Raw genomic sequence first — 56,476 nt, 5'->3', positions numbered from 1 at the left:
GGGTGAGGTCCGCTTCGCGCAGCCCGTGGCGCTCGGCGATCCGGCGCCAGGCCGGGCCGGCGTCGGCCATCTGCTCCTCCAGCGGCGCGGGCTTGCCGTCGAACCCGGCCGGCGTGACCCCGAGCAGTTTCGCGAGGCGCGGCCACATCCAGCGCCAGCGGAACACGTCGCCGTTGGCGATGTTGAACGCCTCGTCGCGCCCGTTCTCGGCGGTGGCCGCCCACACCATCTGGTCGGCCAGCAGCCCGGCGTCGGTCATGTCGGTGATGCCGTTCCACTGGACCTCCGAGCCGGGGAAACGGAAGTCCCGCCCGGTCTCCCGGCAGACGGCCGCGTAGACCGCCAGCGTCATCCCCATGTTCATGGCGTTGCCGACGGCGTGGCCGATGACGGTGTGCGCCCGGTGCACGCTCCAGGTGAAGCCGTGCCGCTCGGCGGCCGCGAACAGCTCGTCCTCTTGCGCGTAGTAGAAGTTCGGCACGTCGAGCCGCGCCTCGTCCTCGTGGAACGGCGTGTCCGGCGTGACCCCGGCGGCGTAGGCCTCGAACGGCCCGAGGTAGTGCTTCAGCCCGGTCATCAGCGCGACGTGCCGCACCGCGCCGCCCGCGGTGGCCGCTGCCAGCACGTTGCGCACGATGCCGGCGTTGACGTCGATGTTCTCCGCTTCGGTGGGGCGGCGCGACCACGCGGTGAGGAAGACGTGCGTCGGTTTCGTGTCCGCGAGCGCGGCGCTCAGCGCGGCCGCGTCCTCGAGGTCGGCGCGGACCGAGCGGACGCCGGCGACGCCGGATTCGCTGCGGCGGGACACCCCGGTCACCGCCCAGCCGCGCTCGACCAGCCGGGTGGCCACCGCGGCCCCGGCGATGCCGGTGACCCCGACGACGAGTGCTGTTTCGGTCACTGTCTCCTCTTTCTGCTGGGATGGGGGCCCGGGTCCGGTGAAAGCTCAGACCAGGGCCGGGGTCCGGCGGCGCACCCGGGTGTAGATCGCCGCCGCGACGAGGATCAGGATTCCCTGGAAGAAGTACTGCCAGCTCTGGCTCAGGTTCAGGAACGTGGTCGCGTTGAGGACTTCCTGGATGAGCGCGGCACCGAGCAGCGTCCCGATGAACGACCCGCGCCCGCCGGCGAGGCTCGCCCCGCCCAGCACGACCGCGGTGATGCTGGAGAGCGTGTAGCTCACGCCCTGCGTCGGGTCGCCGACGCCGATCTGGGCCATCAGCAGCAGCGCGCCGCAGAACGTCAGAACGGCGCAGCCGAGGTAGGCCAGCACGTGGACCCGGTTCACCTTCACACCCAGGCGCCGCGCGGACCCCTCGTTCGAGCCGGCCGCCCGCAGGCCGCGGCCCCAGGCGGTGAACCGCAGCGCCAGCTCCAGCCCGACGGCGACCACCACCGCCACGAGGAACGCGACCGGCACGAACCCGACCGTCGCGGTGATCGCGTCGGTGACCGACGTGCTGATGAACCCGCCCTGGAACGGCCGCAGCAACAGGGAAACGCCCTGCAGTCCGATGTAGAGGGTCAGGGTCGCGGCGACCGCGGTGAACCCACCGAAGCGGATCAGCACCCCGTTGAGCACCCCGGACCCGGCGGCCACCACGAGCATGATCACGAACGCGAGCGCCACGAGGAGCGGCGAGTGGCCGTCGGTGACGAAAAACGACGCGATCACCACCAGCAGCCCGGCGAGTGGCCCGACGGACAGGTCGATCCCGCCGGTCATGATCACGATCGTCTGGCCCAGACTGATGAACGCCAGCGCCGTGAGCAGCGTCAGCAGGGAGGTGACGTTGAACGGCGCGAGGAATCGCACGTTGTGGGCGAAGGTGTAGCCGCCGAGCGCGAGGATGACCAGCGCGAGCACGATGCTCGGCGCGTAGTCGCCCTTGGCCAGGTCACGCAGCCGCTCGGCCATCGGGACCCGGCGGGTCGACGGAGCCGGCTTGGGCGGTACGGCCTTCTTCGCCGCCGGCGCGTCGCTGCGCAGTGTGGTGGCGTTGACGACCGAGCCGGTGATCTTCTCCTCGGTGACGTCCTCGCCGGTGAGCTCGGCGACGACGTGGCCGCGCGAGAACACCACGACCCGGTCGCAGAACCCTTCCAGCTCCTTGGCATCGGACGACACCACGACCACCGGCACCCCGGACGCGGCGATGTCGCGCATGATCGTGTAGATCTCCGACCGGGCGCCGACGTCGACACCTTGGGTCGGCTCGTCGGCCAGCAGCAGCCGCGGCGCGGCGAGCAGGGCGCGCGCCATCACCACCTTCTGCTGGTTGCCGCCAGAGAGCGCCATCACGTTCGTCTCGCGCGAAGCGGTCTTGACCGAGAGCTTGGCCAGCTCGGCGTCCACTCCGACTCGTTCGCGCTCGCCGGAGACCACTCCCCCGCCGGCGAACGAGGGCAATGCGCTGACGGCCGCGTTCTCGCGCACCGACATCGCCGGCAGCAGGCTTTCACGGTGCCGGTCGGCCGGCATGTACGCGGTCGAGCGAACGAGGTCCCGGCCGCGCAGCGGCACGCCGTCGAGCACGATCCGGCCCGTCGACGGGCGCAGCCCCGCCAGCGCGCGCAGGAACTCGCTCTGGCCGTTGCCGACGATGCCGGCGAGCCCGACGATCTCCCCGTGGTGCGCGACGAGCCGCGCGTCGTGGAAACCCTCGCCGGACAGGCCTTCGACCTCCAGTGCGACCTTCGCGTCGGCCAGATCGGTGTACTTCTCCGGGAACGCCGACGCGAGCTCGCGCCCGACGATCAGGCGCAGCATCTCGTCGTCGGTGAGGTCGGCGACGGCCGAGTGCCCGCGCGCCCGGCCGTCGCGCAGCACCGTCACCTCGTCGGCGATCTCCCGCACCTCGGCGAGCCGGTGGGTGATGTAGACGACCGCCGTGCCGCGGGCGGTGGCCTGGCGCACCTGGTCGAACAGGATCTCGGTCTGCTCGGCGCCCAGCGGCGCGGTCGGCTCGTCGAGGATCAGCACCTTCGGCTCGAGCGCGATGGCCTTCGCCAGCTCCAGCAGCTGCTTCTGCGCCACGCCGAGGTCGGCCACCCGATCCTGCAGCCTCAGGTCCGAGCCGACGCGGCGCAGCAGTTCCACCATCCACACGCGCGGGGCGCCGGCCGGCATCCGCTCGGCGGGCACGGCGAGGCGGATGTTCTCGGCGACCGTCATGTCGGCCAGTACGGCGGGGTGCTGGTGCACGATCGCGATGCCGAGCCGGCTCGCCCGGTCGGTGGTCAGGGTCGCGATCGGCTCGCCGGCCACCGTGATCGTGCCCTCGTCGGGCCGGGTGGAGCCCGACGCGACGCCCATCAACGTGGACTTGCCCGCGCCGTTCTCGCCGAGCAGCGCGTGCACCCGGCCGCCGAAGACGTCGAGCGACACCTCCGACAGGGCGCGCACGGGCCCGTAGCTCTTCGACACCCCGGAGAGGCTCAGTGCCGCAACTTCGGTCATGGTCGGTCTCCTACTTCAGGGCCGCGGTCTGGTCCGCTTTGGACAGCGAGCTGGACACGAACGCGTCGCTCGGGAGCTCCTTGTCGCACGTGACGGGGTGCGGCTGCCCGGAGATCGAGTCCTCGAACGCGCTCTGCGGGTACACCAGGTCCTTCGGCACCACACCGCCGGTCGCCTTGGCCACCGCGACGTCGATCGCCAGACGCGACATCGCGTTCTGCGAGGAGACGGTGAACAGCTGGAACGGGTTGCCGCCGTCCTTCTGCTGCTGCCAGTTGCAGGCGAGCTGGTTGGCGTCCTCGGTCGCGATCGCCGGGATCTTGCGCCCGGCCGAGGTGAACGCGGAGAAGGAACTCGCCAGCGCGGCACCGAAGTCGGTGGTGATCGCGTCGATCTCCGGGTTCTTGGCCAGCGCCGCGGTGATCACGCGCTGGGTCTGCGCGGCGTCCCAGTTGGTCACCTCGTACGGCGTGGTGCCGACGAACTGGATGCCCGGGTGGTCCTTGAGCACGCTCTGCATGCCCTTGTACTCGTCGAGGCTCTGCGAGTTCGCGGCCGGGCCGCCGAGGTTGAGCACCTTGCCCTTGCCATTGAGCGCCTTCACGAGCCACTGACCCCACAGCACGCCGGCCTGCTCGAAGTTCGTGCTCACGAACGCGTCGTAGTCCTGGCCGGGTGTGCCGCCCGGGTTGACCCGGTACGGCACGGTGACCACGCCCGCCTTGTAGGCACTGCGAAGAGCGGGCAGCACCGCCTGGCCGGCGTCCGGGAAGACCACGATCGCCTGCGTGCCCTTGGCGACGAGGCCCTGGATGTCCGAAATGGCCTTCTGGGTGTTGCCCTGGCCGTCGGTGTAGGTGAAGGACGTGACGTTGGGGCACTTCGCGACCTCGGCCTTGGCTTCGGCCGTGGTGACCTTGCGCCAGTTGTTGTCGCCGAAGCCGTCGGCCAGGCCGAGGGTGATCTGCTTCGAACCGCACCACGCCGGCACGTTCGCGTTGGCGGGTTTGCCGCCTTCGGCGCTGGTCGAGCCGCCGTCGTCCACCGTGCAGGCGGTGGTGACGAGGGCGAGGGAAGCCAAGCCGGCGAGCAACGACCGGCGAAGGGACTGGGGAGACATGGGAAACCCTTCCTACTGCTGGGTCCGGGGAGCGGGGACACGGCGGAACCAGCCGCGCACGGCGGCCCAGTTCACGGTGTAGACGGCGACACCCGCGGCGAGCGCGAGTGCCTGGACGATGTTGTTCGTCGCCGCGCTGACGCCGAGCGTCAGCACGAACTGGTCGAGCTGGCTGAGGAACAAGGCGGCGATCGCGCTGGCGACCGGGCTGCCCTTGCCGCCGAGCAGGGAAGTTCCGCCCAGCACGACGGCCGCGACCGACGGCAGCAGCAGCGTGTCGCCCTGGAACGCGCCCGGCGTGGTCACGATGCCGGCCAGGAGGATGCCCGCGGTGCCGTAGAGCAGGGACGCCCAGACGTAGGCGGCGAGCTGGTGGCGCCGCACGCGCAGGCCGGCCAGCCCTGCGGCCTCCGGGTTGTCGCCCACGGCCTCGAACCGGCGGCCCGGCACGGTGCGCTTCATCGCGAAGCCGGTCACCGCGACGAGGACGATGGCGATGTAAACCGCGTACGGCAAACCGAGGAAGCGGCCGGTGACGAGCGAGTGCAACGTATCCGTGGTCGTCACCGGCGAGCCGCCCGAGACCCCGAGCACCGCCGCGTAGAGCAAAGCGTTGGTGCCCAAGGAGGTGACGATCGCCGACATCCCGAGCCGGCTCACCACCAGACCGTTGAGCAGCCCCGCCGCCAGCGCCGCGACGTAGGCGAGCAGCACCGCGGGAAGCAGCTTCCCGTTGTCCCCGGCGGGGTAGTGCGTCACGATGATCACGCTCAGGGACACGGTGCCGGGCACCGACAGGTCGATCCCCGCCTGCTGCACGACCAGCGTCTGCCCGAGCGCGACCACGGCGAGCACCGCGGCGAAAGGCAGCATCCCCTGCAGCGAGCTGCGCCCCAGGCTCTCGGGCTGCAGCAGCAGGCTGACGAGGAACAGCAGCGCGGTCGCGACGAGGATCGTCACCAGTCCGCGCGAGGCACGCTGTGCCGTCGTCTGCCGCCAGAGGCTCGGCCGGCCGGGCGGGCGGGTGGTCCCCGAAGCCGGGGCGGGCGACGGGGCCGACTGTGTGACGACCACGGAACCCCTTGTCGTGTCGCTCATCGGATCGCTCCTCGGGTGCAGCGCACCGGGTCGCAGGGCAGGACGAAGTCTGTCCACAAAGGTCTTGTGGGCAGCGGGAAACGATTGTGTGGTAAGGCGACGCGGTTCGCGCGCGTCAGCCGACCTTGACGAGCAGCTTCTGCGCGTCGCCTTCGGGGTCGAGCAGCCGGTCGAACCCGCCGGTGACGACGTCGTCGACCGCGATCACCTCGGTGAGCACGCGCTCCACCGGAAAGCGGCCGGTCGCGACGAGCGAAATGATGCGGGGGAAGTCGTACACCGGGTAGCACCAGGTGCCGACCAGGCTCAGATCGCGCTGAGACAAGGCCATCGGGTCGATCGTGGCGGGCCGGACGTGCAGGCCCACCTGCGTCGCGGTGCCGTGGGAACGCAGGCTGACCAGCGCCGTGGCGAGGCCGGCCTCCGAGCCGGAGCACTCCGCGGCGACGTCGGCCCCGATCCCGCCGGTGAGCGCGCGGACCGCCTCCGGCACGTCCTCGGCCAGCGGGTCGAGCACGGTCGCCACCCCGAGCGCGTCGAGCAGGGCCCGGCGGCGCGCGTTGGGCTCGCTCACGAAGATCTGCGCCGCGCCCGACGCGTGCGCGTACAGCGCGGCGAGCGCGCCGATCGGCCCGGCGCCGGTGATCAGAACGCTGTCGCCGGAGGTGAAGCCGGTGCGGTCGACGCCGTACGCGGCGACTGCGGCCGGCTCGACCAGCGCGCCCTGCACGTCCGACACCGATTCCGGCAGCACCGAGATCTGGTGCTCCGGGACCACCACCTGCTCACTGATCCCGCCGCCGTCCCAGCTCAGTCCCGTGCAGGCCATCCGCGGGCACAGGTGGTTGAGCCCGCGGCGGCAGTAGTAGCAGTGTCCACAGTAGATCAACGGCATCACCGAGACCCGGTCGCCGACGCGAACCCCGGTGACCTCGGCGCCGATTTCCAGCACCTGCCCGGAGAACTCGTGCCCGAGCACCTGCGGCGCCGCGGCGTGCGAGAGCGGGTGCGGGCTGGTCGGGATGACGATCGGCCCGGCCGCGTACTCGTGCAGGTCGGTGCCACAGATCCCGCACAGGTAGGGCCGGACGCGCACTTGCCGCGCACCGACCGCGGTCGGCTCCGGGATGTCCTCGACCCGGATGTCGTGCTTGTCGTGGAAGACCGCGGCGCGCATGCTCAACTCCTCGTAGGCTCTCCGGAAACCCGCGCAGCCGGGATCCGGGCGTGGACACGGCGCCGGTACTCGCCGGGTTCACTCCCGTTCGACGACGCTGTACAGCGGTAGTGAACAATGAACCAGCCGGTGAGTCAAGAGTCAGCGAACAAATTTGACAGATACGCAGGTCAAAGGCAGCAATCCTTGACAGCACTGGGTTTCTGACTGTTCACTTCGAGCAAACGCCTGCTGCAGCGCGTCACCGCAGCACTTCCGATACCCCCTCTGCCGCCTTCCCCGGAGGAACTTCATGGACCTCGGCACGCGTCTGGGCCACCTGTCCTATTCGACCCTCGTGCACCCGGGTGACACCTGGGACGAGATGAACGCCAGCCTCGAGACCTACGTCCCCGAAGTGAAGCGCCGGGTCTCCCCCGACGCGCCGTTCGGGGTGTCGCTGCGGCTCTCGGGCGCCTCCGCCGACCGGCTCGCCGGCGACGGGCCCGAGCGGGACCGGCTGAAGAAGTACCTGGCGGAGGGCGATCTCTACGTCTACACCGTGAACGCGTTCCCGCACGGACCGTTCAAGGGCCGCTCGGTGATGGAGAACGTGTACGAACCGGACTGGAGCACCGAAGAGCGCGTCGCGTACACCATGCGCGTGGCCGACGTCCTCGCCGACATCGCCGCGGACGGGGTCGAACCGACCATCCAGACCGTGCCGCTCGCCTACCGGCCCAAGGTCACCGGCGAGGCGTACGTGGAGCTGTTCACCCGCAACGTGCTGCGCGTCGTTGCCCACCTCGTCGCCCTCGAACGCCGTACCGGCCGGCGGGTGAAGCTCGCGATCGAGCCGGAACCGTTCTGCTACCTGGAAACCATCGAAGAGACGGTCCGCTACTTCACCACACGGCTGTACTCCCGGGCCGCGGCCGAAACGCTTTCCGACCTCGCGGACCTGCCGCTCGCGGAAGCCTTCGGCGCCCTGCGCCGCCACGTGGGGATCGTGTTCGACATCGGGCACCAGGCCGTGGAGTTCGACGACATCCCCGCCTCGCTCGACCTGCTCGCCGACGCCGGCGTGCCCGTGTTCAAGCTGCAGCAGGCCGCCGCGCTGTGGGTGCCCGAGGTCACCGACGAGGTGGTGCGCGAACTGGAGCGGTTCACCCGCACCATCTACCTGAGCCAGACGTCCGAGCTGCGCGAGGGCACCGTCACCCGCCACCTCAACCTCTCCGACGCGATCGCCGCCTGGCGCCGCGACCCCGGTGGCGCGCGCGAATGGCGCACGCACTTCCACGTGCCCGTCTTCCTCGACGACCTCGGGCCGTTCCGCACCACGCGGTTCGCTCTGGAGCAGGCCTTGGACCGCCATCGCGTGCAGCCGCAGTCGTCGCACCTGGAGATCGAGACCTACACCTGGGACGTGCTGCCCGAGCACCTCAAGAGCGGTGACATCACCGACTACGTCGTGCGGGAGCTGGAGTTCGTGCGCGACCGGCTCACCGCTTGAGCCGCTCTCGCGGCAAGGCGTCAAGCTATAGTGAACACTGATTGAACGACAGCGCGAGGAGCGAGACGTGGCAGCGAAGCACGAGCCGGTGGCGGAACACGCCGAGGCCGCCAACCTCGGCGAGCAGCTGCGCGCGCGCCGGCAGGCGGCCGGGCTGTCGCTGCGCCAGTTCGCGCGCGACCTCGGGTACTCGGCCGCGTTCGTGTCACAGATCGAGAACAACAAGTCCCAGCCCTCGGTCGCGACCCTGTACGCGATCTGCAGTGCCCTCAACGTCTCCATCGACGAGCTGTTCAGCAGCGCCTCCGGTGCGGGCACGGAGGAAACGCCCGCGCCCGCACCGGTCGCCGGCGTCGAGAAGCACAGCTTCCACGGTGCGCTGGCGAAGCTCAACGAAAGTCCCGAAGAGCAGCAGAGCCCCATGCTCCGCCCCGGCGAACGCCGCCAGCTCGTCCTCGACTCCGGTGTCACGTGGGAGCAGCTGTCGAGCATCCACGACAGCTCCGTGGACTTCCTGCACGTGCGCTACGAAGTCGACGGCAGCTCCGTCCCCGACGACAAGCTCACCCGCCACTCGGGCATCGAATACGGCTACGTCATCAGCGGCACCCTGGAAGTCGCCCTGGCCTTCGACACCTACGAACTGCACGCGGGCGACTCCATCGCCTTCGACTCGACGACCCCCCACCGCCTCACCAACCGCGGCGACGGCCCGGCCGAGGCGATCTGGTTCGTCCACGGCCGGAAACCCGCTCGCTGACCGGACTCGCGCGGTTCACTCCAGGCGCCGAGTTCGTCCCCGCGGACGGTCTGCCGGCCGAAGGTCACGGAGCTGCGGCCGGCTTTCTCCCGCGTGAATTCCCGATAAGAACACAGCAAGAAATGCCGTGATCAGCTCGCTTTTCATCGGAATCGGCTCATCCCGGCCGAGCGGGCAGGACTGTCCGGAAACGCCGCGTCCGCATTCGAGTAGGGTGACCCGCGTTCAAGCTGTGGGGATTTTCGAGAAAGGCTGACCCGAGGGTGACCGAACCACTTGTGCCGTTGGATGAATCGTGGTCGACCGCGCTGGCGTTCGCCGCGCATCCGGACGACCTCGAGTACGGCACGGCCTCGGCCGTCGCCCGCTGGACCTCGCAGGGCAAGCGAGTCGTCTATTGCCTGGCGACGAGCGGTGAAGCGGGCATCGACGCCATCGACCCCGCGGTGGCCGGACCGTTGCGCGAAGCCGAAGAGCGTGCCGGCGCGGCGGCTGTCGGCGTCGACCTCGTGGAGTTCCTCGGTTACCCGGACGGCGTCCTCGAATACGGGCTCCCGCTGCGCCGGGACATCGCCCGGGCCATCCGCCGGCACCGCCCCGACGTCGTCGTGACCGGCAACTACCACGACCGCTGGGGCCCGGGCGCCCCCAACCAGGCCGACCACATCGCGCTGGGCCGCGCGGTCCTGGACGGCGCCCGCGACGCGGGCAACCGCTGGATCTTCCGCGAACTGCTCGACGAGGGCCTCGATCCGTGGCAGGTGCGGCAGATCATCGTCACCAACAGCCCCGAGTCCACCCACGGCGTCGACACGACCGACTTTCTCGACCAAGGCGTCGCCTCCCTCGAAGCCCACGCCGAGTACCTGCGCGGGATCGGCCCCGGCGACATGGCGTCGCCCCGGGAGTTCCTCGAATCCTCCGGGGCCGAGACGGGCCTTCGGCTGGGGGTGCGGTTCGCCGTTCCCGCCGAGGTCATCGTGCTCTGACCCGGCTGCGCGCGAAAGCAGGCGGGTGAGCGTTTGGTCATGAATATTGACCAGTCCTCGAAAGCGCCGGGTGTAACCCGATCGGACTGACCGGCGAAACCTTCCCGATTGAGCGAGAATTCGAACCAGCGATGGCGCAGCACAACAGCGCCTCGAAACTGACCTGATCGGACGGTCAGACGGCCGGCACGTCCGGTTCGGCCCGCTGTGCCGTCACCTCGGCGGCCGGCCGTCGCGCCGTCATCCGGGTCGCGTGGCCGTACCCGATCCGCAGCAGCGCGTGCACCTGGCCCAACCCGCGGAACAGCTCCAGGAACTGTTCCCGGATGCCGTGGACCTCCAGCGGCTGGGAGAGGAACGAGGCGGCCAGGCCCTCCGCCGTGGCGGTCAGCAGGACACGCTGCATCACCATACCGGCCCGGACGTCGGCGGCCGCGCCGTGGTCGCGCGTCAGCACGACCGCCAGCAACGGATCCTGCTCGAACGCCCGCGAGGGAACGGCCGGGTTCGTATGCGAGGCGCGGTGGCACACGACACCGGGGATCTCGTACCGCGGTCCGAAAGCGACCGTCGGCACCCCGTCCGGGCTCTCCGCCGCGCGCCCGGTCCAGAACGCCGACTCCGCCCGGAACGCCGGGTCCTCGGCCTGCAGCGACTCCGCTCGCCGGACGAGCGCGGCGACCTTCGGGTAGCGCCCCGAGGCGTCGAGGAACTCGAGCTGCCCGCCCTCGCTCAGCGCCGCCGACTTCAGCCGGGCGCGGGCGACGGCCGGCACCGCGCGGTCGGCGAACGGGCGGCGGTTCGTATGCCTGCGGTGCACCGCCTCGGCGAGCCCGCGGTCCTGTTCCGTCGAACGCCGGGTGCCGTCGAGACCGATCACGGCGAGCAGGTCCGGCAACGCGGCGCCCGGCAGGATCCGCACCCGCGCGCCGAGCCCGTTGACCCGCAGGGTGATCACGAGATTCAGCACGGCGGCGCCACAGGACACCCTCGCCTCGCGCGCCGCGGGATCCGCGACCGCGAGGACCCGGTCGCGGTCGAGCCACACCTCGACCGCGTCCCCGTCCACCACGAACCGCCACGGTTGGGTGTTGTGCGGAGACGGCGCTCGCACCGCCGCCGCGAGCGCCTGGTCGAACGCGGTGGGGAGCTGGTCGTTCATCGTGGTCTCCCGGGGACGGCGCCAAGGGTCACCACCGAGGGTTCTCCGCGCGGCCGGCCCGGTGTACGGGCGGCGGTCACGAAGTCGTGGGACCTAAGACCCCGGTGCCGCCGGCTCACGGCAGGGGCACGGTCCACTCGACCCGCGTGCCGCCGCCCGGGCGCGACTCGATCGAGAAGGTCCCGCCCGCCGATTCGGCCCGGTCGCGCAGGTTGCCCAGCCCGCTCGGCGAGACCTCGGCGGGCAGCCCCGAGCCGTCGTCCGCGACCGCCACCCGGAGCACCTCGTCCTTCACCGACACCGCGATGGTCACCGATGTGGCGCCGGCGTGCCGGACGGTGTTGCTGACGGCCTCGCGGACCACGGCCTCCACGTGTTCGCCCAGCTGCGCGGGCACCGCGTCGACGGTGCCGGACATGCTCACCGTGGGATGCACGGGTGCGTCGTCGGTGAGCTCGGCGATCGCGTCGTAGAGCCGGTGCCGCAGGCTCAGCCCGGTCGCCCCAGCCGCGCCACCGTGCAGGTCGAAGATCGCGGTGCGGATCTCGTGGACGATCTCGTGCATCTGGTCGACGCTGTCCTGGAGCCGCCGCTTCAGCTCCGGCTCCTTCAGCCGGCGGCGCGTGCCCTGCATCGCCAGCCCCACCGCGAAGAGCCGCTGGATCACGTGGTCGTGCAGGTCCCGGGCGATCCGGTCGCGGTCGGACAGCACGTCCAGCTCGCGGGCGGCGCGTTGCTGGGCCGCCAGCTGCAGGGCGAGCGCGGCCTGGTCGGCGAACGACGCCAGGACCGGCAGCTGTGTCGCCCCGAACGCGGTGGCGCCCGGCTCGCGGACCGCGATCAGGACCCCTGACGTGCGGTCCCCCGTGCGCAGGGGCACCACGAGCGTCGGGCCGAAACGCCGGCCCCCGCCGAGGTCCAGGACCGGGATGCTGCGCGGGGTCCGGTCCCGGTAGACCGCGCCCGGAACGGTCGAGGCGGTGTCGATCCGCACGCCGGTGAACTCGACCGCGCTCACGCTCGCGCAGACGGTGATCGTCAGGTCGGCGGCGTCGGCGTCCCAGTCCTCGTCGACGTCCAGCCGGCCGGAGTTGGGCAGCGCCAGCATCGTCACGTCCGAGCCGGTCAGCTCCAGGGCCCGTTCGGCGATCAGGTTCAGCGCGTCGGCCGGGTCCGTGCCGCCGAGCAGCTCGGTCGTGACCTCACTCGTCGCACCGAGCCACCGTTGCCGCAGCTGCGCCTGCTCGTACAGGTGCGAGTTCTCGATCGCGATCCCCGCCGCGGCCGCAAGCGCTTGCACCATCACCTCGTCGTCGTCGGTGAAAGCGCCACCGCCCCGCTTCCCGGTGAGGTAGAGGTTGCCGAAGACCTCGTCGCGCACCCGGACGGGAACGCCGAGGAACGAGTGCATGGGCGGGTGGTGCGGCGGAAACCCGACGGACGCGGGATGCTCCGAGATCTCTTCCAGCCGCAGCGGTTTCGCCTCGTCGATGACCAGGCCGAGCACCCCGTGGCCCTCGGGCAGGTGGCCGATGCGCTCCCGCGTCGCGGAATCGATGCCGCGGTACACGAACTCCGCGAGCGAACTGTCGTCGGCGAGCACACCGAGCGCCCCGTATCGAGCCTCGCCGAGGTCGATCGCGGCCTGGACGATGCGGCGCAGCGTCGCGTCCAGTTCCAGCCCCGACGCCACGGCGAGCACCGCGTCGAGCAGGCCGTCCATCTTGTCGCGCGTACCGATCAGCTGCTCGACGAGCTCTTGGAGATCCCGCAGCGTCTCCCGCAGGCGCAGCTGTCCCAGGGTGCCCGAAAGCCTGCGGGCGCTCTCCCCGGACCCGGTTGCCGACATCGGTCCGCTCGCCTCCCTCATCCCACGGCGTCGCCCGCCCGTGATGACTTTCGCCTCTGTCCGCCGCGGCAGCGGTCGACCAGCCTGGCAGGGCAAGGCTCGACTCCGACCAGCACTCGCTTTCCACGGCCGGGAGACCGATGACCCTACAAGTGGCTGCGACCGGGCGGCTCACCTCCGAACAGGTGAGATCGGCTCTGCGCGCCGCGACGCTCGCGCCCTCGACGCACAACACTCAGCCCTGGCTGTTCGCCAGCGGACCGGGAGGAATCGAGGTCCGCGCGGACCCCGACCGCATCCTTCCCGTCGCCGACGCGGACCGGCGGGAGCTGTTGCTGTCCTGCGGCGCGGCACTGTTCAACCTCCGTGCCGCGATCCACGCCTGCGGCGTGCACCCGGTCGTGACCCTGTTCCCGCGCCGTCCGGAGCCGGACCTGCTGGCCGTGGTGCGGCCGGTGGGCGGCGCGTCGGTCGACGACCGGCTCGCCCGGCTCGCGCGGGAGATCCCCCGCCGGCACACGAACCGGTCGCCTTTCAGCACCGAGGTCGTGCCCCCGGCGGTCGTCGGCCTGCTGCGCCACGCGGCGGAGCTCGAGCACGCCTGGCTGCCCCGCCTCGATCACGGCCAGGTGGCGGGGCTGAAGGAGCTGGTGCGGACGAGTCACCGGATCCAGATGAACGATCCCGCGTTCGTCGCCGAGTGGCAGCGCTGGACCGCGCGCGACCGGTCCAGCCGCGACGGCGTGCCGATGTCCGCCGGGGGGACCCCGCCGGCCGGCGACGCCTGGGTCCTCCGTGATTTCGGAACCAGGGCTGCCGGCTCGCTCCGCCCGGGCCCGGCGCCCGAACCGCTGGTCGTGGTGATCGGCTCGTTCGGCGACGACCACCTCGACCGGCTGAGGACCGGCCAGGCCATGCAACGCGTGTTGCTGACGGCGACGGCGCTGAGGCTGGACGCTTCCTTCATCTCGCAACCGGTCGAAGTCGCGCACCTGCGCGAACGGCTCCGCGTGCTGCTCGGCGGTGGCGTCTGGCCGCAGATCATCCTGCGCCTGGGCCACGGTTCGCCGGCCGCGCCGGTGCCGAGAAGGGATCTGGAGGAGGTCGTGGTCGCCCCGACCCTGCTCACCGCCTGACGACCGCGTCCCCCTGGCTCGTCGGCACCGTCCAGCGCACCGAGCCGGCCTCGTCACCGTGGCCCACCCCGCAGGTCCCGCCGCGCGACCGCGCGGCTTCCGCCAGCTCCGCGAGATCCGCGGCGGCCGATCCTTCGAGATCGCCCGGGCCGTCGTGCCGGACCACCGCGGTCAGCCGGTCCGGCTCGGACCGGATCTCCACCTGGACCCAGGCCGCGGCCGCGTGGCGCGCGACCAGCCGCAGGCCATGCTCGAGGAACGGCACCAGATCGGCGGCCACCAGGGTGTCCAGCTTGCCGGAGAACTGGGTCGAGACGGCGAACCCGAGCACGGCGGTGGCCTCGGAGAGCACCCGCAGGATCTCGTCGCGCACCGGTGACAGCCCGGCGTCGGCCGGGTCGTCGACCGAGAACACGGTGGCCTGGATCTGGTCGATGACGTCGTCGAGGTCGGCGATCGTCTCGCGGACCCGGTTCACGACGGTCGCCGATCGGGCGAGACCGGCCGTCGTCTGCAACGCCAGGCCGGCGGAGTACAGCCGCCGGACCACCTGGCTGTGCAGATCGGCGGCGATCCGTTCACGTTCGTCGTACAGGGCGTTGCGCTGCTGTTCGGCCCGCGCCTCGGCCAGCTCGATCGCCACGGACGCCTGGTTGGCGAACCCCGCCGCCATCTCCAGATCGTCCACGGTGAACGGCGGGCGACCCGTGGCGCGTGCCGCGGTGAGCACGCCGTTGACCTGCCCACTGCCGGTGAGGGGCACGACGAGAACGGCGTCCACGTCCATCTCGATCGGCGGCCGCACCGGCAGCCGCTCCCGCTGTTCGATCCACGAGCCCATCATCGGCTCGCCGGTGACGAAGACCGAGCCGGAGACCGACGAACCGACGGGCAGCACCAGGCCCTCCAGCTTCTCCGCGCCGGCCCCGACCGCCAGGTCCACGCGCAGGGTGCCCTCGGCACCGGTCGGCCTGACGACCGTCACCAGTTCGGCGTCGGCGAGCTCCCGGGTGTGGCGCGCGATGAGCGCGAGCGGGTTCTCCGACTCCGAAGAGAGGAGCTCGCGGGTGATCGCGGCGGACGCGCGCAGCCACTCCTGCTGGACCCTCGCGGTCTGGTACAGGCGCGCGTTGTCGATCGCGCTGCCCGCGGCGGCCGCGAGAGCGAGCGCGAGCTCTTCGTCCTCGGCACTGAACCCGCCGTTGACGCTGTCGGTGAGGTAGAGGTTGCCGAACACGGCGTCCCGCACCCGGATCGGGACGCCCAGGAAGCTCGCCATCGGCGGATGGCCGGCCGGGAAGCCGGTGGACCGCGGATCGTTCTGCAGGCGGGCGAGCCGGATGGGCCGCGGATCCTCGACCAGGGCGCCCAGCAGGCCCTTGCCCTCGGGCAGGTGGCCCAGTTTCGCCACCGTCTCCGCGGCCATGCCCACGTGCACGAACTCGGCGAGCTGTCCGTCCGGGCCGATCACGCCCAGTGCCGCGTAGTGCGCCCCCACCAGCTCGCGAGCCGCCTCGACGATACGCGTCAGCAGCGCCGGCAGGGCGAGGTCACTCGTGATCATCGTGGTCGCGCGCAGCAGGCCGCGCAGCCGGCCTTGGGTTCCCATGACCTCCTGGGCCCGCTCGACCAGCTGCGCGAGCAACTGGTCGAGCTCCAGCCTCGGCAGGTCGGGGAAGGTCAGCCTGCCCGGGTCGGGCTGGTCGTCCTGAGCTCCGCTCACAGCCGTTCCTGTCTTCGCCACGGTCCTCGCACACCGCGGGTCGCCGGTCCGGGACACCCAGTCTCCCACCCTCGCGAGCACCGTCAAGCCGCGCAAACCCGACCGGCGGTCCCCCGGTCACGCAGCGCGCAGGAACGATCGGCTGTGCGTCGGTCGCGGCGTCCGGCAACGCGCGGCGCGCCGGCTCCGCGCCGACCGGGGTGCCCACTGTGGACAAGAGCGTCAACCGGCCCGACTCAAGATCGGGACACCGGCGGAAGAGCTGTCGAGGCGGTAGCGCAGCAAGCGGGCGGCCAGCTCACCCCGGTCACCGCCGAGCTCGGGCGGAACCGGTGCCGGGGCCGTGTCGGCGGACCGGACGCCGGCCACGAACCGGCGCACGGCAACCGGATCGGGCACGACCTCGCCGCCGAAGTAGGCGAGTACCAGCAAGTCCTCACCCGAATGCGTTTCCATCGCGAACGACCAGCCGTGGCGCTCGTCCCACACCAGGGCCGTGTCCCGCCCCGGTCGCCGGCGCAAGCGCACATCCAGCGCCACGTACGCCGAGACGGGGTCGTCGAGGTCCACGGCGCAGGATTCCACCCCCACGCCCACCGCGGCACTCACCGCAGCCAGGTAGCCGGTCAGGCCGCAGCGCAGGCCGTGGTCGTCGTCGATGCCAGTCGGCAGCGGAATCACCCTCCAACGCGGTCGGCACCCACCGGCCGCAACCGGCCGTCGCTCTCGCCGCGACGTTACGACGGCGCGGCGGCGGCCTGATGGCGGCGTTCGGCCTCGGCCGCAAGGACTTTCGTCCCCGCTCACTCCCGTTGGCCGCTGCGCGATCGGAAGCTCGGCGGCGACGAGATTCTCAGTCCATTGAGGACGGACAGACGGACACCTCGACCCCGGAAACCCTTGCGGCATCACCACGAGGCAGCGTCGCGCGGCCACGCGCCGGTTCAGCGTTCCTGGTCGCGCAGCTCCGTGGCCAGGACCGCGGCTTGGGTCCGGCGCTGCAGGCCCAGCTTGGTCAGCAGCCGCGAGACGTAGTTCTTGACGGTCTTCTCGGCCAGGAACATCCGTTCCGCGATCTGCCGGTTGGTCAGACCTTCGCCGATCAGCTCCAGCAGTTTGCGTTCCTGGTCCGACAGGTCGGACAACGGGCCTTTCTTGGCCTGGCTGTCGCGGAGCTTGGCCATCAGGGCCGCCGCCGCGTGCTCGTCGAGCAGAGACTTGCCCGCACCGACCCCCCGGACGGCCGAAACCAGGTCCATGCCCTTGATGTCCTTGATCACGAACCCGGCGGCGCCGGCCAGCACCGCGTCGAGCATCGCCTGCTCGTCGGTGTAGGAGGTGAGCATCAGGCACTTGAGCTCGGGCAGCTTCGAACGCAGCTCGCGCGCCAGCTCGATGCCGTTGCCGTCGGGCATCCGCACGTCCAGCACGGCGACATCCGGCCGGAGCGCGGGGATCCGGGCCAGCGCCTGCGACACGCTGCCGGCCTGCCCGACGACGGTGATCTCCTCGTCCTCGTCCAGCAGGTCGGCCACGCCGCGGCGCACGACCTCGTGGTCGTCCACGAGAAAAACGCGGAGCATCGGCGACCTCCCCGGCCGAGAAGGGATGACGCGGATCAGCGTACGGCCGCCCGGCCCCGGGATCGCGATGACCAAAGTCCCGGGTGTCGAGCCGGAGGTCACGTCCGGCCGGTCAGGTGGTGCCGCGTCCGGTCACGACCACGGATCATCGCCGGACGAGACGCAGTCCGCGGCGACCACGCCCGGCACGGCGAGCGCGAGGACCGTGGCGACGTGCCGGTCGGTCTCGTCGTCGTCGCGGTCGACGATCCGCACCACCCCCTCGCGGACCTCGACCTCCCACCGCCCGGTGCCACCGTAGATTTCGAGCCGGTGCCGCACGTCCACGGCGATCGCGCTGTCCGCCCGCGCGAGCACGCGGACGACGTCGCCGCGGGTGACGATCCCGACCAGACGGCTGCCGTCGGCGATCGGCATCGCCCGGATCCTCGCGTCGACCAGGGCCTGGCACAGGTCGGCCACGTCGGTCCCCGGCGACATCGCCGTGACCGGCGTGGTCATCACGTCTTCCACCGTCCGGCCGGCCGCGGCCGCGGGGGCGACGGGACGCCCGTGGCCGGACCGGACGTCCGCGGGCACCCCGTGCCGGATCAAATCGGCCTCGGTGACGATGCCGATCAGACGTTCGTCGTCGTCGACCACCGGGAGCGCGGTGAACCCGTGCTTCGTCAGCACTTCCGCCGCCTCCTTGACCGGCGCCGACGGTGTCACCGCCACCACCGGCGCGGACATCAGGTCGCGTGCACGCATCGAGTTCTCCTCCTTCTCCTTCTGTGCCTAAACCCGCATCGGCTCGAGTCCCCGCCGCAGGGTTTCCCACGCCGCGGGCAAGGCGGCGAGGCACTCCTGCGCAGCGAGCACCTCGGTCGTGATCAGCAGTTCGTAGGTCGCCGCCGGCCGGCCGGCCTCCGTCGCCGCCGATGCGAGTGCGCGCAGCTTCGCGCGGGCGACCATCGCGTCCCGGTACTCCCCCAGCAAGTCCTGCACCGCACGGCAGTCCGCCAGCACGCGGTCCGGGACGAAGGGCAAGGCGTCCGCGGCCGCTTCGAGCGCGTACCGGAGCCGCTTCGCGCTCTTGCGCACCGCGTGGACGGCCTTCGGAGCGGAGCCGGCGAACGCCGCTTCCAGCCGCGCGTCGGTCTCGGTCACGACCGTCCACACGAGACCCGGCAGGACGGCGCCGGCCGGTTCGAGCGCCGCCTTGCGCTGGTCGGACCGAGGTTGCTCCCGCAGCACGACCCCGAGCACTTCGAGGGCATTGAGCAGTTGGAGGTAGCGGTGCGAATCGAGCGCCTCGGCGCATTCGGCGGCGGATTCCGCGGCCGCCACGGCGAAGTGCCGCTCGGCGTCGGCCCGGACCGGCCCCAGGACCGCCTCGTCCGACAGCTCGCCGAGGCGGTGCAGGAACCTGCGCCGCTGCACCTCGGTGTCCCGCGCGGGCCCGACGCTCGCACCGAGCCGGCACAGCGATGCGCACAGGCCCCGCACCAGCCGCCGTCCGCCGAGGACGGGAGCGAACGTCCACAGCGCCGCCCTGAGGCGACGTGCTGCCGCTCTCAGTTCGCGCGCCCCCTCCGGTTCGCCCAGCCGCGCGGCCAGATCGGCGCGGGCGAGCGCCTCGATCTGCGTCTCCAGGTAGCCGAGCACCATGGCCCGCGCGGTGTCCCCCGGTGGCGCGTCCCGGGTCAGGCGTCCGGTGCACGGGCCGGTCACCGGGGTGAGCTCGAGGTCCCGGCTGTAGGCGCGGACGAGCCGGCGCAGTTCGTGCGGCACCTGGTCCGACTCGGGCGCCTCGACCCGGCACCCCCGGCCGTCGCCGCGGTCCAGCTGCCAGCTCGTGCCGACCCGGCTGAGCGTCAGGCCGTGCCGCCGCAGCCGCAGGCCGGCGGTGTCGTAGTAGTGGATGCCGTAGTGCAGGAGCGCGTACCCGCGCGCGGGACGCGGGCTCGTCGCCGGTGTCGTCACGGTCATGGCCGGCTCCCCGGGCGGACCACCGCGACGGGGCACGCCGCGTGGACCAGCAGCGCGTGGCTCGTGGAGCCGAGCAGCATGCCGGTGAACCCGCCCCGGCCACGGCTGCCGACCACCACGAGCTGGGCGCCGGCACCGAGCTCCAGCAGGGTCCGGGCCGGCCGGCCGTGCGCGATGACCACGTCGACCCACAGTTCGGGACACTTCTCCCGCCAGGGCGCGAGCTGTTCTTCCACCAGCCGCCGTTCCCCGGCGGCGATGTCGTCGGGGCCCGTTTTCCGCGGCGAGCTCCCCGACGTGGCCTCGGTCCAGGTGCGCACCACCACGAGCCGGGTACTGCGAGCAGCGGCTTCGTCGCACGCGTAGCCGAGCGCGTCGTTGCTGTCCGGCGATCGGCCGAGCCCGACGACGACCGGTCCGGTGGTCGGCGGCGCCTCGTCCGGTTTTCGCCCGCGCACGACCACGACCGGGCACGGCGCGTGGCCGGCGACCGCGGCCGCGGTCGAACCGAGCAGGAGCCCGGTGAACCCCCCGAGCCCGCGGGAGCCCAGCACCACCGCCTCGGCACCGGAGCTCTCCCGCAGGAGCACGCTCACGACACCACCCTCGACGGCGCTGCGCTCGACCGGCAGCGACGGCCATCGCGCGAGCACCGTCCCCTCGGCCTCGGCGAGCCCCGTCTCGGCCACGGACCGGAACCCCTCCCGGACGGCGGCGACCGCCATACCGGACACGCCCGGCCCAGGAACCGTGTACGCCTGGACCAGCTTCAACACCGCGCCCCGGCGTGCCGCCACCGCGGCCGCCCAGACCGCGGCGTGGCCGGAGGACGGCGACCCGTCAACTCCGGCGAGTACCACGCGGTGGTCACGTTCGGGCACTGCGCACGCCCCTCTCCCGTCCGCCGGAGGCGACGCGGCCGTTGCGGCGCCGCGCGCTCCCGCTCGTCGCGGACTGCGATCTCCGCCGCGGTGAGGACGACGGCATCCGGCCCGGGCAGCACTGTGGACCAGCGGCCGGCGGAGAGCCGTCGGCTCCGGGTTGTGCGTGCATCGGTTCTCCTCGTTTTCGACGTCGCCGGTACGGTCCACCGTCGCGCAGCCGCGCCCCGGCCGGTCAGGGGACGAAGTCCCTTTTCCCGAGGACGAAAGCGCAGGCCCCTCCGGCAGAGCGGTCGCCGTGCCGGGGAACGGGCGCCGGACCCTCGATCCACTGTGGACGGGTTCGGCGGCCGTCCCGCCCGCGTCGCTCCGGGAATCAGGCCCGCAGCTCGCCGCCGACCACCATCACGGGGCAGTCGGCGCGGTGGAGCAAGGCGTGGGTCGTGGAACCGAGGACCATGCCCGTGAACCCGCCGCGGCCCCGGCTGCCCACGACCACGAGCGCCGCCTCGGCGCTGCGTTCGAGCAGCTTGTCGCCGGGGAGATCGCGCTCGACCACCGGTTCGACGTCGACATCCGGGTACCGCTCGCGCCGGCCGGCCAGGCGCTCCGCGAGCAGCCGCTGCTCGACCTCGCCGATCTCGACCAGCGGGCTTCCGGGGTTGCTCGCGAACGGCCTGCCGCTCTCGGTGTCGCGCCACGCGTGCACCGCGACCAGCCTCGTGCCCCGGCGCGACGCCTCCTCGAACGCCCACGCCAGGGCGGCGTCGCTCATCGGGCTGCCGTCGACGCCGACGACGACCGGGCCGCCCGCGCGCGTCGCGCCGGTTCCGCGCACGATCACCACCGGACAGCCCGCTCTCGCGATGAGGTCGGCGTCCGGAGATCCGGCCAGCAGCCCGGAGAGTGTCCCGGTCGGCGGGCCGAGCACGAGCACGAGCGCGCCGGCCGAGGCCTGCCGCAAGGCGGCTTCGGCGCCGGCCGTGCTGGTCTTGGTCATGACCGGCACAAGCGGCTCGGCCGCCGCCAGTTCGTCACGCGTCGCCCGCGCCACCTGCTGCGCGAGCACGGCCTTGGTTTCGAGCCACGCCGACGCCTTGCCGCCCGAAGCCGGGTCCGCCACCGCGCTCGCCGTGAGCACCGTCAGCGAGGTGTGCCACAGCGCCGCTTCGCGCACCGCCCACCGTGCGGCCGACGCCGCCTGTCCGCTCCCGTCCACACCCACGACGACCGGCCCGGTTACCGCGTTCACGACTCGCTCCGGCCCGCTCCGACCAAGACTTCGCCTACCCCGCGACGCAGGCTCGCGGGCGCGTTCCCGGCCGGCCGGCCGAGCCTCATCAACGCTTGCGGGAACCCCGCGAGACCGCGGTCCTCGCACAGCGCCGAGCGCACTTCCGGCACGTGCAGCGGCTGCGTCAGCACCGCGGCCGACAGTCCGATTGTGACCGCTTCGAGCCAACCGCGTTCGAGCGCGTAACCGGCCCGGACGTGGTCGGCGCGGCTGTCGTCGGTGGTCAGGAACAGCAGGAACGTCTCGGCCGCCAGCCGGGACCGCAGCATGCGCGGCTCGGGCACCTCGGTCGCGCGCCGGACCAGCCCGGCCCACGGCAGCTCACCGGGCGGCACCACGGTGCGCCCCAGCCCCGCGCCGTGGCGGTGCCCGGCCTCGTCGCGGATCGTCCACAGGGCGAGCTCGCGCTGGTAGGCGCCGTCGTCTCGGATCGCGCGGGCGGCGTGGCCGAACAGCTCCGCGAGCTCGCCGGCATCGGTCAACGGCACAGCTTCGGCTCCGGTCGTCACCGCGGCCCGCACCACCCGCTCGACCTGCCGCCGGGCGACCGGGAGCCCGCCGAACCGGCCGCGGTGGCTGCGCCGCACCGCGATCGCCGCGAACCGCGCCAGGTCCTCCGCCGACGGCGCGCGCCGCGCTACGGCGTCGACGCGCGCCACCACGTCCGGGCGGGCCGGATCGGGCAGGATCGTCACGTCGGCCCGCCGGCCGAGCACCCGCACGGCCAGTTCGAGGTTCGCCAGCGCGGTCCCGCACGACATCGTGAGGTCGCGCCGCCCCGGATCGTGTTGCGGCAACGCCACGTCTGCCCGCTCCCGCAGCAACACCGAACCGTGCTTCGGCTCCACGGCCCACGGCTGCGTGTTGTGCACCGACGGGGCCCTCAGCACCGCGCGCCCCAGAACCTCCACCTCGGCGCTCGTCCACCCGCCGGCGCCCGGTGCCGGCGCGGGAACAGCTTTGTGGGACACGACTTCTCCTGGTGGCCTCGTCGGATCGGACCGGCTCAGCCAACCCCCGACCGCCGAAACCACGCGCCGGCCACAAGACACCGCCACGAAGGACCAACGTCACCGGGTCCGGGTCGGTGTCCACAACGGACCGGTACCTTTCCCCGCCCGGTCAACGGATCTCGGGCCGAGGAGACCGGCCTCACCTCAGGTGCCGGGCGAAGAACCGGTTCCCGGCTTCCCCCTCGAACGGCGGGACGCCGGTGTGCCCGCCCAGGTTGGCGTGCAGCGTCTTCTCCTTCGACCCGAAGGCGTCGAACAGGTCCAGGGCGAGCTGCCGGTCGTTGCCTTCGTCGTCCCACTGCAGCAGGACGTGCAGCGGAATGGTGACCTGGCGCGCCTCCTCGAACATGCTGCGGGGCACGAAACTCCCGGCGAACAGAACGGCGGCCGCGAGGCGCGGCTCGACCACCGCCAGCCGCACGCCGAGCGCGATCACCCCGCCCGCGAGCCCGACCGGGCCGCCGATGCCGGGCAGGGAAAGCAGGGCGTCCAGGGCGGCCTGCCATTCCGGAGCCGCCTGCTCGACCAGCGGCAGGATGAGCCGGTCGACGATCTCTTCGAGAGGTTCCCCGGTCTGCAACGCCCGGCGCAGGTCGGCGCGGGCCTGCTCGGCGTCGGCGGAACGGGGCCGGTCACCGCTTCCGGGGAGCTCGAGGGTGGCCGCGGCGTAGCCTTCCGCCGCGGAACTCCGGGCCCGGGCCACCAGCCGGGGGTACATCTTGCGCAGTCCACCAGGATGGCCGAGCAGGATCAGCGGGACCGGCTCGGACACCGATCCGGGGGTCCACAGGATGCCGGGAACCTCGCCGAGGGTGAACTCTCGTTCGAGGACGTCGTCTTCGAGGCGTTGTTCGGCGGAGAATCGCATGGTCGTGCCTTTCGGGAGTGCTCGTGAACGGCGCTCCCGGACGACCTACCGCCCGACCGTGACCCTGAGGGGAGCACCCATGTCGCCTGCGTTCACGGGTACCACCTCCTCGGTCTCTCGCACGGTCTCCGGGAAACCAGCAGCGGCCGTCTCGGTCCACCAGTGAGTTTTCGCGGACCTCGCTCAGAGCTTTCCCTCCGCGGGCCTGGTCGCCCGTTCGACGAGCTCCAGGACGTGTTCGTAGCGATGCCCGGTCGCCCTGGTCATGCCGAGTTCGCACGTGCGATTGCAGGAGACGTGGGCGTCGAAGGGCCCGGCGCCGGTCAGCTCCCGGGCCTGGCGCGCGGTGGCCGACGCCGTCAGCTCGGGGTGGAGCAGACCGCGGTCGCCGGCGAAGCCGCAGCACCCCCACTCGTCGGGCACGGTGACGGTGCCGGCCACGGCCGCGGTGACCTCACGCAGCGCGCCGGAGAGGCCCATCCGCGTGGCCGAACACGTCGGGTGCAGGGCCACGGCCGCGACCGGGGCGCTGATCGTGAGGCGGCCGAGCACCTCGTCGCGCACGAACTCGACGGCGTCGACCACCCGGATCTCCCGGAACCGCTCCGGCCCCAGCGCGATCAGGTGCCGCAGCCCCTCGGTGCACGAGGACGCGTCGCCGATCACCGGGATCCGGCCGTTTCCCGTGGCGGCCCACAGCGCGGGGAGCACCCGCTTCGACATCTCGTCGTACCCCCGGTCCAGGCCCTTGGACTTCCACGGGGTGCCGCAGCACAGCGACGCCGGCCCGTCCGGAGTCGTGAGGCGGATCCCGGCGCGTTCGCACAGGGTCCGCAGCGCGTCGGCGACTCCGGGCTCCGCGCCGCCGAACATGGTGCCGGTGCACGAGGCGAACAGCACCGCGTCGGCGTTCCCGGTCACGGACTCGGTGCGGCGCCGGCCGCCCCGCGGGAGCTCGGGCGACCACAGCGGGACCGCGTCGGTGCTCCCGGCCTTGCGGGCCAGCTCGTTCGCGCCGAGAACCAGGCGCTCCGGCAGCTTGGCCGCGGTGGTGAGCGCGGTCGCGGCCGCCCGCGTCGCGCCGTCCCAGTGCCGCGCGGCACCGGCCCAGATCGCCGACGTGGCCCGTCCGGCCTCTTCGGCCCGGAGCCGCTTCATCAGGTCGCCGGTGTTGATCGTCACCGGGCAGGCGGTCTGGCACATCCCGTCGACGGCGCAGGTCTCCACCGCGTCGTACTCGTACTCCGCGCGCAGCTGCGTGAGCGCGGCCGTGTCCGCGGCTTCGCGGGCTCGCTCGATCTCCCGCCGAAGCACGATGCGCTGGCGCGGCGTGGTGGTCAGATCGCGGCTCGGGCAGACGGGTTCGCAGAAGCCGCATTCCACGCAGCGGTCGACTTCTTCCTCCACCGGCGGCGACGCCTTGAGGTTCCGCAGGTGCCCGGCCGGGTCGTCGGCGATGAGCACACCCGGGTTGAGCAGGCCCCGCGGGTCGCACAGGCGCTTGATCTCGCGCATGACCTCGTAGAGCTCGTCGCCGTACTGGCGGCGCACGAACGGAGCCATCATCCGGCCGGTACCGTGCTCGGCCTTCAGCGAGCCGCCGCGGCCGAGCACGAGATCGACCATGTCGTCGGTGAACGCCGCGAACCGATCAAGCGGTCGGCCGTCGCCGAGCCGCTCGGTGAGCATGAAGTGGATGTCGCCGTCCTTGGCGTGGCCGAAGATCACGCTGTCGCGGTAGCCGTGGCGGTCGAACAGGCCGGTGAGCGCCTCGCACGTCGGCAGCAGTTCGGGCACCGGCACGACGATGTCCTCCAGCAGGGCCGTCGTGCCGGCCGGGCGGGCCCCGGCGATCATGGCGTACAGGCCTTTCCGGACGTGCCAGTGGCCGGCCCGGGTCGCCGGGTCCGCCGACAGCACCACCGGCGCCGTGGTCGCCAGCGCCGCCAGGGCCGCGCCGGCACCCGCGGCCAGCTCGTCCACCTCGTCGGCGGTGCCGGCCTGGTACTCGACGAGCAACGCCGCGTGCCGGTCGACCGCGAGCTCGCGCAGCACCGCGGTCGCCTGCGCGTCGCGCTGGCCCACGCGGATCGAGGTCGCGTCGAGCAGCTCGATCGTCGCCGGACCGGTGGCGACCAACGCCGGCAACGCACCCGTGGCCCCGGCGAGGTCGTCGAAGACGAGCAGGCCGGTGCGCGCGTGCCCGTGCAACGGCACCGTGCGCAGCACCACCGACGCGATGAACGCCAGCGTGCCCTCACTGCCGACCGCCAGGTGGGCCAGGATGTCGGCCGGCTCGGTGTGGTCGAGCAGCGAATTGAGGCCGTAGCCCATGGTGTTCTTCATCGAGAACTGCTGCTCGACCCGCTTGCGCAGCACCGCGTCACCCCGCACCCGGTCGCGCAGCCGGCGCAGCCCGGCGTGCAACTCGGGCTCAGCCGCGCGCAGGCGGCCGTCGGCATCGGGTTCGCCGGTGTCGACGACCGTGCCCGACGGCAGGACGAGCACGATCGACTCGAGCGTCGCGTAGCTGTTGGCCCAGGTGCCGCACGCCATGCCGCTGGAGTTGTTCGCGACCACGCCCCCGACGGTGCACGCCACCTCGCTCGCCGGGTCGGGCCCGAGCTTGCGACCCAACCGCGCGAGACGTGCGTTCACCTGCCGGATCGTCGCACCGGGCCCCACCCGCACCCGCGCACCGTCGTCGAGCACCTCGATGTCGCGAAAGTGCCGCCGCGTGTCGACGAGCACGCCGTCCGTCCCACCCTGCCCCGACAAGCTCGTCCCCCCGGACCGGAACCCGAGCGGCACCCCGGCCGAGCCCGCGGCGGCGAACAACCTCCCGACCTCGTCCGCGCTGCTCGCACTCACCACCGCCCGCGGCGTGAGCATGAAGTGCGACGCGTCGTGCGCGTAGGCCAGCCGGTCGGTCAGCCGCCGCCCGACCCGCCCCGGATCCCCGGTCGCGGCGGCCAGCAGGTCGAGCAGGTCGGCTTCGCCGCCCGCAGTGGCGGCGGCTTGCTCGGTGGCGGTCATCGGCTGATCCTCGTCGATCGTGTCGTGCGTGGCGCGTTCAGCGTGCTCGAGGTCGCTCGGCTCGCTGATCCAGATTCACGGTCGACGCCGCCCGGGGCAAGGGTCGGCTGAGGAGATGTCCGGCACCACCTGAACAAGCCTTGGTGCACCCTGCGCTAGGAAGCCGCCGCAGCAGCACCGGCCGGCGCGGGAAACCCACCCACCGCTTGCTCATAGGCATGCGCGACCCGCAAAACCGTGGCGTCGTCGAACCGCTTCCCGATGATCATCATCCCGGCCGGCAGCCCGTCCACCAGCCCGGCCGGCACGCTGCACGCAGGATGCCCGGTCACATCGAAAGGCGCGGTGTTGCCGATCATCGACAAGGCCGTATCCAGATAATCCGCGAGCGACACGTCCGGCGACGGCAGCTCCCGCGCGACGTACGGCAGCGTCGGCATGACGAGGACGTCGTACTCGCCCAGGGCGGCGTCGTAGGCGGCCCGCAGTTCGTAGGAAAGGTTGCGCGCCATGGCGTAGTACTTGCCGCCGCCGAGTTCGAAGGTGTAGCGGCCCGAGAGGCCGACGAGCTGGACCGTCTTGGACAGGTCGTGACCGCGCGCGATCCGCCCCCGGGCGTAGTGCGCGATCAGCTCGGGGTCGTACTGGCCCCAGGTGCCCAATCCGTATCCGTGGCCGTCGATCATCTGGTAGGCGGCGCCTTCGGTCGCGATCACGTTCCACACCGCCATGGCGTCGCTGTGCCACGGGACCGAGACCTCGTCCGCGGTCAGCCCGGCCGACCGCAGCACCTCCACCGCGTCCCGGACCACGTCGTCGACACCGGCCAGCGAAACGGGCGTGCCGAACCCTTCCCGCACCACACCCACGCGCAGACCGGACGCGCTCTCGCGCAGAGCGGCGACGTAGTCGACCGGGTCGAGGACCGTCGGTTGCCGGGAGTCGTAGCCGTCGACACCGGCCAGCACGCCCAGCATCAGCGCCGCGTCGTCCACCGTGCGCGTCATCGGTCCCAGGTGGTCGATGGTCTGCTCGATCGGAAACGCACCGGTGTACGGCACCAACCCGAACGTCGGCTTGTGCCCGACGATCCCGGTGAACGACGCCGGGATCCGCACCGAGCCGCCCTGGTCCCCGCCCACCGCCAGGTCGACGTCACCGTTCGCCACGAGCGCGGCACTGCCGCTCGACGAACCACCCGCGTTGCGCGAGCGATCCCAAGGGTTGCGCACCGGCCCCGGCCACGACGTGAAACTGCCGCCGGAGAAACACAGGTCTTCGCACGTCGACTTGCCGGCGATCGTCGCGCCCGCGCCGAGCAGCCGGCGCACCACCGTGGCATCCCGCCTCGGCACGAAGCCCTCCATCGACGCCGAACCGTTGACCATCGGAACGCCGGCCACGGCGATGTTGTCCTTCACAGCGACCGTACGGCCCGCCAGCGGCCCCTCCCCCGTCTCACTGATCGCCGTCCGCACCGACCACGCGTTGAGCGGGTTGTCCACCGGCAACGACGACTCCCGCACCGGCACCTCGGGCGCCGACCGACCGTAGAGCCGCTCGACCTCCTCCGACGCCGCCAACGTCCCCTCGACCGCCGGGACGAACTCCGCGACCTCGGCCTCGGTCAAGTCGAATCCGTAACGCTGAGACAGCTGAGCGAGCTTTGCCGCATCGGGCACCGGGATAGCCATGACCGCTCCTTCGAGGTCGGCGATGGCGTCGAACCTAGGGACGATCCGACAACAGGTCAACGAATGCCGGTGTGTGCGCAGGTCAGCGAGGCACGCCACCACCGCCGGGCAAGCTGGGCGCCATGACCGACCCTCGTGACCGGTGGCGTGCGTCCGAGCTGCTCCTGCACCGGACCCGGTAGCCACGTTCACCGCGCGATCGGGTCAGCCCGGGACAGCGCCGAAGGCCACCAGACGCGGCGACCGATGTCGAGCGTGAGCGCGGGCACGAGAAGCGTGCGAACCAGCAGGGTGTCGATCAGCACGCCGACCGCGACGATGAAGGCGAGCTGGGCCAAGAACAGGATCGGGATGACGGCGAGCGCCGCGAACGTGGCAGCGAGAACCACACCGGCCGAAGTGATCACTCCCCCGGTCACAGCGAGCCCGCGCAGCGTTCCCGCCCGGGTGGACGAACGTCGCGTCTCCTCCCGCACCCTGGTCATCAGGAAGATGTTGTAGTCGACGCCCAGCGCGACCAGGAACACGAAACCGAACAACGGCACCACGGGGTCGGCTCCGGGAAACCCGAAGACCGAGTTGAACAAGACCGCGGACAGGCCCATGGTGGCGGCGAACGACAACACGACGGTGGCGATCAGCAGCAGCGGCGCGAGCAACGCGCGCAGCAGCAACGCCAGCACCAGGAAGATCACCACCAGCACAATGGGGATGATCAGGTCGCGGTCGTGCTCGGCGGCGATCCGCGTGTCGAGCTGCACGGCGGTGGGACCGCCCACCACCGCGTCCGCGCCGGGCACCGCGTGCACGGCGTCGCGGACGCGCTGGACGGTTTCGACGGCCGCGGTGGAATCCGGGGCGTCGCGCAGCACCACCTCCACCCGGGAGCGGCCGCCGACGACCGGGGGCACCACGGTAGCCCGCTCGACCCCGGCCACCACGGCCGCCGAACGCACCGCGGCGGACGCGCCGGCGTTCGCGATGACAACGGTCGGCGCGCCGGTGCCGCCGGGGAAGTGCCGCTCGAGCACCTGTTGCCCCGTGACGGAATCGACCCGGTCCAGGAACACGTCCGACTGGCTGGTGCCGGTGGCTTTCAACTGCGGCAGGAACGCCACTCCGACGGCCAGCACGAGCACCACGCCGATCCAGATCGCCCGGGGAGATCGCCCCACGAACTCGGCCACCTTCCCCCACACCCCGGCGGCCTCGGGGTGCGCGGAGCCCAGCGCGGGTACCCGGGGCCAGAAGATCGCACGTCCGAACAGCACCAGCACCGCGGGCAGGAACGTCAGCGAAGCCACGAGCGCCGACGCGATGCCGATCGCGGCCACCGGCCCCAGCGCCTTGTTGGAGTTCAGCTCACTGAACAGCAGGCACAAGACGCCGAGGATGACCGTCGCCGCGGACGCGACGATCGGTTCGACAGTGCCGCGCAGAGCCGCTCGCATGGCGTCGAACCGGCTGCCGGTATCGCGCAACTGCTCTCGGAACCGCGAAACCAGCAGCAGCGCGTAGTCGGTGGCCGCGCCGAAGACGAGGATCGAGAGGATGCCTTGGCTCTGCCCGTTGAGATCGATGATCCCGTTGTCCGCCAGGAGGTACACCGTCAGGCTCGCCAGCCCCAGTGCGAAGACGGCGGACATGAGCACCAGCAGCGGCAGCAGCGGGCTGCGGTAGACCACGACGAGGATCAGGGCCACCACCGCACCGGCGACCAGCAGCAGCACCCCGTCGATCCCGCCGAACGCGACCACCAGATCCGCGATCTGCGCGGCCGGCCCGGTCACCAGCACGGTCAACCCCCGCGGCGCGTCCTCCAGCGCTTCGCGCACCCCGGTCGCGACGTCGCCGGGGTTGCCGGTGGCGTCGATCCCCACCACCACCTGCACGGCACGGTCGTCTCGCGGAGCCGGGATGACCGGCGACGCCGGCGCCTCGACCCCGGGCAGCCGAGCGATCCGGGCGGACCGCTCGGCGAGGAACTCCCGGTCCGCCGCGGTGAGCCCCGTGGACCGCTCGGCCACCACGACCGCCGGCAGCACCTCGCGGTCGACGAACGCCCGTGCCTGCGCTTGCGCCTGGGTGGCCTCGGCACTTCGGGGCAGGAACGCGGAGCTGTCGTTCTGGACGACGTCGCCCAGCTTTCCGGCGAACGGCCCGGCGAGAGCACCCAACGCCAGCCACAGCACGGCGAGCACCGCCGGCAGCAGCCACCTGAGGCGCCTAGTCCGGCGAGCCGCCGGGACGTCGTCGCTCACCTCTTGACATCCCCTCTCAGGGGTCAGTTTTATTTCCACCGTAGAAATATTCGATGATGGAAACATAAGGTGAGACGCTCGTGATCGCAACCGGGCTGTCGCTGTGGGAGAACGATGAGGAGCACGACATGGAAGGAAGCCCGGCGGGAGCGGCCGGCGACCCCCACGGGTTGGCCGGGTTGCTGCGTCGCCACGCCGTGGAGACCGAGCGCTACGTCGCCACGATCGGCGCCGGTCACGACATGCACCGCACCGACTTGAACGCGCTGGCCGTGGTCATGGACGCCGACCGGACGCGGGAACCGATGACCCCCGGACGGCTCAGTGCGGCTCTGCACCTGAGCCCTCCGGCCACCAGCGCCCTCATCGACCGGCTCGAACAAGCCGGGCACCTGCGGCGCACCCGCAGCGCTGCCGATCGCCGCCAGGTCGATCTGCGGATCACCGACTCGGCGCTGGCGATCGGCGCCGCCCTGTTCGGCCCGCTCGCCGACCACGTCCGCGCGGTCATCGCGCGCTACAGCGAACCGCAGCAAGCCCTCATCGCCCGCTTCCTGCAGGACGTGTCGACCGCCATCACCGCCGCGACCGACGACGATCGGGGCCCATCCGGCCGCAGAAGTGAGCCGCCTCCCGGGCACGCTTCTCGTCGGTAGTGGGTCACGCAGGCATGTCCTGAGGACGTCAGGGTGGCCTGGCCGGGACGCGGAGGCGAGCCGGGCACCGACGCGATGGGTTCGGTGTCCGGCCCGGCAACGCGGTCCGCGCTCAGTTCCGCTCGGCGGCGGAGAGAATTTCCCGCGCGACGGCTTCCGGTGCTGTTTCGGGGACCCAGTGCGTGATCCCCTCGAGTTCGACGAACCGGTAGGGCCCGGTCACGTGCCGTCGGCAGCGTTCGGCGCCGGCGCGGCCCAGTGCCGTGTCGGCGGTGCTCCACAGGTACGTGGTCGGGACCGTCGACGGACCCAGCGCCCGGAAGCTGCCCATCGCCCGGTACCAGTTGAGAGCGGGGGTCGCGGCCCCGCCGGACATGAGTGCCTGGTGCGGGGCGAACTGTTCCTCGGACAGCGGTGGCACCATGAGCGCGCGCAGTTTGCCGCCGTCCGCGATCACCTCGTCGATCTCGCCCGCTCGCCTGAATTCGGCGAGGTAGCGCGAGCTGTGTTGCTGATCGGGATCGTTTCCCGAGCCCACTCCCACGCGGCCGGGTGCGGCATCGACACGGCCACGAGTGATCGGGTGCGCTCGGGGTGCTGCACGGCGAGGTGCCACGCCAGGGCCCCGCCCCAGTCATGTCCTGCGACGTGCGCTTGCGTCACGCCGAGGGAATCGAGAATGCCGAGCGCGTCGGACACCAGGGCCGGGACCCCGTAGTCGGACACCGACAGCGGACGCGCGCCCGCCGAGTAACCACGCTGGTTCGGCGCGATCGTGCGGTATCCCCGCGCGTTGAGCCGCTGGGCGACCCCGTCCCAGCAGCGGTGGCTCTGGGGGAAACCATGCAGCAGCAAAACGGCCGGGGCGTCTTCGGGTCCGGTGTCGGAGACGTCGAACGAGAGCCCGCCGAGGGTGATTTCTCTGAGTGCCATAGCCGAATTCCGTCCTTCCGCAGGCGTTCGCACCCGCCGGGTCAGCGGGCGAGAATCGCGGTGAGCGCCTCGTCGAGCTCGTGTTCCGGATCGCCGGCGGCCGTCTTGCTGCGCCACGCGATGACCCCGTCGGGCCGGACGAGCACCGCGCCGCCCGCGCCGATCCCGTAACGGGAGTGCCATGTGTCCTCGGTGTCGACCAGCTCGGTGCCGATCGTGTGCGAGGCGATGTCGAGGCCGAGGCTTTCCGACACCTTGTCCGCGGCGCCGAGCCAGCTGATGCCGTCCGGATCCGTGAGCAGCACGAACCCCGGTCCGAACAGTTCCTGTGTGGACAGCTCGGTCCGGTCCCGCCGCAGCCGCACGTGCGGGGCGCGGGTACCCGGGAACCCGGACGGGTTCATCGGATCCTCCTGCAGGCTGAGATCGTCCTCCAGTTCCGTGCGGACCGTGCTCGAGCGGTAGCGGAAACCGAGCATCTCCTTCGCCGTGGGAATCGGTTGCGACGGGTCGCTCGTCGCGAGCACTCGCCCCTCGGCGATCTTCAGTAGCTCGACCTCGCGTTCGAGGGTGATGTTGACGATCGGCCGGCGCTCGACCTCCCAGGCGTCCAGCAGTCCGGGCCCGGCCTGGCCGCCGGTCACCAGGGCCAGCCGCCACGCGAGCTCGTACCCGTCCTGCAGGGCGAGACTCCCGCCCTGGCCCCCGACCGGCGGACAGGAGTGCGCGGCATCGCCCGCCAGGATGACGCGGCCGACCTTGAACTGCCGGGCGAGGTGGTGGTTCAACGCGAAGGAGCGGGTGTTGACGATCCGGCAGTCCAGATCGGGAATGCCCACCGCCCGGCGCACCCGCTCGACGCACCGGTCTTCGGTGAAGTCGGCGTCGCCCTCACCCTTTTCCGGGAAGTAGTCGACCCACAGCGTCAGAAGGTTGCCGTCGAAGATGATGCTCATGCCCCGACCGCGCACCGTCACGACGAACGGCTGCTTGTCCTGCGTGTACTGCGGTAGATCGGCTTCGAAGGTGACCACGTAGATGTGGCCGACCTGCCCGCCTCCGTCGAGGGGGACACCGAGCCGGTCGCGGATCGGGCTGGCGTGGCCGTCCGCGGCGACCAGATATTCGGCGTGCACAGTGCTTTCCTGCCCCGAAGCCACGTCGCGAAGGGTGGCGGTGACGCCGTCCTCGGCCTGCGTCCACGAGACCAGCTCGGTTCCGTACCGCACATCCGCACCGAGCCGCTCCGCCTGCTCTCGCAGCGTCTTTTCGACGGTGGACTGCGGAAGCACCTGGGGCAACGTCGACGTCACGCGGCGCCGCAGGGCGAGGATCTGCTCGGTGTCCGACTCCACCACCTCCGACGCGACGAGGCTCGCGCCCGCCCTGTGCTGCACCAGTTTGCCGGTGATCTCCGCAGCCTGGAGCGAAGCCTCGACCCCCGGGATGTTCCTCAGCAGCTCCGTCGTGCGCATGTTGAGACCCCACGCTTTCGGCAACGTGGCGGTCGTGGGCCGGCGCTCGACCAGCAGCGATCGCCCGCCGCGCCACGCCAGTCCCAGCGCGGTGCTGAGTCCGGTGTACGCGCCGCCGACGATGAGAACCGGGACCTCGTCGCCCGACACAGCGTTCATTTCGGTCATCTCCAACCCCTCAGGCCGTTGCGTTGACCTATCTAATGGCAGTCAGTGCCACATGGCTCATTGTGCCGATCGGCCGCGACTGCCAAAAGGCGAACGGGGTGTGACCTGAACCTCACCGTGCGTCGAGCCAGGCGGCACTCACTGCCAAGTGACAGGATGACGTCCGACGGTCTGCCGAGGAGGAGCCATGTCGCTGCGCGACATCAAGATGGAGCGAACCCGCGAGTCGATCGCCGACGTCGCCTTCACCCTGTTCGAGGCCCAAGGCTTCACCGCGACGACGGTGGGAGAGATCGCCGCCGAGGCCGAGGTGGGCAGCCGCACCGTGTACCGCTACTTCCCCACAAAAGAAGAGCTGGTCCTCAGCGGCTTCAAGAAGGTCTTCGACACCGCCTTGGCCGACGTCCGCGCGTGCCCGGCGGAAACTCCGATCCCGGACGTCCTGCGCACCGTCCTCGAAAGCGTCGTGCAGTCCAACCTCGAACTGCCCAAGCAGCTCCGGGGCGCCTACGAGATCATCACCACCACGCCATCCGTTCGGGCGCATTTCGCCCAGTCCATCCGAGCCTGGGAAGCCGATCTCCGGCGTGAGGTCGCCGATCGCCTCGGCGGCCGGTCGGCCGAGGCCATCGCCGGACTCGCCGTCGCGCAGACCGCCGCCGTGTTCATCCTGGCGTTCGAGGACTGGTACGCCAGCGGCGGCCGGGCCGATCTGCGCAAGCTCACGCGCACGGCGCTGGACCTCTTGCACGCGGACAAGGTGCCCGTCCCCGCGCGCATCCAGTGAACGTCAGGAAACGCGCAAGGCGTCCGTGAACCTCTGTTCGTCCACTCGGGAGGCCGTGAGGTGCACTGTCGCCGCGTTGCCGTGGAGTGGTCGGGTCACCTTCGATTCGCGCAGGCGATGCAGATCCGCGTCGCCGGCAGGGCGGTGAGCCGGCCTTCGGAGATCGGGCCGCCGCAGCGTTCGCAGACCTCGTAGACGCCCGCCAGCACCCGCTCGGCGGCTTGGCCGAGTGCCACGAGTTCGTCTTGGGCTTGGCGCAGCAATGCCTGGACCTGTGCGCGCTCGAAGGCGATGGTGGCGCCTTCCGGGTCGTGTTCGTCGTCGCCGCTGGTGAACTGCGACGCCGCCACGATCTCGTCCCACTGCCGGGCCAGCGCCGAGGCCCGTCGCGAGGTCTCGGCGCGCGCCCGCTCGATCAGCTCCATCGCGGCGCGCTCGTCCATGACGCGACCATCCTCCCTGTCACCGTCATCCTGGAGCAGAATCCAGCCTGCCCGCTACTCCCCCGCGTTCACGACGGCCGGAAGACCGGCCAGCGCCGCCCGGTACTCGTCCACGATCCGGGACACGATCTCGGCCGCGGGCAGCACCTCGTCAACCAACCCGGCGGACTGGCCGGCTTCGACCTTGCCGTCCGTGACGTCACCGTGCAGAGCCGCGTCCTTGAGCGTCGAGGCCAGGAACGTCTTGCGCCGCACGGATTCCTCCGCGCCGGTGGCCTCGAGGTCGAGCATCCGGGCCGTGAAGTCGTTGCCCAGGGCGCGGATCACACCCAGACCGTGGCCGACCGTGCGAGTGCTGTCGACGCCCGCGGCAAGCACCGCCTGCTTGTAGCCGTCATGGACCGAGGCCTCCGTACTGGCCAGGAACCGGGTGCCGAACTGCGCGGCGCCGGCGCCGAGGGCGAGCACGGCCGCCAGGCCGGCGCCATCGGCGACACCTCCCGACGCGACCAGCGGCAGCGACGGGACCGCCCTCGCCACCGCGCGCACCAGCACGGCCGTCCCGACCATCGCGGGCGGCGGGTGCCCGCCGGCCTCGGCGCCGACCACCACGAGCCCGTCGACACCGGCATCGGCCGCCTTCTGCGCGTGCCCGATCCCGGCGACGACGTGCAAACAGCGCGTACCGAGGTCGTGGAACCGCTGCAGGTACCGGCGCGGACCGCCCTGGGAGGCGATCAGCACGGGCGGGCGGCGGCGCACCAGCAGGTCGATGACCTCGTCGGCGCCCGCACGGTGGAGCGGGAGGTTCACCGCCCACGGCCGCTCCGTGCCGGCCGCCACCTCCGCCAGGACCCGGTCGAGCTCGGGCAGCCGCATCGGCCCGGCTGCCACCACGCCGAGGCCACCGGCGTTGCTCACGGCCAAGGGCAGCGCGGAGCACGACGACGCCCACGACATCCCGGCCTGCACGATCGGCAGGTCGAGGCCCAGCAACCGGGTCACCGGCGTCTCGACGCGGATCACGCCGGCCCCAGCAGCGATCGGGCGTGCGCGGCGAGCCGGTTCTTCTGGATCTTCGAACTGGCGGTCATCCCGATGTTCTCGAAGCCGTCGACCACCCGCAGGTGCCGCGGCACCTTGAAGCCCGCCATCCGCTCACGAGCCCAGGCGAGCAGCTCCGCCTCGGTGATGCCGGGCTCGGTGAGCACGACGAACGCGAAGGGGACCTCGACCAGCCGCGCGTCGGGGACACCGACGACGGCAGCCTGCCGGATGAGGGGATGCCGGTGCAGGGTGTCCTCGATGTCCGCGGGCGCCACGTTCTCGCCGCCGACGCGGATGATGTCCTTGGTGCGGCCGGTGAAGTGGAAGCGCCCTGAGGCGTCGAGCAGGCCGATGTCGCCGGTGGCGAGCCACCCGTCGGCGTCGATCGTCTCGGCCGTCTTGACCGGGTCGTCGAGGTAGCCCACCATCACGTTCCAGCCGCGCACCAGCACCGACCCCGGCTCACCAGGTGCGCAGTCGCGGTCGCCCTCGAACGCGCGGATCCGCACCTCGACACCCGGTTCAACGGCCATCGCGCCGGACGCGCGGATCTCTTCGGGCTCCCACCACGCCGACTGCGCCACATTCGGCGAAGCCTCCGAAAGACCGTATCCCGCAACGCATTCGCGAGCACCGAGCTCGTCGATCACCCGCCGGATCACCGTCGGGGACGCGGCCACCCACGCCCCGCGCAGGCACAGGTGCCGCCAGGCCCGGGCCGGGTGGTTGAGCAGCAGCAGCGCGATGGTGTCGTTGCCGGAGAAGTGGGTGCAGCGCTCGGCTTCCAGCAACCGCAACGCTTCGCGCGCCTCGAACTTCGGCATCGTTACGAGCGTGGTGGCGTGCTGGGCCGAGGCCAGCACGGAGAGCGTGCTGCCGGCGACGTGGAAGAACGGTCTCGCCGAGGGGAAGCGGTCACCGGGGCGCAAGCCCATGCGGGCACCGGAGAAGAACGCGTCCGCGCACATACTCCGGGGGTCAGCAGGACGCCTTTCGGCCGGGAGGTCGTGCCGGAGGTGTACTGGACCAGCAGCACGTCGTCGGGAGTGGCCGCCGGTTCCGGCGCCGCGCCACCCGCCGCGAGGAAATCCGCCCACCGCGTCGCGAACGCCGGAACGTCTTCGCCCAGCACCACGACCGATTCGAGGTCGGGCAGCGACTCGACACCGATCTCCCGGAGACTGCTGCCGCACGCTCCGCCGGACAAAGGAGTCGAGTAGCCGTGGCCGAACGCCCCGCCGTTGCCGGACGGCCCGCCGAGCAGATCCGTGCCGGCGACCGCGCCTCCACTTACCGGACCATCGCGTTGCGGGTCATGCCGCTGCTGGTGGTCTGCTACGTCGTCAGCTTCGTCGACCGCACCAATATCGGTATCGCGCAGCAGGGTCTTCAGTGCGACGTCGGGTTCGGCTCGGCCGTCTACGGGCTAGGCGTCACGCTCTTCTTCGTCGGGTTCATCCTGTTCGAAGTGCCCAGCAACGCCCTGCTCGCGCGGATCGGCGCCCGCAAGACGCTGGTCCGGATCATGGCCACGGGGGGCGTGGTGACGATCGCGACCTTGTTCGTGCAGGACGAGGTCACGTTCTACGTCGCCCGATTCCTGCTCGGCGTGGCCGAGGCGGGCGTCTTCCCCGGGGCACTTTTCCTGCTGGCGCAATGGTTCCCGTCCGCGCGCCGGACGCGGATGACCGCGGTGTTCTTCATCGGCGTCCCGGTCTCCGGCGTGCTCGGCTCGGTCGTCTCCGGCTGGATCATGCACTCACTCGGCAGCACCGCCGGCCTGGCCGACTGGCAGTGGCTGTTCCTCATCGAGGGAATCCCGCCGATCCTGCTCGCCGTGCTGGTGGCGTTCTTCCTCGCCGACGACCCGGAGCAGGCGAAGTGGCTGAGCCCGGCGCAGAAAGCGCTGGTGCGGGCCGACCTCGAGGCCGACCGCGGCTCGAAGGCGAAGAAGCCGACGCCTCACGGCGGCATGCTCTTCGCATTGCGCGACCCGAAGGTCTGGATCCTCGGGTTGTGCGCCTGCGGCGCCTACACCCTGGCCAACGCCGTGTCCTACTGGACCCCGCGCATCATCGCCGAAGCCGGGGTCGGCGACGTGCTGAACCTCGGCCTGTTCTCGGCGATCCCGCCGCTGCTCGGCATCGTCGTGATGCTGCTGGTCGGCCGCCACTCCGACCGCACCCTCGAACGCCGCTGGCACGCGGCGGCGAGCTGGCTGGTGGCCGCCGTGGCCATGCCGGCCCTCGCGTTCTCCGGCGGCAGCGTCCTCGTGGTGATCATCCTGCTCGCGGTGATGGCCGCCGCCCACTACTCGGGCCTGACCGTGTTCTACTCGATCCCGTCGATCTACCTCGACGACCGCGCGGCGGCGACGGGCATCGCGGTGGTGACGTCGATGGGCTCGTTCGCCGCCGCCGCTTCCCCTTCCCTGCTGGGCTTCATCCAGTCGGCGACCGGCAGCCTCTCGCTCGGCCTGGTGATCAGCGCCGGCATCGTGCTCCTCGCCGTGGTCATGCTGCTGGTCGGCGTCAAAGCGTCGGATCTCAAGGAAACGCACCACTGAGCGGCGCCGCGCCTGCCGCCCATGACAAGTCCATTGTGGACATTACTCTCGGGCGAGCTGGTGACATCGTTCGAGGAGCACTCCTGTCCGGCAAGGCTGGGCCGTCCCGGAAGGAACGCCAGGATCGACGGATGACCGCCGCCGTGATCAGTGCCGACGCCCGAGCCGTCGGGCCGGCCGCTACGTCCGCCCGCCGGTTCCGCAAACCGTCAAGACCTACCTGTTCGGCTCGCTTACACCGCGACCGCGCGCTCCCACCACTCGGCCTTCTCCGCTCCGGTGACCTCACGCGCCCGCATGTCCCGCCGGACCGGACCGTCCTGCAGTTCAACGTGCGGGTCGGCCTCGATGCGGGGCGTGCCGCGGTTGCCCATCAGACACGCAGGGGGGCTGAGACGCTGTGGCCATCGATCGGCCGTCGCCAGACGAGCACGGCGACGGCCCCGGCCAGGATCGCCGCGGTGAGGGCGAAGGGGATCGGGATGAGGGGGTCGACGAGGACGAGAAGGCCGGCCAAAGGCAGGGCGGTGTTGACGACGCGGTCGGCGTGCGGCCGGATCGCGAGACCCCAGATGCCGAGAACGAAGACGGCGAGCGGGATCGTGTAGGCGAAGGACGCGTAGGGCTGATGCAGTGCAGTGTGTCCGGTGAGGAGGTCGATCTCGACCTCGATGCCGGCGGAGAACGCGCCTGCGGCGGCGAAGATGAAGAAGTGCCCGTATACGTAGGCAAGGGAGCTCGCGACGTCCTTGATGGCGTGGTGGTGGGGCGGCCAGAAGTAGATCCACCACAGGGCCGCCGTGGCGATGAGCGTGAGCGCGGCGATACCGATGAGCCGACCGGGCGACTCGAAGTCGTGCTGGGCCTCGATGATCGCGTTGGCGGAGGCGAGCAGGCTCTCGCCGAGGAGGATGAGGGTGAACAGCCCGTAGCGTTCGGTGATGTGGTGTGGGTGCCAGGGCGTGGTCCCGGTGCGCTCGGCGAGGATCGGCACCACGATCTCCGTGGCGACGAGCACGATCAGCCCGACTGTGAACACCCCGGCGGGAAGCAACAGCGAGGTGAGCCACAGGGCCTGGACCGCTGAGATGCCCCCCGCGTAGATGAGCGTGGCCCGGCGGGTGGGGCCCGACGACCGGGACGCGCGGAGCCACTGGGCGACGAGTGCCGCGCGCATGACGACGTAGGCGATGATGAGCACCGAGTAGTCGTGCTCCTCGAAAGCGGGCCCGATGCCGGAGGCGAAGACGAGCACGCCACCCATCTGCACGATGGTGGTCAGCCGGTACAGCCAGTCGTCGGTGTCGAAGGACGTGGCGAACCAGGTGAAGTTCATCCAGGCCCACCAGATCCCGAAGAACACGAAGCCGTAGTTGAGGATCCCGTCGAGCACATGCCCCTCGGTGAGCCCGTGGTGTAGTTGCCCGGCGGCGATGCTCACGGCGACGACGAAGACGAGGTCGAAGAACAGCTCCAGCGTGGACGCGGCACGTCCCGCCTCGTTCGGGTCGCGCGGCCGCATCGGGACGAGCCGGCGTCGGGAATCGGGTGTCATCACATGGTTCTTTCTGCATGCGAGCATCCGGGCGCCTGAGGGAACGTCCGGGACGTGCGGTCGGCGGTGCGATCAGCGCTTGGGGAGAGGGGGACGCGACGATCGAGCGTGAGGTCTCGGACTCATCGAAGTGCTCTTGCTCACGATTCTCCCTCGATACAACTCAGCCGGGTCCGTCTGTCGACATCGGACGAACCGGCAGGGTTGAACAATTCCATACTCGATCGCGGCCGGCCACTTAGGCCGCTCCGTGGCGCCTTCCCCTCCTGACGCGGCGGGCGGCCGCCAAACGCAGGACGCCGGTGGTCTGCAGAATGATTCCGGGTTAACGAGATGGGCAGAAATTCCATTAATTCAAAGGGAGCCCGCACCCTCGCGATGATCTCCGAGGAGGGCGGTTGCCGGCACGCAGAAGACGGACAGCGGGCTCAGTCGGCGATGTGGCCGACTACTTGGGGTTTTCGAACAGGTACACCTGTCGCCTCTACACCTGCCGGCAGGGCTTGGCGCGCGCCTGCGCCCGAGCCCGGAAGCTTCAGTCCACTCCGGCCACGGTGACCTCAGGACGTACGGCCGTCCTCTTGCGCCGGACGGACTCGGTCACCAGGAACACCGAAACGAACGACACGGCGGCCATCAGGGCCAGGTACAGGGCGATCGCATTGGCCGTGTGGAACTCGGCGAACAGCGAGGTGGCGATGATCGGCGCGAGCGCACCGCCGGCGACGGCGCCGATCTGGTAACCCACGGAAACGCCCGAATATCGCACGCCGGCGCCGAACATCTCCGAGAACAGCGCCGGGCACGGGCCGTAGGTGAGACTGAAGACGATCTGCGCCACCACGAGCGCGAGCGTGATCAGCACGGGCGAACCCGTGTTCACGAGCCAGAACATCGGGAAGCCCCACACCGCGAGCAGCACCGCGCCGGTGAGGAACACCCGCCGCCGGCCGATGCGGTCGGACAGCGCGGCGGCCGCCGGGATCGTGAGTCCCGATGCCACGGCCGACACGAGCACAGCCACGAGGATCGTGCCACGGGGTACTGAAAGCGCTTGCGTGGCGTAGGACAGGATGTACACGGTCAGCAGGTAGTAGGCACCACCGTTGATCACGGTCGCGCCGGCGGCCAGCAGGATCTGCTTTGGGTGCGAGCACAGGAGTTCCAGCAATGGCGCGCGTCGCCGGGTTCGCGCCTCCGGTGCCGCGTGGGTTTCTTCGGCCCGCGACTGCGCGTAGAGCCCCACGCCGATCAGCACGATGCTGAGCAGGAACGGGATCCGCCAGCCCCAGGCGAGGAAGGCAGCCGGGGACACGCCGGCGGAGAGCACGAGGAACATCACGTTGGAGAAGATCAGCGCGATCGGCACGCCGAGCTGCGCGAAACTGCCGTAGAAGCCGCGTTTGCCCTCCGGCGCGCACTCCGTGACGAGCAGTACCGCACCGCCCCATTGACCGCCCAGAGCGAGGCCTTGGATCAACCGCAGCACCACCAGCAGGATCGGCGCGGCCACGCCGAGCGTGGCGTACGGCGGCAGCAATCCGATCGCGGTGGTGGCGGCTCCCATGATCATCATGGCGGTCACCAGCGTCGGCTTGCGGCCGAACCTGTCACCGAAGTGCCCGAACACGGCCGCCCCCACCGGCCGGATCAGGAAACCGACGGCGAAGGTGCTGAACGCGAGCAACGTGCCCGCGACCGAGTCGACCGAGGGGAAGAAGAGCTTGTTCAGCACCAGCGCCGAAGCCGACGCGTAGATGAAGAAGTCGTACCACTCGATGGCCGATCCGGCGACGCTGACGAGGATGTTCTTTCTCATCTGCCGCGCAGTGCGGGCCGGTGGGGCTGTCTGGCTCATGGGTGAACTCCGTTCTTCGGTGGGACTTGCGGAGCTACGCGATCAGCAGGTGAGCGAGGCGGCCGCGCGGCGGCGCTCGATCAGGTCGACCAGGCCCTCGACCACGGCGGTGAGAATCGGCAGCGAAGGCGAACCGGCCGGCAGCTCGTCCCCGGCCAGGGCCTTGTGCGCGTGAGGCAGCACGAACTCCGGCTGGCCCACCACGGCCACATCCATCTTGTGCAGCACCACACGCAGGTTCAGCTGCGCGCGGATGCTGCCGAGCGGGCCCTTCGAAGCGCCGATGATCGCAACGGGTTTGCGCTCGAGCACAAGACCCTCTTCGACGGGTCGCGAAAGCCAGTCCAGCGCGTTCTTCAACGCGCCGGGCATGGCGCCGTTGTACTCCGGCGTCGCGACGAGCACGCCGTCGGCGGCACAGATCCGGCGGCGCAGATCCGGCGGCGCAGATCGGCGACCGCCGGCGGCGCCGGGTGTTCGTCGTCCTCGTTGAACGGCGGGATCGCCGCCAGGTCCGTGAACACGTCGAACGTCAGTTCGGGTGGCGCGAACCGCGCCACCGAGTTCAGCAGGCGGGTGTTGAGGGATTCCTTGCGCAGGCTTCCGGACAGCGCGAGGATCGTCAGGTCCGACACGGGTTCTCCACTCAGGCGGTTTCGGGTTCCATGGCGGTGACCGAAGGAGCGCGTCGTGGCGACCAGGTGCAAGTGCTTGTACTCGGCGTAGCCTTCGGCGATCCGCGTCAGGGCTCTGCCGCAGAATCGCAGGTCCACCAGGGCGGGGTCGCCGCCGGAGACGACCGTGGTCCACGCGCGTACCACGTCCGGGTGCGGCTCGTGCTGCGTCGACGGGTCGCGGTGCAGGATCTCGTCCGAAATGGACAGGCCGCGGCGGCCCGGCAGCGCCACCACATCGTCGTACCGCGCAACTCCATGCCGATCAGGCAGAAGTACAGCTCCTGCACCTGGCATACCGCGAGCAACGACCGTTCGCCCTCCACGTCGGCCACGGGCTCCTGCAGCGTGTGCAGCACATCGGTGTTGAGGTAGGAGTTGTACGCGGGCATGTCACTGCGGCTTTCTCGGACGGGGAAACGCGGGCGGGATTCGCCGGCACGACGCCGTGTCACAAGCAGACGGAGTCAGACCCCGCCCTCGCTCCCCCGCGGGATGTTTTCCCCCAGCTCGAAATACTTCGAATGGTGAAAGATCAAGGGAGAAACGTCGCCCACGTCCTTCGCCCCCAGGTCGACGACCTCACCGACGAAGATCGAGTGGTCTCCCCCGTCGTAGACACCCCATTTGCGGCACAGGAACCAGGCCAACGAGTCGCGGACGACCGGACAGCCGTCGCGCACATCCATCTTCACCTCGGCCGAGACGGCCCAAGGGCTGCGTGCGTAGAAGTCGGCGATCGCACCCTGCCGATTCCCGAGCACGCTGAGCCCGTAATATCCGTCGGTCGCGTGCAGCAGCTCGTGCATGCGGCCGGGCTTGTTGACGCTGACCGCGCAGAGCCTGGGATTCAGGGAAACCGGCGAAAACGAGCTGGCCGTCATCCCATGCGCACCGTCTCCGTCGGGGATCGTGATCACGCTGACGCCCGTGGGGAAATGGCGTAATGCGTGCCGGAAAGCCAAGGCTTCGAGTCCGTCGGGGACGAAAGTGCTGCTGGGGACGGTCACTGCCGATCACTCCTCCTCGGGGGGCCGTGTGTCCGGCCGACGGTGGGTCTGGCGAGCAGCATCCATCAGCGATCGCAGACCGCGCCAATGCGCGTTCTGCCGTCGGACATACCAGGAGTGGCATACCGCTACGACGCGACAAGCTCCCGGAGAATGCCGATCATCGCGCTCGCCGCGGGCGTGACTTCCCGGCCGGCGGCCAACGTGATGCCGACGCTGTGACTGGCCAGCTCGAACTCCGGCCCCAAACTCACCACACCCGCCAGTCCTTCGTGGATGGAGACGGCCAGCGCCGCGATCGAGTCCGTGGCGAGCAGCAAATGCCGCACCGCGAGGTACGCCGTGGTCTCGACCCGGTTGACCGGCAGCGGAATGCCACGAGCGCTGAAAAACTGGTCCAGCTCGCCGCGCAAACGAGCCTCCGCATCGGGAAAGATCCACGGATAACCGGAAAGCTCCGACGCATCGATCCCTTCACGGCCGGCCAGCGGATGCTCCGCGCGGACCACGAGCGACACTGCCTCCTCGTGCAGTGGGAGCCGGATGAAGTGTTCGTCCGTCGGCTGCGTCAGCCGGCCCACCACGAGGTCGAGGCGTCCCGACCCCAGTTCCGACAGCAGTCTGCGGGGCAACGCTTCAGTCAGCTCGACGGTCAAGAGCGGGTGTCGGGCCTTCAAGACCTCCACCGCCCGCGGGACCAGAGCAGTCGACCCCGTGAGGTGGATACCGATCGCGACCGTCCCGCGGTTGGCGTCCCGTAGCTGCGCCATGTGCTTCCCAGCCAGGCGAATCTGGGACACGACAGCCCGAGCATGCGCCGCGAACGCCTCACTGAACGGCGTCGGCGACAGCCCCCTCGGGTTCCGGTCGTACAACGCCACTCCGAGGATTTCCTCGAGTTCGCGCAGCGTGCGGGTCGCGGCGGGCTGGGTGATGTTCAGATCATCGGCGGCCGCCACCAAGGTGCCGCGACGCGCGATCGCATCGACCAGCAGCAGATGCCGGATCTTCAACCGCCCGTCGAGAAGATTGGGCGTCATCACGGTGCTCGACATACCGATATACACAGAGCTCCAGCCGACATTGGCATCGTGGAAACATACCGCAATCCGGCTCCGACGGAGCGCGGACGAGGGAGGAGCGCACGTTGCGCGCGAGCCGCCTTCGCAGGCGGTCGCCGCGACCGTCGGTAAGAACCGCCGGCCGCGCGCCACGAACCTCCTGGTAGCCCGATCCGGGAATCACCCGGGGTCCGGATTTCGCGTGAAGGAGCAAACGGTCATGAGCGAGAGTTTCGAGGGCCAGAAGGTCGTCGTGGTCGGCGGCAGCAACGGCATGGGGCTGGCCACGGCCCACCAGGTGGTCGCCTCGGGTGGCACCGCCGTGATCACGGGCCGGAATCCCGAGCACGTCCAGGCGGCAGTCGAAGCTTTGTCGCAGAGGGGAAAGGCCTGGGGTATCACGGCGGAGCTGACCGACCGTGACCAGGTACCCGAGGTCCGCAAGCAGCTCGCTGCCGAACACGCCGATGCCAACCTGCTCGTCAACGCGGCGGGATTCTTCGTCCCGAGGGCGTTCAGCGAATACGACGAAGCCTTCTACGACTCGTACAACGAACTGAACCGAGCGCTGTTCTTCATCACGCAGACGGTCGTCGCGGGCATGGTCGCGGGTGGCAAGGGCGGCGCCATCGTGAACGTCGGCTCGATGTGGGCGCACCAGGGCATCGCGGCGACACCGCACACCGGTTACTCCGTGCAGAAGGGCGGTATCCACTCCTTCACCAAGGCACTCGCGATCGAGCTCGCCCCGCACGGGATCCGGGTCAACGCGGTCGCTCCCGCGGTCGTCAAGACGCCCCTGTACTTGGGCTTCGTGCCGGAGGACAAGTTCGACGAAACGGTCGACAGCTTCGCCGGCGTTCACCCGCTGGGGCGGGTGGGCACACCGGAGGACATCGCGAACGCCGTGTCGTTCCTGCTGTCGGACAAGTCGAGCTGGATGACCGGCGCCATCGTCGACGTCGACGGCGGCGTGATGGCCGGCCGCAACTGACCCGGGATCGGTAGAGTCTGGACAACGATACCCGTCGGCGCTGAGCGCAAGCCCAGCCCCGGCGGGTGCCCGGAACCGGTCACGGTTCCGGAATTCGTTGCGCCTCGGTGACCACGGCGGGTGCGCGCCGGTGCCGGCACCCACCCGCCGGTCCGTCAGGAGGCGACGATTCCTTCACCGCCGACGGCGTCCGGCACCGCGACCGTGCCGACTGCCGTGAGGCTGCCGTCGCGCCCGATGCGGAAGGCGTCGACTTCGCCGTCCCTTCCGGCCTGGGCGTAGAGGAACTTGCCGTCACCGGACGCGGTGAGGTCGATCGTGCCGGCCGAAGCAGGCGTCTGGCCGATCAGCTCGAGCCGGCCGTGGCCCACGGAGTAGGTCGTGATGGTCCCACTGCCGGCGTTGGCGACGTAGGCGTAGTCGCCCGCGACCGTGATCCAGCAGCTCGCCGCCTGACCGGTGGCCACGGTCTCCCCGACGGTGGCCCGTCCGGCCTTGTCGAGGTGGACCGAGGCGACCGCGTTCGGGCCCGCTTCCGTGAGCAGGACCCGGCCGCCGCGGTCGAAGGCGAAGCCGAAAGGAACCGAGCCGGCGCCGGTCGACGTGACCGTCGGCTTGGCGGACAGTCCGAGCAGAGTGTTGACCGAGTAGACCATCAGGCTGTCGCCGACGGCCTTGGTCGCCACCACGAGGTGCGCTCCGTCGGGCGTGAACTCGACCTGGGCGGGGGTGTGCGTGAACTGCGGTGCGGCGTTGGGGTCGAGCCCCAGCGCGCGGTGCTGGCCGGGCAGCGGGATCAGGTGGCCACCGAGGTTCCAATAGCCCTGGAGCGACCCGCCGTCCAGAGCGTTGAGGACGTAGACCCGGTCACCGTGGACGGCGACACTCACGGGGAATCGGCCGCCGGAGGCGAGCGTCTGGATGCGGACCAGCTGACTGCCGCGGACGGCGAACACGGTCACGGTGTTGCTGCCGGAGTTCGTCGCGATCAGCACTTGATGGCGCTCGTCGTAGGCGAGCGAGCCCTGTGAAGCCTGGTGGTCGACGACCGACCCGTCCAGCACGCCGCCGAGACCACCGGTCTTGTAAACGGCCGTTTGCTTCAACGTCCCGTCGGTGGACCGGCTGTAGGCGACGACAGCGTTGCCCTTCGGGCTGTCGGTCTGCACGAACACCGCACCGCTGTGTCCCGGTGCCGTGGACGCCGAGGCCTCTGGAGCCGCGATCGTGATGGTCGCCAACACCGCGGCAGCCCCGAGCGCGACGCGGGTGATGATGTGTCTTGCCATTCTGTTGTCGGTTCCTTTTCTGTGGACTCGCCGTTTCCTCGTACGGGTCAGTAGGTGTCGCTCCACCGTGCTGTCTTACCGACGGCGTCGCGAACATTCCTCGGTGCAGGATCCTGGGGTACGAACGGGCAATACGTGCGATCCCGCTCGACTGCGAGCCGACCGTGAGTAGCGCTTCGGTCCGGTGTGGACGGTCGCCGAGCGCGGAGGATCGAGAGCAACAGCCGTGGTCGAACCACCGGGCGAACACAGACGAGACGACGCAACCGGCGCCGGCACGCGTCGGGGCGCGCGCCGGCGCCGGTGCCGTTTACGGGACAGAACTCAGGTTCCGGTCCGCCCCGAGGTGACTCGAAGGACGACCGGACCGCCCTTGGCGCCGGAAACAGCGCGTTCAAGCGCCGTCGCCGCCTCGGCCAGCGGCAGTGCGGCGCCCACCGACGGGGTCAGCCGACCATCACCCAGGAGCAGACAAAGCTCCTCGAGCTGGGTCGAGTCCGGGCGCACGTAGACGTCGGCGACGCTGATGCCGCGCTCGGCCGCCGGCGGGTCGCCGGTGATGGTCGCCATCCGGCCGCCCTCTCGCAAGGCCAGGACGGTGTCGGCACTGCCTCCGGAAACCGCGTTGACCGCGGCTTCGACGCCGACGCCACCGGTCAGTTCACGGACGCGGTCAGGCCAGTCGCTGTCGTGGTAGTCGACGACCTCTGCCGCCCCGGCCTGTACCACTCGGGCGGTGCTCGATGGTCCGGAAGTGGCGATCACCCGGACACCCCGCAGTGCGGCGAGCTGCACAGCCAACCCGCCGGTCGTCCCGCCGGCGCCGTGGACGAGCAGCGTCTCGTTCCCGGCGACTTTGAGCGCCTCGGAGAGCACCTGCTCCGCGGTCAGCGCGGGCACCGGGAACGCCGCCGCCGTGTCCCACGGCACGCCGAGAGGCTTGAGCACGAGCAGATCGGCGTCCACGACCAAGCGCTCGGCCCAGCAGCCCTCGTGACGCAGCGGAACCGGATGGCCGAGGACCTCATCGCCCGGCCGCAGGGTCGTGACTTCGAACCGACCGCGACGACCGTGCCGGCGACTTCCACGCCGAGCGCCATCGGCGCGGTCAACCCGACGTTCCACGCCCCCACTCGGACGACGTCGTCCCAGTTTCCGACGCCGGCTGCCGCGACCTCGACCAACACTTCCTCGGGACCGGGGCCGCCAGGCTCGGGGAGGGTCGAGCAACTCGACTTGACCTCCAATCTCACGCACTCCAGCGGCACGCATCAACTGTTCTCCCTTTCACTTTGATCAATCCGGCATTTTCGGACCACTCGACGATGAGGCCGACTTCATCCGCGCCACCAAAGGCGCACACGGGCGACGCGATCGAGGTCCACCAACAGCCTCAGGTGCGGGGTAAACCAATCTAGTCGCCGTTTGGCCCCGTGTTAGAGTCCAAATACTCGCAAGAAATGGGTACCACTTCCGGAATGGACTTCTTACTGCCGATCGAACCGCTGGTGCCCGGGCGACCACGCCGGGTTCAGCTCGAAAGCGCCCTGCGCGAGGCGGTGCGGAGTGGTCGGCTGGCGGTCGGCCAGCGGTTGCCCGCCAGCCGGGTATTGGCCGAAGACCTCGGAATCTCCCGGCGCTTGGTTGTCGAGGTATACACGCAGCTGAGCGCAGAAGGTTATCTGGTCAGCCGGCCGGGGTCCGGCACCTGCGTCTCCGACCTTTCTCTTCCGCCGACGACCGAGGTGCCTGACGCCCTCCGGTCAGCCGAGGTCGTGCCTCGATGGGACATGCGCCCCGGGATTCCGACGCTGTCGGCATTCCCCCGCCGCCTGTGGCGGCGTGCGTGGACGACCGCGCTGGCCGCCGCGGCGGATTCCGATCTGGACTACCCCGACCCGGCCGGACATCCTCGGCTGCGCCACGTGCTGGCCGATTACCTCGGTCGGGTTCGCGGCGTCGACGCCGATCCACACCGGTTGTTGATCTGCGCGGGCTTCACACAAGGTCTCCACTTGCTCGCCCATACGCTGCGCGCCCGAGGCGCCAAGACCGTCGCGATCGAGGACCCCGGCCTGCCTCATCGAGCGTCCATCCTGCGCCAGGCCGGGCTGGCTGTCCTGCCCGTCCCGGTCGATCACGACGGCATCCTCGTGGATCGGCTGCCCGAGCGGGGCGTCGACGCGGTGCTCACCACTCCGGCCCACCAGTTCCCCACCGGTGCGATCCTGGCGTCCGCCCGCCGGGAGGCGGTGCTGGCGTGGGCGGGGAGATGCGGCGCGATCCTCGTCGAGGACGACTACGACGGGGAGTTCCGCTTCGATCGACGCGCTGTCGGCTGCCTGCAGGGCCGGGCGCCCGACCGTGTCGTCTACCTCGGATCCACCAGCAAGACGCTCGCCCCGGCGGTCCGCTTGGGCTGGCTGGTCAGCCCGGCCGAGCTGCACGCCGAGCTGGTGCCGAACAAGTTCCTCGCCGATCACGGCAGCCCGACTCTCGATCAGCTCGCGCTCGCCCAGCTCGTCGAAACCGGCGACTACGACCGGCACATCCGCGCCGCTCGGAGCCGCTACCGAACAGCTCGGCAAGCACTCGAACTGGCCATCACCCGGCATCGCGTGCCGCTGCGGCTTGTCGGGACCGCTGCCGGTGTCCAGACGCTCGCCACCCGACTCGACGACACCCACCCCGATGAGTTGACCGCGCGCGCCCGAGCCCTCGGGATCGCCTTCACCTCCATCACCCGCTTCCAGCTCAACCCTGACCCGAGCCCGGACGGCGTGGTGATCGGCTATGGCAATATCGCGCCCCACGCCATCGACGAGGCCATCGCCCTGCTCGCCAATACGGTCGAGAGACAGCGCAGGTCGACCTGATGTCGCACAAGTCGGCCTCGTCGGATGAGAAGTGGTCGGGCAAGTCCAGTCGGCGGCGCTGGACGATCGGGGACGAAGTCAGGCCTTGAACGCCCGGATGCAGTCGATCGCCATGTCCAGCGCGACTTTCATGGGTGCGACGTCCTGTTGGGTCTGCGCGAGCAGGTATCCGCCCTGGAGGGCTCCGACCAGCCCGATCGCGAGCCGCTGCGGGTCGGCGTCCTGCCGCAGTTTGCCGGCGACTCGCATCCGCTCCAGACCTTCGGCGATCAGGCCTTCCCACCGCTCGAAGTGCGCCGCGAGCTCCGAACGCGCTCGTTCGTTCCGGTCGGACAGCTCACTCGCCATCGAGCCGAGAGGGCAGCCGTACGCACCGTTGCGCAGGGCGTTGTGCTGGACGACCGCGTCCCGCCACCGTTCGAGACCACGCATCGAGTTCAGCCGACTCAGCTGGTCCTCATGCCAAGCGAGCAGGCCGTGCGCCCGATGGCCGATGACCTCCTGGACCAACGCGTCCTTGTCCTGGAAGTGGTGATAAAGTTGCGACTTGCTGGTGCCGCTCGCGGCGCGCACATCGTCAAGCGTGGTCGCGGTCACGCCCTTCACAGACATCAAATCGACCGCGGCTTGCAGGATTCGGGCACGCGTCGCCTCACCCCGCGCCGTCAGCCGGGTAGCCCTCACCGTGTGCTCCGGTTCTGCCACGACGACAGATTACCGCACACGCACCTGCGACGACGGACCCGACAGCCGCCGGGGGATCAGTCATCCGCGGAGGTCAGCGAGGACCAGTCGGGCCAGTACGGTGGCCGGCTGATCGACCCGCCCTTGCCCCCGGTGAGCAGCGTCAGGTGCCCGGCACGCGCGATGCGTTTTGAGCCGGCCGATCGTCAGCCGCCCGGCAGGGCGGTCGTCAGCAAGGAACACCCCTCAGGGCCGGCACGAATGCATTCCGCGCCGATCATCGACCCGGCGCGGCCAGGACGTGGCGGAGCATGATGTCGAATGGCTCCAGCACATCCTCCGATGTGCCTGCCTTTCGGAACCGACCCATCGCACCGACGAGCGCCCCCATGACCGCGGTCGCCAACTCCGCCGGCCGCGACCCGGGCGCAAGCTCGCCACGATCGCTCAGCCGCACGAAGGCCCCTTCGAGCGCCGACTGCCACGGCCCGAGACTCGCCGCCAGAGCTCGGCTGGCCCGACCGTCGCGCCCGGTCACCTCGTGGACGACGATGCCCAGCGGGTATCCGGCGGAGATCCATGTGGCGCGATAGCGGGCGGTCACAGCATCACGCCACTGGTACAGGTCGTCGGCACTGACAGCCGCCATCAGCCGGCGGCCGGGACCTTCGAAGACGTCGCGAACCTGGATCCGCACCACCTCCCCGACGAGCGCCTCGACGTCCGCGAAGAACCCGCGCAGCCACGATCCACTCACCCCCGCCAGGTCGGCCACCGTGCCGAGCTCCGCGGCCCGCAGCCCGCGCCGGCACACCAGGTCCACCACCGCGGCCATGACCCGTCGCCTCGCGGCAGCGTCGGCCACGGACTCGAACGTCGCCCCGTCTCCGGTGAAGTCACCGGTCATGAGCCGACCGCCCGGCACGACAGAGCAGCCACACTTGCCCGCGGACCGTATACTGGACTAATAGGTCCCGTATTTCGTCCTTCACCGACACTCGACGCTCGGGCATTGCCCCCACTCGCGGCGATCGTGGTTGCGAAACTTTGCCAGTAAATGGGGTTCTGACTAGCAGAAATTCGGGCATGGCATCGGAGCAGCGTCACCTCACGGTCCAGCATGATGCCACCGTATACTGGACCTTCAGGTCCAAGCAAAGCGTCTACCACCATGGCGTGATCGCCGACTGTCGACGAAGGTCAGGTGGACCCGGCCTGCACCGCGCGCAGCCTGGACAGCCTGGTCGACGTCGCACTCGAGGCGATCTTGTCGGGCCCTTCGACCTGGGCGGTCACCGTGGGCGCCGGCCGGCCATCCGGCGACGCGATTCCCGGCGAACTACCGCCGAAAGGAATCGGTAAGGTCGACCGGCGGCGGCACGAACATCAGGGATTCGGCCCGACGAGACCGCGTTCCAACCCTACCGCCCCGAGCGAGCCACCCGCGGTTCACCGCGCATTCCCGGCCAGCCAACCGCGCGGCACCAGCGCGACTACCAGGGCGGATGCCGTGTCCCCAGCGGCTGCGCCGCTGTCCGCCGGGCAGACCAACGCCGACTTCGTCGCCACGCAGCGCGCGACGAGCCCCGACAGCATGCACCCCTGCCCGCTCACCACGGAGCCGATTGCTTCCTTCACGCGGACCGTGCGGTCCAGCTGGTGATAGGTCGCTCGTCACACAGTGCGGTAACCTGACGGCCGTGGACGAACCGGAGGGCACGACGCAGAAAACCCGGCTGACCGCCCGCGGCGCGGCGACCCGGTCCCGCATCGTAGCGGCGGCAGTCGACTTGATCCGAGTCAAGGGAGTGGCCGCGACCACGCTCGACGACGTCCGGGCCGCCAGCAGCACGAGCAAGTCGCAGCTCTACCACCACTTCCCCGACAAGAAGGCCCTCGTGCGCGAGGTTGTGGCCACCCAGGGCGCGCAGCTCATCGCGGGCCAGGAGGACCAGCTCCGGCGGTTGAACTCGATCCGCGGCCTCGAACGCTGGCGCGACGCGCTCATCCAGCGTGCCTCCCTCCGCGACGGGGCCTACGGCTGCGCGATCGGCTCACTGGCCGCCGAGTTGGCCGATCGGGACCAAGAAGCCCGCTCGATGCTCGCGAAGTACTTCGAGATCTGGGAGGAGCTTCTGGCCGAGGGACTCACGCGCATGCGCGCCTCCGGCGTCCTCCGACGGGACGCGGATCCCGAAAAGCTCGCCACCTTTCTCGTGGCCGCGCTGCAGGGCGGGTACCTGCTCGCGCAGACGGCCCACTCCACAGACCCCATGAAGCTCACGCTCGACATGGCGATCGGCCACGTCCGCACCTTCCTGGCCGCGTAGCCACTGCGCGCCGAACAGTGGACCTGAAAGTCCAGAAATCCTCCGGGTCGAGGTGTACTACACGCGGCCCGTCCGCTAGTGTTCGGAGTATGTCGGGTGACCAGACCGGGATGCACGTCGAGGATGCCCCGGAGCCGCACCGGCTGGTTGTGACAGCGGCGATCAACCTGCTGCGCGAGCGCCAGCTCGGGGAAATCACCTTCGCCGAAGTCGGAGCGACCAGCGGTGTGCCCGAGGCACAACTGAAGCAGACGTTCGAGAACGAAGACGCGCTTTTCGAGGCGGTCGTCCACGCCCAGGTGGCAGGCGTGCTGGCGACGCAGAAGCCCCTGTTGGAGGGCGTGCGCTCGCTCGCCGGTCTCCAGGCCTGGCGGGACAAGCTCGTCGAGGACAACCGCGTCAGCGGCGGCGCCGGCGGCTGCCCGATCGGATCGCTCATCGGCGAGCTCGCCGGACGGTATGACCGTGGTCACCGCGCTCTGGCCGAGGGGTTCGCGGCATGGGAAAGCCTTCTCGCGGCAGCGTTCCGGCGCATCCAGGAAAGCGGTGAGCTCGACACCGGCGCCGACCCGGACACGATCGCCACCGCCATCATGGGCGCGCTGCAGGGCGGGTTCCTGCTCGCCCGGACCACACGCGACCCCGGCCAGCTGGCGACGGTTCTCGACGTGTCACTCGATCACCTGAGGGCACATTCCTCTCGGTGTCGTTCCGGACTGGACAGGCCTGTTACGCCACCGTTGTCGAGCGAAGTACGCAGCTGACCCGGCCCCTGCGCGATTTCCGTCGGCGCCGCGAACCCCCATGCCCCGGTGCGGTGTACCCGCGCGTCGTGGACCAGTGCGGTGAGCGGGTGCTGGGCATGTGACGCCGGCACCCGCTCACCGGTCATCGAGGAAACGACCGACCCGGTGGAGTTGACCACACGATCGGCGAACGCCGCAAACCGGATTCTTACGTGTTGTCGCCCTCTTCCTCAACGCACCGAAGGCCAGACCGTGACAGGACGCCGGTCAGAGCGATTCGTCGGCGCCGAATTCACGCAGTGCGCGCAACAGGGCCTCGTGATCTCCCGAACAGGCGCAGCACGACTGCAAATGGGTCGCCAGCCCCGGGTAATGCTCTTCGGGGTTCTCGCCGGCCGCTATCATTTCCGTATAGGCGTGGAGCGCATCGAGCGCGAGGTCGCAACCGACGTCTCGCGGATCGGTCCGGAGGAACTCAGCCAGTGCGTCGCAGTTGCTCATGCCTTGCCTCGAGACTTGTCATTTCGCGGGCGCTCGCCACGAACCTGAGGTGCCGGGCGCCGACTTGTCCATTTTCAGTCCTGGACCGTTAGCACCCGCACTTCGGTGATTCTTACGAGTAAGACCCATTGGCGTCGCTCGGTCTTCCGCCTCGGACCGTCCCCACCCATAATGATCGAGTGATCGAGATCAGCCCGCTGCAGGCGGAAGACCGCGTCCGCTGGGAAGAACTGGCGCGCGGCTACAAGGAGTTCTACCGAACCGAAGTGTCGGAGGACGAGTACGAGCGGACCTGGCAGCGGCTCCTGCAGGCCGAGGACGTGTTCGGCTGCGCCGCCCGACTCGACGGAGGACGAGTGGTCGGCATCGCGCATTACCTGTTCCACACCAACCCGTGGTCATCCCGTTCGTGCTACCTGCAGGACCTGTTCGTGGACGTGGCCGCGCGCGGCCACGGCACAGGCCGGCTGCTGATCGAGCACGTCGCCCAGGCGGCCCGCGACCACGGCGCGGCCCGTCTTTACTGGCACACCAAGCAGGACAACCAGCGCGCGCGGCTGCTCTACGACAAAGTCGCCGACTTCCGCGAGTTCATCCGCTATGACTACCCGCTGGATTGACCGCTGACACCGATCAGCACATCCACTCGTAGCCGTCGGGGTCGCCCGGTCGTGGCCGGGCCGTGCCGCCGGGCCCGCCGGCGGTAGGGACGGCGTCGGCGAGCCCTCGGCGCGGTTCGATCGGCGTAGTACGCCTAACCGCGATCGGCGCCACGGCTGCGGTGCGGTTCAATCCGGAGCACGAGCAGTCTGGTCCTGCCGCGGCACGCCTCCACTCCTGTGGACCGGATGTCGCTGCTGCTGCCGGAAGACCAGGTCTCCCCTGCGCGCTCCGGTGCCGGCGTTCCACATCGTGTGCGTCTCTCGCCGTGGCTTGGTGATGTTTCCACCAGGCCCGAAGACCGCCTCGCAGTCACCGGAACGAAAGCCCATTTCGCCTTCGAGCGCGATCGAGTACTCGTCCTCGCGGGTGTGCTGGTGCACCGGCACGATCGCGCCGACGTCAAACGGATGTTCCACGATCGAAATCTCACTATCGGTGTCCCGGCTCCACAGTTCGAGCGAGACTCCGAACAGCCCCATTCCGATTTCTTCGCCGCCACCCGGCGGTGCGACCTTCGAATCGTTAGGGGCGAACGCGGATGATCGTCTTGCCCTTTTTCCGCTCGGTCGGGTTGAACGCGGCCACGGCGTCGTCGAGGCTCGCCACGGTGCCGATGTTCGTGCGCACCCGGCCGTCTCGCACCCGCTGCACGATTTCACCCAGCTGAGCACGGTCGGCCTCGACGACGAAGTCGACCGCCAGGCCGTCGGCGGGCCGGGTCTCCGGCGGGCCGGCGATCGTCACCAGCGTGCCTCCGGCCCGAACCAAACCCGCCGACCGCGACCCGATGTCACCACCGAAGACATCGAACACCAGATCCACACCGCCGACGTCCTCCAGCGCGTCGTTCTCCAGATCGACGAACTCCTGCACCCCGAAATCGTGGGCCGTCGCACGATCCGCCGCACGCCCCGTGCCCACAACGTAAGCACCCGCCTCACGCGCGAGCTGCGCCACCATCGACCCGACCGCTCCGGCTGCGCCGTGCACCAGAACGCTCTGTCCCGCCTCCAGCCGGCCGTGCACGAACAACCCCTGCCACGAGGTGAGGCCCGAGATCGGGAGGCTCGCACCTACGGTGAAGTCCACATCACCGGGCAACGGCGCGACGTTGCGCGCCTCGACGGCCGCGTACTCCGCCAGCGTGCCGTCACGAGTCCAGTCCGTGAGACCGAACACCCGCTGGCCCACCGACAACCCCGCGGTGCCGTAGCCCAGGCTCGCGACCACGCCGGCCACCTCGTGCCCGGGGATCGACGGCGTGCGATCCCGGTCCAGGCGATCCGTCCAGGTCGAAGGCCACGACAGCTCGCCCGGGGTGAATCCCGACGCGTGAACCTCGACGAGGACATCGTTCCCCGCCGCGGCCGGCTCGGACCGTTCCACGAGCTTCATCCCGGCCGTTCCCGCGGCCTCGTCCGTCACCACGATCGCTTTCATCAGGCACCTCTCTCTGCATCCGGTCTTTGCCTGAACAGTACTTTCAGTACACCGGTATTGGCGGCATGAGATCTTGACGTCTTACGACGCTGATCAACAGAGAGTGCCGGCCCTGGATACAACGTCGTGCCTGCGCCCTCCCGCACGGCC

Annotated in this window: 53 protein-coding genes and 1 pseudogene (1 of these 54 only partly in view); 13 read left to right on the top strand and 41 right to left on the bottom strand. The window is 70.5% G+C overall.

The window, feature by feature from the left end; all coding sequences use genetic code 11:
* From QRX50_RS24760 to QRX50_RS24740, 6 genes and pseudogenes are all read right to left on the bottom strand, one after another.
* On the bottom strand, nt 1-901 hold the 5' portion of the coding sequence (locus QRX50_RS24760; protein WP_285974287.1) for an SDR family oxidoreductase. It extends 179 nt beyond the left edge of the window; the window shows 901 of its 1,080 coding nt (coding positions 1-901); it begins with the start codon at nt 899-901; the stop codon falls past the left edge of the window.
* Nucleotides 902-946: 45 nt separating this feature from the next.
* Complete coding sequence (locus QRX50_RS24755; RefSeq protein ID WP_434533359.1) at nt 947-2,770, bottom strand: ABC transporter permease subunit; 1,824 nt, start codon at nt 2,768-2,770, stop codon at nt 947-949.
* 246 nt (nt 2,771-3,016) lie between these two features.
* Nucleotides 3,017-3,460, bottom strand: a pseudogene (locus QRX50_RS50415) (ATP-binding cassette domain-containing protein); the annotation flags it as partial.
* A 10-nt stretch (nt 3,461-3,470) separates the two neighbouring features.
* The gene (locus QRX50_RS24750; protein ID WP_285974285.1) at nt 3,471-4,580 is read right to left on the bottom strand and encodes a substrate-binding domain-containing protein; all 1,110 of its coding nucleotides are present in this window, start codon (nt 4,578-4,580) and stop codon (nt 3,471-3,473) included.
* A 12-nt stretch (nt 4,581-4,592) separates the two neighbouring features.
* Nucleotides 4,593-5,678 (bottom strand): ABC transporter permease, encoded by a 1,086-nt coding sequence (locus QRX50_RS24745; RefSeq protein ID WP_285974284.1) that lies wholly within the window; start codon nt 5,676-5,678, stop codon nt 4,593-4,595.
* Nucleotides 5,679-5,793: 115 nt separating this feature from the next.
* Entirely contained in the window at nt 5,794-6,855 is a 1,062-nt protein-coding gene (locus QRX50_RS24740; RefSeq protein WP_285974283.1) for a 2,3-butanediol dehydrogenase, read from the bottom strand.
* Between the two features lie 292 nt (nt 6,856-7,147).
* Between QRX50_RS24740 and eboE the strand changes: the two genes are divergently transcribed.
* From eboE to QRX50_RS24725, 3 genes are all read left to right on the top strand, one after another.
* Entirely contained in the window at nt 7,148-8,350 is a 1,203-nt protein-coding gene (gene eboE, locus QRX50_RS24735; protein WP_285974282.1) for a metabolite traffic protein EboE, read from the top strand.
* Nucleotides 8,351-8,417: 67 nt separating this feature from the next.
* The gene (locus QRX50_RS24730; protein ID WP_285974281.1) at nt 8,418-9,110 is read left to right on the top strand and encodes a helix-turn-helix domain-containing protein; all 693 of its coding nucleotides are present in this window, start codon (nt 8,418-8,420) and stop codon (nt 9,108-9,110) included.
* A gap of 263 nt (nt 9,111-9,373) precedes the next feature.
* On the top strand, nt 9,374-10,099 hold the full coding sequence (locus QRX50_RS24725; protein WP_285974280.1) for a PIG-L deacetylase family protein: 726 nt from the start codon (nt 9,374-9,376) through the stop codon (nt 10,097-10,099).
* A 175-nt stretch (nt 10,100-10,274) separates the two neighbouring features.
* On the opposite strand, the gene QRX50_RS24720 is transcribed toward QRX50_RS24725, so the two are convergent.
* Together QRX50_RS24720 and QRX50_RS24715 are read right to left on the bottom strand one after the other, a co-directional pair.
* Nucleotides 10,275-11,261: an Acg family FMN-binding oxidoreductase gene (locus tag QRX50_RS24720; protein ID WP_285974279.1), complete on the bottom strand. Its 987-nt coding sequence runs from the start codon at nt 11,259-11,261 to the stop codon at nt 10,275-10,277.
* A 115-nt stretch (nt 11,262-11,376) separates the two neighbouring features.
* Complete coding sequence (locus tag QRX50_RS24715) at nt 11,377-13,110, bottom strand: sensor histidine kinase (protein ID WP_285974278.1); 1,734 nt, start codon at nt 13,108-13,110, stop codon at nt 11,377-11,379.
* 140 nt (nt 13,111-13,250) lie between these two features.
* Between QRX50_RS24715 and QRX50_RS24710 the strand changes: the two genes are divergently transcribed.
* Complete coding sequence (locus QRX50_RS24710; RefSeq protein ID WP_285974277.1) at nt 13,251-14,246, top strand: Acg family FMN-binding oxidoreductase; 996 nt, start codon at nt 13,251-13,253, stop codon at nt 14,244-14,246.
* Here QRX50_RS24710 and QRX50_RS24705 read toward each other — a convergent pair.
* The 12 genes from QRX50_RS24705 to QRX50_RS24650 all read right to left on the bottom strand — a co-directional run bounded on the left by QRX50_RS24705 (nt 14,236) and on the right by QRX50_RS24650 (nt 30,570).
* Nucleotides 14,236-15,969 carry a sensor histidine kinase gene (locus QRX50_RS24705; RefSeq protein ID WP_285974276.1) on the bottom strand — a complete coding sequence of 578 codons (1,734 nt, stop codon included), beginning with the start codon at nt 15,967-15,969 and terminating at the stop codon, nt 14,236-14,238. The genes QRX50_RS24710 and QRX50_RS24705 overlap by 11 nt on opposite strands.
* Nucleotides 15,970-16,191: 222 nt before the next feature.
* Nucleotides 16,192-16,650 carry a DUF6292 family protein gene (locus QRX50_RS24700; RefSeq protein WP_285974275.1) on the bottom strand — a complete coding sequence of 153 codons (459 nt, stop codon included), beginning with the start codon at nt 16,648-16,650 and terminating at the stop codon, nt 16,192-16,194.
* A gap of 263 nt (nt 16,651-16,913) precedes the next feature.
* A complete protein-coding gene (locus QRX50_RS24695) occupies nt 16,914-17,552 on the bottom strand; it encodes a response regulator (protein ID WP_285974274.1) in 639 nt (212 codons plus the stop codon).
* A 132-nt stretch (nt 17,553-17,684) separates the two neighbouring features.
* Nucleotides 17,685-18,302, bottom strand: coding sequence for a CBS domain-containing protein (locus QRX50_RS24690; protein ID WP_285974273.1), 618 nt, complete (start codon nt 18,300-18,302; stop codon nt 17,685-17,687).
* Nucleotides 18,303-18,329: 27 nt separating this feature from the next.
* Nucleotides 18,330-19,523, bottom strand: a complete 1,194-nt coding sequence (locus QRX50_RS24685) for a CHAD domain-containing protein (RefSeq protein WP_285974272.1) — start codon at nt 19,521-19,523, stop codon at nt 18,330-18,332.
* Nucleotides 19,520-20,404, bottom strand: a complete 885-nt coding sequence (locus QRX50_RS24680) for a universal stress protein (protein ID WP_285974271.1) — start codon at nt 20,402-20,404, stop codon at nt 19,520-19,522. The genes QRX50_RS24685 and QRX50_RS24680 overlap by 4 nt, the downstream gene beginning before the upstream one ends.
* 376 nt (nt 20,405-20,780) lie before the next feature.
* Nucleotides 20,781-21,656, bottom strand: coding sequence for a universal stress protein (locus tag QRX50_RS24675; protein WP_285974270.1), 876 nt, complete (start codon nt 21,654-21,656; stop codon nt 20,781-20,783).
* Nucleotides 21,653-22,669, bottom strand: coding sequence for an Acg family FMN-binding oxidoreductase (locus QRX50_RS24670; protein WP_285974269.1), 1,017 nt, complete (start codon nt 22,667-22,669; stop codon nt 21,653-21,655). Before QRX50_RS24670 ends, QRX50_RS24675 begins: the two co-directional genes overlap by 4 nt.
* A 181-nt stretch (nt 22,670-22,850) precedes the next feature.
* Nucleotides 22,851-23,579, bottom strand: coding sequence for a dienelactone hydrolase family protein (locus QRX50_RS24665; protein ID WP_285974268.1), 729 nt, complete (start codon nt 23,577-23,579; stop codon nt 22,851-22,853).
* 183 nt (nt 23,580-23,762) lie between these two features.
* A complete protein-coding gene (locus QRX50_RS24660) occupies nt 23,763-26,615 on the bottom strand; it encodes an FAD-binding and (Fe-S)-binding domain-containing protein (RefSeq protein ID WP_285974267.1) in 2,853 nt (950 codons plus the stop codon).
* A 155-nt stretch (nt 26,616-26,770) separates the two neighbouring features.
* The gene (locus tag QRX50_RS24655) at nt 26,771-28,309 is read right to left on the bottom strand and encodes an amidase (RefSeq protein WP_285974266.1); all 1,539 of its coding nucleotides are present in this window, start codon (nt 28,307-28,309) and stop codon (nt 26,771-26,773) included.
* A 188-nt stretch (nt 28,310-28,497) separates the two neighbouring features.
* Nucleotides 28,498-30,570 (bottom strand): MMPL family transporter, encoded by a 2,073-nt coding sequence (locus QRX50_RS24650; RefSeq protein WP_285974265.1) that lies wholly within the window; start codon nt 30,568-30,570, stop codon nt 28,498-28,500.
* Between the two features lie 80 nt (nt 30,571-30,650).
* On the opposite strand from QRX50_RS24650, the gene QRX50_RS24645 reads away from it, so the two are divergent.
* Nucleotides 30,651-31,226: a MarR family winged helix-turn-helix transcriptional regulator gene (locus QRX50_RS24645; RefSeq protein WP_285974264.1), complete on the top strand. Its 576-nt coding sequence runs from the start codon at nt 30,651-30,653 to the stop codon at nt 31,224-31,226.
* Between the two features lie 112 nt (nt 31,227-31,338).
* Here the strand turns inward: QRX50_RS24645 and QRX50_RS24640 are convergent, their stop codons facing one another.
* From QRX50_RS24640 to QRX50_RS24630, 3 genes are read right to left on the bottom strand one after another with little or no spacing between them, the layout of a single operon-like run.
* Nucleotides 31,339-31,683: an alpha/beta fold hydrolase gene (locus QRX50_RS24640; RefSeq protein ID WP_285974263.1), complete on the bottom strand. Its 345-nt coding sequence runs from the start codon at nt 31,681-31,683 to the stop codon at nt 31,339-31,341.
* Nucleotides 31,680-32,159, bottom strand: coding sequence for an alpha/beta fold hydrolase (locus QRX50_RS24635; protein ID WP_285974262.1), 480 nt, complete (start codon nt 32,157-32,159; stop codon nt 31,680-31,682). The genes QRX50_RS24640 and QRX50_RS24635 overlap by 4 nt, the downstream gene beginning before the upstream one ends.
* A gap of 41 nt (nt 32,160-32,200) precedes the next feature.
* Nucleotides 32,201-33,802: an FAD-dependent monooxygenase gene (locus QRX50_RS24630; RefSeq protein ID WP_285974261.1), complete on the bottom strand. Its 1,602-nt coding sequence runs from the start codon at nt 33,800-33,802 to the stop codon at nt 32,201-32,203.
* 187 nt (nt 33,803-33,989) lie between these two features.
* Between QRX50_RS24630 and QRX50_RS24625 the strand changes: the two genes are divergently transcribed.
* A complete protein-coding gene (locus QRX50_RS24625) occupies nt 33,990-34,589 on the top strand; it encodes a TetR/AcrR family transcriptional regulator (RefSeq protein ID WP_285974260.1) in 600 nt (199 codons plus the stop codon).
* A gap of 95 nt (nt 34,590-34,684) precedes the next feature.
* Here the strand turns inward: QRX50_RS24625 and QRX50_RS24620 are convergent, their stop codons facing one another.
* From QRX50_RS24620 to QRX50_RS24610, 3 genes are read right to left on the bottom strand one after another with little or no spacing between them, the layout of a single operon-like run.
* Complete coding sequence (locus tag QRX50_RS24620; protein WP_285974259.1) at nt 34,685-35,032, bottom strand: TraR/DksA family transcriptional regulator; 348 nt, start codon at nt 35,030-35,032, stop codon at nt 34,685-34,687.
* A gap of 54 nt (nt 35,033-35,086) precedes the next feature.
* Complete coding sequence (locus QRX50_RS24615; RefSeq protein WP_285974258.1) at nt 35,087-36,058, bottom strand: NAD(P)H-dependent flavin oxidoreductase; 972 nt, start codon at nt 36,056-36,058, stop codon at nt 35,087-35,089.
* Entirely contained in the window at nt 36,055-37,047 is a 993-nt protein-coding gene (locus tag QRX50_RS24610) for a class I adenylate-forming enzyme family protein (RefSeq protein ID WP_285974257.1), read from the bottom strand. Before QRX50_RS24610 ends, QRX50_RS24615 begins: the two co-directional genes overlap by 4 nt.
* A 254-nt stretch (nt 37,048-37,301) precedes the next feature.
* Here QRX50_RS24610 and QRX50_RS24605 point away from each other — a divergent pair, with 254 nt between their 5' ends.
* The gene (locus tag QRX50_RS24605; RefSeq protein WP_285974256.1) at nt 37,302-38,645 is read left to right on the top strand and encodes an MFS transporter; all 1,344 of its coding nucleotides are present in this window, start codon (nt 37,302-37,304) and stop codon (nt 38,643-38,645) included.
* 233 nt (nt 38,646-38,878) lie between these two features.
* On the opposite strand, the gene QRX50_RS24600 is transcribed toward QRX50_RS24605, so the two are convergent.
* From QRX50_RS24600 to QRX50_RS24570, 7 genes are all read right to left on the bottom strand, one after another.
* The gene (locus tag QRX50_RS24600) at nt 38,879-39,019 is read right to left on the bottom strand and encodes a nitroreductase/quinone reductase family protein (protein ID WP_353074142.1); all 141 of its coding nucleotides are present in this window, start codon (nt 39,017-39,019) and stop codon (nt 38,879-38,881) included.
* Nucleotides 39,019-40,200 (bottom strand): low temperature requirement protein A, encoded by a 1,182-nt coding sequence (locus QRX50_RS24595; protein WP_285974255.1) that lies wholly within the window; start codon nt 40,198-40,200, stop codon nt 39,019-39,021. The genes QRX50_RS24600 and QRX50_RS24595 overlap by 1 nt, the downstream gene beginning before the upstream one ends.
* A gap of 535 nt (nt 40,201-40,735) precedes the next feature.
* Nucleotides 40,736-42,019, bottom strand: a complete 1,284-nt coding sequence (locus QRX50_RS24590) for an MFS transporter (RefSeq protein WP_285974254.1) — start codon at nt 42,017-42,019, stop codon at nt 40,736-40,738.
* A gap of 81 nt (nt 42,020-42,100) precedes the next feature.
* Nucleotides 42,101-42,463 carry an NADPH-dependent FMN reductase gene (locus QRX50_RS24585; protein ID WP_285974253.1) on the bottom strand — a complete coding sequence of 121 codons (363 nt, stop codon included), beginning with the start codon at nt 42,461-42,463 and terminating at the stop codon, nt 42,101-42,103.
* A complete protein-coding gene (locus tag QRX50_RS24580) occupies nt 42,415-42,966 on the bottom strand; it encodes an NAD(P)H-dependent oxidoreductase (protein WP_285974252.1) in 552 nt (183 codons plus the stop codon). The genes QRX50_RS24585 and QRX50_RS24580 overlap by 49 nt, the downstream gene beginning before the upstream one ends.
* 233 nt (nt 42,967-43,199) lie before the next feature.
* A complete protein-coding gene (locus QRX50_RS24575; RefSeq protein WP_285974251.1) occupies nt 43,200-43,742 on the bottom strand; it encodes a flavin reductase family protein in 543 nt (180 codons plus the stop codon).
* A gap of 128 nt (nt 43,743-43,870) precedes the next feature.
* Nucleotides 43,871-44,797: a LysR substrate-binding domain-containing protein gene (locus QRX50_RS24570; protein WP_285974250.1), complete on the bottom strand. Its 927-nt coding sequence runs from the start codon at nt 44,795-44,797 to the stop codon at nt 43,871-43,873.
* Between the two features lie 226 nt (nt 44,798-45,023).
* Between QRX50_RS24570 and QRX50_RS24565 the strand changes: the two genes are divergently transcribed.
* A complete protein-coding gene (locus QRX50_RS24565; protein ID WP_285974249.1) occupies nt 45,024-45,797 on the top strand; it encodes an SDR family NAD(P)-dependent oxidoreductase in 774 nt (257 codons plus the stop codon).
* A gap of 155 nt (nt 45,798-45,952) precedes the next feature.
* On the opposite strand, the gene QRX50_RS24560 is transcribed toward QRX50_RS24565, so the two are convergent.
* From QRX50_RS24560 to QRX50_RS49705, 3 genes are all read right to left on the bottom strand, one after another.
* Entirely contained in the window at nt 45,953-47,086 is a 1,134-nt protein-coding gene (locus QRX50_RS24560; protein ID WP_285974248.1) for a lactonase family protein, read from the bottom strand.
* Between the two features lie 324 nt (nt 47,087-47,410).
* Nucleotides 47,411-48,052, bottom strand: coding sequence for a zinc-binding dehydrogenase (locus tag QRX50_RS24555; protein ID WP_285974247.1), 642 nt, complete (start codon nt 48,050-48,052; stop codon nt 47,411-47,413).
* Nucleotides 47,974-48,273: an alcohol dehydrogenase catalytic domain-containing protein gene (locus QRX50_RS49705; RefSeq protein ID WP_353074141.1), complete on the bottom strand. Its 300-nt coding sequence runs from the start codon at nt 48,271-48,273 to the stop codon at nt 47,974-47,976. Before QRX50_RS49705 ends, QRX50_RS24555 begins: the two co-directional genes overlap by 79 nt.
* A gap of 291 nt (nt 48,274-48,564) precedes the next feature.
* Here QRX50_RS49705 and pdxR point away from each other — a divergent pair, with 291 nt between their 5' ends.
* Nucleotides 48,565-49,962 (top strand): MocR-like pyridoxine biosynthesis transcription factor PdxR, encoded by a 1,398-nt coding sequence (pdxR, locus tag QRX50_RS24545; protein WP_285974245.1) that lies wholly within the window; start codon nt 48,565-48,567, stop codon nt 49,960-49,962.
* A 78-nt stretch (nt 49,963-50,040) separates the two neighbouring features.
* Here the strand turns inward: pdxR and QRX50_RS24540 are convergent, their stop codons facing one another.
* On the bottom strand, nt 50,041-50,667 hold the full coding sequence (locus QRX50_RS24540) for a TetR/AcrR family transcriptional regulator (RefSeq protein ID WP_285974244.1): 627 nt from the start codon (nt 50,665-50,667) through the stop codon (nt 50,041-50,043).
* Nucleotides 50,668-50,923: 256 nt separating this feature from the next.
* The gene (locus QRX50_RS24535) at nt 50,924-51,481 is read right to left on the bottom strand and encodes a hypothetical protein (protein WP_285974243.1); all 558 of its coding nucleotides are present in this window, start codon (nt 51,479-51,481) and stop codon (nt 50,924-50,926) included.
* Nucleotides 51,482-52,156: 675 nt separating this feature from the next.
* Here QRX50_RS24535 and QRX50_RS24530 point away from each other — a divergent pair.
* The 3 genes from QRX50_RS24530 (at nt 52,157) to QRX50_RS24520 (ending at nt 53,740) form a co-directional block, all read left to right on the top strand.
* Entirely contained in the window at nt 52,157-52,309 is a 153-nt protein-coding gene (locus QRX50_RS24530) for a hypothetical protein (RefSeq protein WP_285974242.1), read from the top strand.
* 37 nt (nt 52,310-52,346) lie between these two features.
* The gene (locus QRX50_RS24525; RefSeq protein ID WP_285974241.1) at nt 52,347-52,976 is read left to right on the top strand and encodes a TetR/AcrR family transcriptional regulator; all 630 of its coding nucleotides are present in this window, start codon (nt 52,347-52,349) and stop codon (nt 52,974-52,976) included.
* An 89-nt stretch (nt 52,977-53,065) separates the two neighbouring features.
* Entirely contained in the window at nt 53,066-53,740 is a 675-nt protein-coding gene (locus tag QRX50_RS24520; RefSeq protein ID WP_285974240.1) for a TetR/AcrR family transcriptional regulator, read from the top strand.
* A gap of 249 nt (nt 53,741-53,989) precedes the next feature.
* Here QRX50_RS24520 and QRX50_RS24515 read toward each other — a convergent pair whose 3' ends face one another.
* A complete protein-coding gene (locus QRX50_RS24515; RefSeq protein WP_285974239.1) occupies nt 53,990-54,223 on the bottom strand; it encodes a hypothetical protein in 234 nt (77 codons plus the stop codon).
* A 179-nt stretch (nt 54,224-54,402) separates the two neighbouring features.
* Here QRX50_RS24515 and QRX50_RS24510 point away from each other — a divergent pair, with 179 nt between their 5' ends.
* Nucleotides 54,403-54,843: a GNAT family N-acetyltransferase gene (locus QRX50_RS24510; RefSeq protein ID WP_285974238.1), complete on the top strand. Its 441-nt coding sequence runs from the start codon at nt 54,403-54,405 to the stop codon at nt 54,841-54,843.
* A 168-nt stretch (nt 54,844-55,011) separates the two neighbouring features.
* Here QRX50_RS24510 and QRX50_RS24505 read toward each other — a convergent pair whose 3' ends face one another.
* Both QRX50_RS24505 and QRX50_RS24500 read right to left on the bottom strand, forming a co-directional pair.
* Nucleotides 55,012-55,365, bottom strand: coding sequence for a cupin domain-containing protein (locus tag QRX50_RS24505; protein WP_285974237.1), 354 nt, complete (start codon nt 55,363-55,365; stop codon nt 55,012-55,014).
* A gap of 43 nt (nt 55,366-55,408) precedes the next feature.
* Complete coding sequence (locus tag QRX50_RS24500; protein WP_285974236.1) at nt 55,409-56,326, bottom strand: NADP-dependent oxidoreductase; 918 nt, start codon at nt 56,324-56,326, stop codon at nt 55,409-55,411.
* Between the last annotated feature and the right edge of the window lie 150 nt (nt 56,327-56,476).

This window comes from Amycolatopsis sp. 2-15, from assembly GCF_030285625.1.
GTDB lineage: Bacteria > Actinomycetota > Actinomycetes > Mycobacteriales > Pseudonocardiaceae > Amycolatopsis > Amycolatopsis carbonis.
This window is presented reverse-complemented; position numbering and strand designations above follow the sequence as displayed.

Bases quoted from the DNA above. Each gene is read 5' to 3' on its own strand.
- QRX50_RS24755 (WP_434533359.1), bottom strand. From the start codon at position 2,770: ATGCTGCGCCTGATCGTCGGGCGCGAGCTCGCGTCGGCGTTCCCGGAG.
- QRX50_RS24750 (WP_285974285.1), bottom strand. From the start codon at position 4,580: ATGTCTCCCCAGTCCCTTCGCCGGTCGTTGCTCGCCGGCTTGGCTTCC.
- QRX50_RS24745 (WP_285974284.1), bottom strand. From the start codon at position 5,678: ATGAGCGACACGACAAGGGGTTCCGTGGTCGTCACACAGTCGGCCCCG.
- QRX50_RS24740 (WP_285974283.1), bottom strand. From the start codon at position 6,855: ATGCGCGCCGCGGTCTTCCACGACAAGCACGACATCCGGGTCGAGGAC.
- eboE (WP_285974282.1), top strand. From the start codon at position 7,148: ATGGACCTCGGCACGCGTCTGGGCCACCTGTCCTATTCGACCCTCGTG.
- QRX50_RS24720 (WP_285974279.1), bottom strand. From the start codon at position 11,261: ATGAACGACCAGCTCCCCACCGCGTTCGACCAGGCGCTCGCGGCGGCG.
- QRX50_RS24715 (WP_285974278.1), bottom strand. From the start codon at position 13,110: ATGTCGGCAACCGGGTCCGGGGAGAGCGCCCGCAGGCTTTCGGGCACC.
- QRX50_RS24710 (WP_285974277.1), top strand. From the start codon at position 13,251: ATGACCCTACAAGTGGCTGCGACCGGGCGGCTCACCTCCGAACAGGTG.
- QRX50_RS24695 (WP_285974274.1), bottom strand. From the start codon at position 17,552: ATGCTCCGCGTTTTTCTCGTGGACGACCACGAGGTCGTGCGCCGCGGC.
- QRX50_RS24690 (WP_285974273.1), bottom strand. From the start codon at position 18,302: ATGCGTGCACGCGACCTGATGTCCGCGCCGGTGGTGGCGGTGACACCG.
- QRX50_RS24685 (WP_285974272.1), bottom strand. From the start codon at position 19,523: ATGACCGTGACGACACCGGCGACGAGCCCGCGTCCCGCGCGCGGGTAC.
- QRX50_RS24665 (WP_285974268.1), bottom strand. From the start codon at position 23,579: ATGCGATTCTCCGCCGAACAACGCCTCGAAGACGACGTCCTCGAACGA.
- QRX50_RS24660 (WP_285974267.1), bottom strand. From the start codon at position 26,615: ATGACCGCCACCGAGCAAGCCGCCGCCACTGCGGGCGGCGAAGCCGAC.
- QRX50_RS24655 (WP_285974266.1), bottom strand. From the start codon at position 28,309: ATGGCTATCCCGGTGCCCGATGCGGCAAAGCTCGCTCAGCTGTCTCAG.
- QRX50_RS24635 (WP_285974262.1), bottom strand. From the start codon at position 32,159: ATGGCACTCAGAGAAATCACCCTCGGCGGGCTCTCGTTCGACGTCTCC.
- QRX50_RS24630 (WP_285974261.1), bottom strand. From the start codon at position 33,802: ATGACCGAAATGAACGCTGTGTCGGGCGACGAGGTCCCGGTTCTCATC.
- QRX50_RS24625 (WP_285974260.1), top strand. From the start codon at position 33,990: ATGTCGCTGCGCGACATCAAGATGGAGCGAACCCGCGAGTCGATCGCC.
- QRX50_RS24620 (WP_285974259.1), bottom strand. From the start codon at position 35,032: ATGGACGAGCGCGCCGCGATGGAGCTGATCGAGCGGGCGCGCGCCGAG.
- QRX50_RS24610 (WP_285974257.1), bottom strand. From the start codon at position 37,047: ATGTGCGCGGACGCGTTCTTCTCCGGTGCCCGCATGGGCTTGCGCCCC.
- QRX50_RS24600 (WP_353074142.1), bottom strand. From the start codon at position 39,019: ATGGGCAACCGCGGCACGCCCCGCATCGAGGCCGACCCGCACGTTGAA.
- QRX50_RS24595 (WP_285974255.1), bottom strand. From the start codon at position 40,200: ATGACACCCGATTCCCGACGCCGGCTCGTCCCGATGCGGCCGCGCGAC.
- QRX50_RS24590 (WP_285974254.1), bottom strand. From the start codon at position 42,019: ATGAGAAAGAACATCCTCGTCAGCGTCGCCGGATCGGCCATCGAGTGG.
- QRX50_RS24570 (WP_285974250.1), bottom strand. From the start codon at position 44,797: ATGTCGAGCACCGTGATGACGCCCAATCTTCTCGACGGGCGGTTGAAG.
- QRX50_RS24565 (WP_285974249.1), top strand. From the start codon at position 45,024: ATGAGCGAGAGTTTCGAGGGCCAGAAGGTCGTCGTGGTCGGCGGCAGC.
- QRX50_RS24560 (WP_285974248.1), bottom strand. From the start codon at position 47,086: ATGGCAAGACACATCATCACCCGCGTCGCGCTCGGGGCTGCCGCGGTG.
- pdxR (WP_285974245.1), top strand. From the start codon at position 48,565: ATGGACTTCTTACTGCCGATCGAACCGCTGGTGCCCGGGCGACCACGC.
- QRX50_RS24535 (WP_285974243.1), bottom strand. From the start codon at position 51,481: ATGGCCGCGGTGGTGGACCTGGTGTGCCGGCGCGGGCTGCGGGCCGCG.
- QRX50_RS24520 (WP_285974240.1), top strand. From the start codon at position 53,066: ATGTCGGGTGACCAGACCGGGATGCACGTCGAGGATGCCCCGGAGCCG.
- QRX50_RS24515 (WP_285974239.1), bottom strand. From the start codon at position 54,223: ATGAGCAACTGCGACGCACTGGCTGAGTTCCTCCGGACCGATCCGCGA.
- QRX50_RS24505 (WP_285974237.1), bottom strand. From the start codon at position 55,365: ATGGGGCTGTTCGGAGTCTCGCTCGAACTGTGGAGCCGGGACACCGAT.
- QRX50_RS24500 (WP_285974236.1), bottom strand. From the start codon at position 56,326: ATGAAAGCGATCGTGGTGACGGACGAGGCCGCGGGAACGGCCGGGATG.